This is a genomic window from Streptomyces sp. NPDC002623 (assembly GCF_053592635.1).
Genome location: NZ_JBSFWB010000014.1, coordinates 171,573 through 228,113, shown reverse-complemented (window position 1 = coordinate 228,113; position 56,541 = coordinate 171,573). Strand labels below are relative to the sequence as shown.

49 protein-coding genes and 5 pseudogenes (2 of these 54 running past the window's edge) are annotated in these 56,541 nt (G+C 68.5%); 25 read left to right on the top strand and 29 right to left on the bottom strand.

All coding sequences use genetic code 11. The features are described 5' to 3' along the window. The 5 genes and pseudogenes from ACWD4O_RS25815 to acs form a co-directional block, all read right to left on the bottom strand. Positions 1-125, bottom strand: the 5' portion of a protein-coding gene (locus tag ACWD4O_RS25815) for a hypothetical protein (RefSeq protein ID WP_351910427.1). Its footprint begins 58 nt before the window's first position; 125 of the gene's 183 nt are visible here — the first part of the coding sequence; it begins with the start codon at positions 123-125; its stop codon lies off the left edge, out of view. Positions 126-252: 127 nt separating this feature from the next. Then, positions 253-1,203 carry an alpha/beta fold hydrolase gene (locus tag ACWD4O_RS25810; RefSeq protein ID WP_451283233.1) on the bottom strand — a complete coding sequence of 317 codons (951 nt, stop codon included), beginning with the start codon at positions 1,201-1,203 and terminating at the stop codon, positions 253-255. Then, complete coding sequence (locus ACWD4O_RS25805) at positions 1,200-1,688, bottom strand: phage holin family protein (protein ID WP_351910431.1); 489 nt, start codon at positions 1,686-1,688, stop codon at positions 1,200-1,202. Before ACWD4O_RS25805 ends, ACWD4O_RS25810 begins: the two co-directional genes overlap by 4 nt. Before the next feature lie 115 nt (positions 1,689-1,803). After that, a pseudogene (nhaA, locus tag ACWD4O_RS25800) lies at positions 1,804-3,276 on the bottom strand (Na+/H+ antiporter NhaA). A gap of 216 nt (positions 3,277-3,492) precedes the next feature. Beyond that, positions 3,493-5,451 (bottom strand): acetate--CoA ligase, encoded by a 1,959-nt coding sequence (acs, locus tag ACWD4O_RS25795; protein ID WP_451283230.1) that lies wholly within the window; start codon positions 5,449-5,451, stop codon positions 3,493-3,495. A gap of 353 nt (positions 5,452-5,804) precedes the next feature. On the opposite strand from acs, the gene ACWD4O_RS25790 reads away from it, so the two are divergent. Together ACWD4O_RS25790 and ACWD4O_RS25785 are read left to right on the top strand one after the other, a co-directional pair. After that, positions 5,805-6,473: an RNA polymerase sigma factor gene (locus ACWD4O_RS25790; protein WP_451283280.1), complete on the top strand. Its 669-nt coding sequence runs from the start codon at positions 5,805-5,807 to the stop codon at positions 6,471-6,473. Positions 6,474-6,481: 8 nt separating this feature from the next. After that, on the top strand, positions 6,482-7,117 hold the full coding sequence (locus ACWD4O_RS25785; RefSeq protein ID WP_451283228.1) for a hypothetical protein: 636 nt from the start codon (positions 6,482-6,484) through the stop codon (positions 7,115-7,117). A 129-nt stretch (positions 7,118-7,246) separates the two neighbouring features. Here the strand turns inward: ACWD4O_RS25785 and ACWD4O_RS25780 are convergent, their stop codons facing one another. Beyond that, a complete protein-coding gene (locus ACWD4O_RS25780) occupies positions 7,247-9,922 on the bottom strand; it encodes a bifunctional SulP family inorganic anion transporter/carbonic anhydrase (protein WP_451283226.1) in 2,676 nt (891 codons plus the stop codon). 346 nt (positions 9,923-10,268) lie between these two features. Here ACWD4O_RS25780 and ACWD4O_RS25775 point away from each other — a divergent pair, with 346 nt between their 5' ends. After that, positions 10,269-11,549: a polysaccharide deacetylase family protein gene (locus tag ACWD4O_RS25775; RefSeq protein ID WP_451283224.1), complete on the top strand. Its 1,281-nt coding sequence runs from the start codon at positions 10,269-10,271 to the stop codon at positions 11,547-11,549. Here the strand turns inward: ACWD4O_RS25775 and ACWD4O_RS25770 are convergent. Further along, positions 11,539-12,525, bottom strand: coding sequence for an ATP-binding protein (locus ACWD4O_RS25770; protein ID WP_451283222.1), 987 nt, complete (start codon positions 12,523-12,525; stop codon positions 11,539-11,541). The genes ACWD4O_RS25775 and ACWD4O_RS25770 overlap by 11 nt on opposite strands. A gap of 100 nt (positions 12,526-12,625) precedes the next feature. Between ACWD4O_RS25770 and ACWD4O_RS25765 the strand changes: the two genes are divergently transcribed. Further along, positions 12,626-13,450: an oxidoreductase gene (locus ACWD4O_RS25765; protein ID WP_451283220.1), complete on the top strand. Its 825-nt coding sequence runs from the start codon at positions 12,626-12,628 to the stop codon at positions 13,448-13,450. A gap of 381 nt (positions 13,451-13,831) precedes the next feature. Here ACWD4O_RS25765 and ACWD4O_RS25760 read toward each other — a convergent pair whose 3' ends face one another. Further along, positions 13,832-14,668, bottom strand: coding sequence for an HAD family hydrolase (locus ACWD4O_RS25760; RefSeq protein ID WP_451283218.1), 837 nt, complete (start codon positions 14,666-14,668; stop codon positions 13,832-13,834). 571 nt (positions 14,669-15,239) lie between these two features. On the opposite strand from ACWD4O_RS25760, the gene ssd reads away from it, so the two are divergent. From ssd to ACWD4O_RS25730, 6 genes and pseudogenes are all read left to right on the top strand, one after another. Beyond that, entirely contained in the window at positions 15,240-16,352 is a 1,113-nt protein-coding gene (gene ssd / locus ACWD4O_RS25755) for a septum site-determining protein Ssd (protein WP_451283217.1), read from the top strand. After that, positions 16,349-17,104: pseudogene (locus ACWD4O_RS25750) on the top strand (CpaF family protein); the annotation flags it as partial. The gene ssd and the pseudogene ACWD4O_RS25750, both read left to right, overlap by 4 nt. A gap of 97 nt (positions 17,105-17,201) precedes the next feature. Further along, complete coding sequence (locus tag ACWD4O_RS25745) at positions 17,202-18,659, top strand: site-specific integrase (RefSeq protein WP_277725499.1); 1,458 nt, start codon at positions 17,202-17,204, stop codon at positions 18,657-18,659. 116 nt (positions 18,660-18,775) lie between these two features. After that, positions 18,776-20,635: a hypothetical protein gene (locus ACWD4O_RS25740; RefSeq protein ID WP_451283215.1), complete on the top strand. Its 1,860-nt coding sequence runs from the start codon at positions 18,776-18,778 to the stop codon at positions 20,633-20,635. Beyond that, positions 20,632-23,004, top strand: a complete 2,373-nt coding sequence (locus ACWD4O_RS25735; protein WP_451283213.1) for a hypothetical protein — start codon at positions 20,632-20,634, stop codon at positions 23,002-23,004. The genes ACWD4O_RS25740 and ACWD4O_RS25735 overlap by 4 nt, the downstream gene beginning before the upstream one ends. Continuing rightward, a complete protein-coding gene (locus ACWD4O_RS25730) occupies positions 23,004-23,432 on the top strand; it encodes a hypothetical protein (protein ID WP_109543045.1) in 429 nt (142 codons plus the stop codon). The genes ACWD4O_RS25735 and ACWD4O_RS25730 overlap by 1 nt, the downstream gene beginning before the upstream one ends. Positions 23,433-23,514: 82 nt before the next feature. Here the strand turns inward: ACWD4O_RS25730 and ACWD4O_RS25725 are convergent, their stop codons facing one another. Beyond that, complete coding sequence (locus tag ACWD4O_RS25725; RefSeq protein WP_451283278.1) at positions 23,515-23,799, bottom strand: WbqC family protein; 285 nt, start codon at positions 23,797-23,799, stop codon at positions 23,515-23,517. A 116-nt stretch (positions 23,800-23,915) separates the two neighbouring features. Between ACWD4O_RS25725 and ACWD4O_RS25720 the strand changes: the two genes are divergently transcribed. Continuing rightward, positions 23,916-24,188, top strand: a complete 273-nt coding sequence (locus ACWD4O_RS25720) for a hypothetical protein (RefSeq protein WP_451283211.1) — start codon at positions 23,916-23,918, stop codon at positions 24,186-24,188. Between the two features lie 105 nt (positions 24,189-24,293). Here the strand turns inward: ACWD4O_RS25720 and ACWD4O_RS25715 are convergent, their stop codons facing one another. After that, positions 24,294-24,467 (bottom strand): hypothetical protein, encoded by a 174-nt coding sequence (locus ACWD4O_RS25715; RefSeq protein WP_158688370.1) that lies wholly within the window; start codon positions 24,465-24,467, stop codon positions 24,294-24,296. 144 nt (positions 24,468-24,611) lie between these two features. On the opposite strand from ACWD4O_RS25715, the gene ACWD4O_RS25710 reads away from it, so the two are divergent. Next, positions 24,612-25,436, top strand: a complete 825-nt coding sequence (locus tag ACWD4O_RS25710; protein WP_451283209.1) for a hypothetical protein — start codon at positions 24,612-24,614, stop codon at positions 25,434-25,436. 142 nt (positions 25,437-25,578) lie between these two features. Here the strand turns inward: ACWD4O_RS25710 and ACWD4O_RS25705 are convergent, their stop codons facing one another. The 4 genes from ACWD4O_RS25705 to ACWD4O_RS25690 form a co-directional block, all read right to left on the bottom strand. Continuing rightward, the gene (locus ACWD4O_RS25705; protein ID WP_451283207.1) at positions 25,579-26,439 is read right to left on the bottom strand and encodes an abortive infection family protein; all 861 of its coding nucleotides are present in this window, start codon (positions 26,437-26,439) and stop codon (positions 25,579-25,581) included. A gap of 287 nt (positions 26,440-26,726) precedes the next feature. Further along, on the bottom strand, positions 26,727-27,119 hold the full coding sequence (locus ACWD4O_RS25700) for a DUF6221 family protein (protein ID WP_277725506.1): 393 nt from the start codon (positions 27,117-27,119) through the stop codon (positions 26,727-26,729). A gap of 440 nt (positions 27,120-27,559) precedes the next feature. Beyond that, positions 27,560-27,958, bottom strand: coding sequence for a hypothetical protein (locus tag ACWD4O_RS25695; RefSeq protein WP_451283204.1), 399 nt, complete (start codon positions 27,956-27,958; stop codon positions 27,560-27,562). 69 nt (positions 27,959-28,027) lie between these two features. Beyond that, positions 28,028-28,270 carry a DUF3761 domain-containing protein gene (locus ACWD4O_RS25690; protein WP_451283203.1) on the bottom strand — a complete coding sequence of 81 codons (243 nt, stop codon included), beginning with the start codon at positions 28,268-28,270 and terminating at the stop codon, positions 28,028-28,030. Between the two features lie 553 nt (positions 28,271-28,823). Between ACWD4O_RS25690 and ACWD4O_RS25685 the strand changes: the two genes are divergently transcribed. Beyond that, the gene (locus ACWD4O_RS25685) at positions 28,824-31,319 is read left to right on the top strand and encodes a DEAD/DEAH box helicase (RefSeq protein WP_451283201.1); all 2,496 of its coding nucleotides are present in this window, start codon (positions 28,824-28,826) and stop codon (positions 31,317-31,319) included. Between the two features lie 169 nt (positions 31,320-31,488). Further along, positions 31,489-31,719, top strand: a complete 231-nt coding sequence (locus ACWD4O_RS25680; RefSeq protein WP_451283199.1) for a hypothetical protein — start codon at positions 31,489-31,491, stop codon at positions 31,717-31,719. Between the two features lie 51 nt (positions 31,720-31,770). Here ACWD4O_RS25680 and ACWD4O_RS25675 read toward each other — a convergent pair whose 3' ends face one another. Then, on the bottom strand, positions 31,771-33,234 hold the full coding sequence (locus tag ACWD4O_RS25675; protein WP_451283197.1) for a UvrD-helicase domain-containing protein: 1,464 nt from the start codon (positions 33,232-33,234) through the stop codon (positions 31,771-31,773). On the opposite strand from ACWD4O_RS25675, the gene ACWD4O_RS25670 reads away from it, so the two are divergent. Continuing rightward, positions 33,227-33,604, top strand: coding sequence for a hypothetical protein (locus ACWD4O_RS25670; RefSeq protein WP_451283196.1), 378 nt, complete (start codon positions 33,227-33,229; stop codon positions 33,602-33,604). The two genes, ACWD4O_RS25675 and ACWD4O_RS25670, sit on opposite strands and share 8 nt — an antisense overlap. Positions 33,605-33,777: 173 nt before the next feature. Here ACWD4O_RS25670 and ACWD4O_RS25665 read toward each other — a convergent pair whose 3' ends face one another. Beyond that, complete coding sequence (locus ACWD4O_RS25665) at positions 33,778-34,659, bottom strand: DUF6083 domain-containing protein (RefSeq protein ID WP_451283194.1); 882 nt, start codon at positions 34,657-34,659, stop codon at positions 33,778-33,780. A 161-nt stretch (positions 34,660-34,820) separates the two neighbouring features. After that, the gene (locus tag ACWD4O_RS25660) at positions 34,821-35,093 is read right to left on the bottom strand and encodes a helix-turn-helix transcriptional regulator (protein WP_109543078.1); all 273 of its coding nucleotides are present in this window, start codon (positions 35,091-35,093) and stop codon (positions 34,821-34,823) included. A 617-nt stretch (positions 35,094-35,710) separates the two neighbouring features. On the opposite strand from ACWD4O_RS25660, the gene ACWD4O_RS25655 reads away from it, so the two are divergent. After that, on the top strand, positions 35,711-36,319 hold the full coding sequence (locus ACWD4O_RS25655) for a hypothetical protein (protein ID WP_451283192.1): 609 nt from the start codon (positions 35,711-35,713) through the stop codon (positions 36,317-36,319). Between the two features lie 55 nt (positions 36,320-36,374). On the opposite strand, the gene ACWD4O_RS25650 is transcribed toward ACWD4O_RS25655, so the two are convergent. Together ACWD4O_RS25650 and ACWD4O_RS25645 are read right to left on the bottom strand one after the other, a co-directional pair. Then, positions 36,375-37,019 carry a hypothetical protein gene (locus tag ACWD4O_RS25650; RefSeq protein ID WP_451283191.1) on the bottom strand — a complete coding sequence of 215 codons (645 nt, stop codon included), beginning with the start codon at positions 37,017-37,019 and terminating at the stop codon, positions 36,375-36,377. Positions 37,020-37,032: 13 nt separating this feature from the next. Next, positions 37,033-37,242, bottom strand: a complete 210-nt coding sequence (locus ACWD4O_RS25645; RefSeq protein WP_258311499.1) for a hypothetical protein — start codon at positions 37,240-37,242, stop codon at positions 37,033-37,035. Positions 37,243-37,703: 461 nt separating this feature from the next. Between ACWD4O_RS25645 and ACWD4O_RS25640 the strand changes: the two genes are divergently transcribed. The 5 genes and pseudogenes from ACWD4O_RS25640 to ACWD4O_RS25620 all read left to right on the top strand — a co-directional run. After that, a complete protein-coding gene (locus ACWD4O_RS25640) occupies positions 37,704-38,774 on the top strand; it encodes an ABC-three component system protein (RefSeq protein WP_451283189.1) in 1,071 nt (356 codons plus the stop codon). Beyond that, positions 38,771-39,244, top strand: a complete 474-nt coding sequence (locus ACWD4O_RS25635; RefSeq protein ID WP_277725511.1) for an ABC-three component system middle component 2 — start codon at positions 38,771-38,773, stop codon at positions 39,242-39,244. The genes ACWD4O_RS25640 and ACWD4O_RS25635 overlap by 4 nt, the downstream gene beginning before the upstream one ends. Beyond that, positions 39,237-41,069 carry a hypothetical protein gene (locus ACWD4O_RS25630; protein WP_451283186.1) on the top strand — a complete coding sequence of 611 codons (1,833 nt, stop codon included), beginning with the start codon at positions 39,237-39,239 and terminating at the stop codon, positions 41,067-41,069. Before ACWD4O_RS25635 ends, ACWD4O_RS25630 begins: the two co-directional genes overlap by 8 nt. Before the next feature lie 230 nt (positions 41,070-41,299). Next, positions 41,300-41,716, top strand: a complete 417-nt coding sequence (locus tag ACWD4O_RS25625; protein WP_451283184.1) for a hypothetical protein — start codon at positions 41,300-41,302, stop codon at positions 41,714-41,716. Positions 41,717-42,165: 449 nt separating this feature from the next. Continuing rightward, positions 42,166-42,990: pseudogene (locus tag ACWD4O_RS25620) on the top strand (transposase); the annotation flags it as partial. 171 nt (positions 42,991-43,161) lie between these two features. Here ACWD4O_RS25620 and ACWD4O_RS25615 read toward each other — a convergent pair. From ACWD4O_RS25615 to ACWD4O_RS25600, 4 genes and pseudogenes are all read right to left on the bottom strand, one after another. Next, positions 43,162-43,470, bottom strand: a pseudogene (locus ACWD4O_RS25615) (transposase); the annotation flags it as partial. Positions 43,471-43,572: 102 nt separating this feature from the next. Further along, on the bottom strand, positions 43,573-45,879 hold the full coding sequence (locus ACWD4O_RS25610) for a SpoIIE family protein phosphatase (protein ID WP_451283183.1): 2,307 nt from the start codon (positions 45,877-45,879) through the stop codon (positions 43,573-43,575). Positions 45,880-46,209: 330 nt separating this feature from the next. Then, positions 46,210-46,431 carry a hypothetical protein gene (locus tag ACWD4O_RS25605; protein WP_451283181.1) on the bottom strand — a complete coding sequence of 74 codons (222 nt, stop codon included), beginning with the start codon at positions 46,429-46,431 and terminating at the stop codon, positions 46,210-46,212. Positions 46,432-46,611: 180 nt separating this feature from the next. Continuing rightward, the gene (locus ACWD4O_RS25600) at positions 46,612-46,797 is read right to left on the bottom strand and encodes a hypothetical protein (RefSeq protein WP_451283180.1); all 186 of its coding nucleotides are present in this window, start codon (positions 46,795-46,797) and stop codon (positions 46,612-46,614) included. Positions 46,798-46,934: 137 nt separating this feature from the next. Between ACWD4O_RS25600 and ACWD4O_RS25595 the strand changes: the two genes are divergently transcribed. After that, positions 46,935-47,471, top strand: coding sequence for a phosphate-starvation-inducible PsiE family protein (locus tag ACWD4O_RS25595; RefSeq protein ID WP_451283178.1), 537 nt, complete (start codon positions 46,935-46,937; stop codon positions 47,469-47,471). Here ACWD4O_RS25595 and ACWD4O_RS25590 read toward each other — a convergent pair. Continuing rightward, complete coding sequence (locus ACWD4O_RS25590) at positions 47,445-49,616, bottom strand: FUSC family protein (protein ID WP_451283176.1); 2,172 nt, start codon at positions 49,614-49,616, stop codon at positions 47,445-47,447. The genes ACWD4O_RS25595 and ACWD4O_RS25590 overlap by 27 nt on opposite strands. A gap of 834 nt (positions 49,617-50,450) precedes the next feature. Here ACWD4O_RS25590 and ACWD4O_RS25585 point away from each other — a divergent pair. The 3 genes and pseudogenes from ACWD4O_RS25585 (at position 50,451) to ACWD4O_RS25575 (ending at position 52,505) form a co-directional block, all read left to right on the top strand. After that, positions 50,451-50,900 carry a DUF1931 family protein gene (locus ACWD4O_RS25585; protein ID WP_451283174.1) on the top strand — a complete coding sequence of 150 codons (450 nt, stop codon included), beginning with the start codon at positions 50,451-50,453 and terminating at the stop codon, positions 50,898-50,900. A gap of 122 nt (positions 50,901-51,022) precedes the next feature. Further along, a pseudogene (locus ACWD4O_RS25580) lies at positions 51,023-51,247 on the top strand (ISNCY family transposase); the annotation flags it as partial. Between the two features lie 64 nt (positions 51,248-51,311). Further along, positions 51,312-52,505 (top strand): PP2C family protein-serine/threonine phosphatase, encoded by a 1,194-nt coding sequence (locus ACWD4O_RS25575; RefSeq protein ID WP_451283172.1) that lies wholly within the window; start codon positions 51,312-51,314, stop codon positions 52,503-52,505. 133 nt (positions 52,506-52,638) lie between these two features. Here ACWD4O_RS25575 and ACWD4O_RS25570 read toward each other — a convergent pair whose 3' ends face one another. From ACWD4O_RS25570 to ACWD4O_RS25550, 5 genes are all read right to left on the bottom strand, one after another. After that, on the bottom strand, positions 52,639-52,857 hold the full coding sequence (locus ACWD4O_RS25570) for a hypothetical protein (protein ID WP_451283170.1): 219 nt from the start codon (positions 52,855-52,857) through the stop codon (positions 52,639-52,641). Then, on the bottom strand, positions 52,854-53,249 hold the full coding sequence (locus tag ACWD4O_RS25565) for a DUF2267 domain-containing protein (RefSeq protein WP_451283168.1): 396 nt from the start codon (positions 53,247-53,249) through the stop codon (positions 52,854-52,856). Before ACWD4O_RS25565 ends, ACWD4O_RS25570 begins: the two co-directional genes overlap by 4 nt. Before the next feature lie 68 nt (positions 53,250-53,317). Beyond that, positions 53,318-53,710 (bottom strand): DUF2267 domain-containing protein, encoded by a 393-nt coding sequence (locus ACWD4O_RS25560; RefSeq protein WP_451283166.1) that lies wholly within the window; start codon positions 53,708-53,710, stop codon positions 53,318-53,320. Then, positions 53,707-55,662 (bottom strand): MFS transporter, encoded by a 1,956-nt coding sequence (locus ACWD4O_RS25555; RefSeq protein WP_451283164.1) that lies wholly within the window; start codon positions 55,660-55,662, stop codon positions 53,707-53,709. The genes ACWD4O_RS25560 and ACWD4O_RS25555 overlap by 4 nt, the downstream gene beginning before the upstream one ends. 474 nt (positions 55,663-56,136) lie before the next feature. Then, positions 56,137-56,541: the 3' portion of an Hsp20/alpha crystallin family protein gene (locus ACWD4O_RS25550; RefSeq protein WP_451283163.1), read on the bottom strand. 93 nt of this gene lie beyond the right edge of the window; only the last 405 of its 498 coding nucleotides appear in the window; its start codon lies beyond the right edge, outside the window; the stop codon is at positions 56,137-56,139.

The following is a 56,541-nucleotide window of genomic DNA, read 5'->3' as shown; positions in this document are numbered from 1 at the left end:
CGCGGAATGCCCACTCGGAGGTCGGAGCCCGCCAGTTGCGGGTCGCCACCTCGTCGGTGGGGGCTCAGGCCACTGGCCGAGCGGCGGTTGCGTGCTGCGTCACTGTAGTCGTGCGTCCAGCCCATACCCCGACGTCTGCCCCTGCCCCAAGGTCGATAACCGCCCTCGGGGCCGCCAATTGGCCTATGCGGCGGGCATTTGGCTGTTCGTAGTACAGGTGTTCAGGACCGGATACCGGGCGGGATGACGCGGTCACCGATCGGGTTCGGGATCCTTCAGCCAATTGACGAGCTCGGTGGAGAACGCTCCCGGATCCTCCTCGTGCGGGAAGTGGCCGAGTCCGTCGAACAGACGCCAGCGGTACGGCGCTTCGACGTACTCGCCGGAGCCGGCCGCGCTGCGGGTGCGCAACACCGGATCGAGGGAGCCGTGCAGATGCAGCGTGGGCACCCGCACGGGTCGCTTCATCCGGCGGTAGAACTGGATGCCGTCCGGACGGGCCAACGACCGCACCAGCCACCGGTAGGGCTCGACGGCGCAGTGCGCGGTGGAGGGGATGGACATCGCCCGCCGGTACGTCTCCACGGCGTCGTCCTCCGGCGGCCGCGGGCCGGACCACTCCCGGATCAGCCGGCCCACCAGCTCGCCGTCGTCGGCGGTGAGCTGCCGTTCGGGGATCCATGGCCGCTGGAACCCCCAGATGTGGGAGCTCGCGGTCGTCTGCCGGACGTCGGCGAGCATCGCCGAGCGCCAGCGCCGGGGATGCGGCATCGACGACACGGCGAGCCTGCGGACCAGCTTGGGGCGCATCACGGCCGCCGTCCACGCCAGATAGCCGCCCAGGTCATGGCCGACCAGCGCGGCGTCCGGCTCGCCGAGGGAGCGGATCACACCGGTGATGTCGAGGGCGAGGTTGGCCGGGTCGTAGCCGCGCGGCGTACGGTCGCTGCCGCCCACGCCCCGCAGGTCCATCGCGACGGCCCGGAAGCCCGCGTCGGCCAGGGCCACCAGCTGGTGGCGCCAGGTCCACCAGAACTGCGGGAACCCGTGGACGAGCATGACGAGCGGGCCGTCGCCCAGCTCCGCGATGTGGAAACGCGCGCCGTTCGCGGCGACCTCGCGGTGGGTGACCTTGACGCCGCAGACGGCGTCCGGCCGTACGACCGAAGCGGGCTGGGCCGGAGGGATCGCGGGGTCCGTCATGACGACGAGCGTGCCACAGCCTCGATGGCCTCCGGGACCCGGTCCTGTGGGAGCTCGGGCCGCGGGTGCGGCTTGGCCTTCTGCAGGACCCCCGCCGTCTCCTTCACGGACGCCGCGACCTTCTGCGGGCCCTTGCTCTTCTGCGCCTTCTTCGCGAAGAACACGCCGATCAGCACGAGGACGAGCGCGATGAGCACGTTCGCCGCGAACGACAGCAGGAAGCAGATCGCGAGGTTCCAGTCGCTCCAGGTCCGGATGCCGTACGCCAGCGCGAAGTTGAGCATCGGCAGGGAGAACACCAGGACCGCGCCGGCCACCGTGAACGCCCCGCCGCTCAGTGCGCCGCGCTTGACGTCCTGCTTCAGCTGGGCCTTCGCCAGTGCGATCTCGTCGTGCACCAGCGCCGACAATTCGGTCGTCGCCGAGGCGAACAGCTGGCCGATGCTGCGTTCGGCGCCGACCGGGCTGCCGTCGGGTGCGCTCATCGCGTTCTCCCTCTTGTTGCTGCTGCGTCTTGTTGCTACGTCTTGCTGTTGTGTGCTGCTGCCGTGCGGTTCTGGCTGCTGTGCTGCTTGGGTTCTTTTGTACCGTCCCGTCAGATCATGCCGGACGGTCGGCCTCCTCGCCTGCCCCGTCCGCCACTTCGGCAAGCCCGTGGCGCGCGTCGGCCTACCGTCGAGTGTCCTGCCGAGTGGCGCGCTCGGCGATCTCGGCGGCTCGACGGCGGTGTTCGGCCGCCTTGTTGTCGTAGATGTCCGCCATGCGCAGGTGGTATGCGGGGTCGTCCTGCTCGTAGACGTCGGGGATGCCGTCGAGGTCGTCGTCGCGCTCCTCGGCGTCCCACATTCGGCGGTACCGGGCGTTGCGCAGTTTGAGCAGGACGGTCGCGAGGGTCGCCGCGATGAGCGAGCCCAGTAGGACGGCCGCCTTGACCTCGTCGGTCAGGGCCGGGTCGCCCTCGAAGGCGAGCTCACCGATCAGCAGCGACACGGTGAAGCCGATGCCGGCGAGGGACGCGACGGCGAAGATGTCCGCCCAGGCGAGGTCGTCGCTGAGCGAGGCCCGGGTGAAGCGGACGGTCAGCCAGGTGCCGCCGAAGATGCCGATCGTCTTGCCGACGACGAGACCGAGGACGACGCCCAGGGTCTCCGGCCGGGTGAACACCTCCCCGAGGGTGCCCCCCGAGATCGTCACACCGGCGCTGAACAGGGCGAACAGCGGGACCGCGAGCCCCGCGGACAGGGGGCGCACGAGGTGCTCGATGCGCTCCCCGGGCGAGTGCTCCTCGTCGTCGCGCGTCGTGCAGCGCAGCATCAGGCCCATCGCGACGCCGGCGATCGTGGCGTGGACGCCGCTGTTGTACATCAGCACCCACACGACGAGCGCGAGCGGCACGTACACGTACCAGCCGCGGACGCCCTTGCGCAGCAGCAGCCAGAAGACGACGAGTCCGAGGACCGCGCCGCCCAGCGCCGCGAAGTCGATGGTGTTCGTGAAGAACACCGCGATGATCAGGATCGCGAACAGGTCGTCGACGACGGCGAGCGTGAGCAGGAAGGCGCGCAGCGCGCTCGGCAGGGAGGTGCCGATGACGGCGAGCACGGCCAGCGCGAAGGCGATGTCGGTGGCCGTGGGCACGGCCCAACCGCCCAGGGAGCCGCCGCCGGTGAGGTTGGTGAGCGTGTAGACGAGCGCCGGCACGGTCATCCCGCAGATCGCGGCCACCACGGGCAGCGCGGCGGCCCTGGGGTCCTTGAGGTCACCGGCGACCAGTTCGCGCTTGAGTTCGATGCCGGCGACGAAGAAGAAGACCGCGAGCAGGCCGTCCGCCGCCCAGTGCGCGAGCGACAGGTGCAGTCCGAGGGCGTCGGGACCGAGGTGGAAGTGGCTGACGCTCTCGTAGCTGTCGTGCAGCGTAGGTACGTTCGCCCAGATCAGCGCGGCCACGGCGGCGACGAGCAGCAGCACACCGCCGACGGTCTCGGTGCGCAGCGCGTCCGCGACGAAGTTCCGCTCGGGGAGGGACAGCCGTCCGAAGACCTTGCGGGGGCGGGTGGTGCGGGGCGCGGTCACGGGGTGGACCTCCGGTCGGTGGGCAGGACGCAGCACATGCCGACCAGACTTCCCGGCGCACCTTTGTTTAGTTTACCTAAGGTGACGGGGGAGGGCGTGGGGGAAGGCGCGAGGGGAGGAATCCGGCGATGCCCACGATATGTGCGAAAAGGGCACCCGGCGCGCGTGATGTGATGCGCGCCGGGTGCCCTGTCCGGTCCGTTCGGTCTGTCCTGCTCAGTCCTCGCTGGGTGCGGCCGGGAGCTTCGCCTGGATGAGGGTCATGACGGTGGAGTCGGTCAGGGTGGTGACGTCTCCGAGCTGACGGTTCTCCGCGACGTCCCGCAGCAGGCGGCGCATGATCTTGCCGGAGCGGGTCTTCGGCAGCTCGGCCACCGGCAGGATCCGCTTGGGCTTGGCGATCGGGCCGAGCGTCGCGCTCACGTGGTTGCGCAGGTCGGCGACGAGGTTCTCGTCCTCGGCGTTCGCCGTGCCGCGCAGGATGACGAAGGCGACGATGGCCTGCCCGGTCGTCTCGTCCGCCGCACCCACGACGGCCGCCTCGGCGACGGACGGGTGGGAGACGAGGGCCGACTCGACCTCCGTGGTGGAGATGTTGTGGCCCGACACGAGCATGACGTCGTCGACGCGGCCGAGCAGCCAGATGTCGCCGTCGTCGTCCTTCTTCGCGCCGTCGCCGGCGAAGTACCGGCCCTCGAAGCGCGACCAGTACGTGTCGAGGAACCGCTGGTCGTCGCCCCAGATGGTGCGCAGCATGGACGGCCACGGCTCGGTCAGGACCAGATAGCCACCGCCGCCGTTCGGCACCTCGTTCGCCTCGTCGTCGACGACGGTCGCGGAGATGCCGGGCAGCGGGGTCTGCGCGGAACCGGGCTTGGTCTGGGTCACGCCCGGCAGCGGCGAGATCATCATCGCGCCGGTCTCGGTCTGCCACCAGGTGTCGACGATCGGGGTCCGGTCGCCGCCGATGTGCTTGCGGTACCAGATCCACGCCTCGGGGTTGATCGGCTCGCCCACGGACCCCAGCACCCGGAGGCTGCTGAGATCGAACTTCGCGGGGATGTCGTCGCCCCACTTCATGAACGTACGGATCGCCGTCGGCGCCGTGTACAGGATCGTCACCCCGTACTTCTGGACGATCTCCCAGAAGCGGCCCTGGTGCGGGGTGTCGGGCGTGCCCTCGTACATGACCTGCGTCGCACCGTTGGCCAACGGCCCGTAGACGATGTACGAGTGGCCGGTGACCCAGCCGACGTCGGCCGTGCACCAGTAGACGTCGGTCTCCGGCTTGAGGTCGAAGACCGCGTGGTGGGTGTACGCGGCCTGCGTGAGGTAGCCGCCGGAGGTGTGCAGGATGCCCTTGGGCTTACCCGTGGTGCCGGAGGTGTAGAGGATGAACAGCGGGTGCTCGGCCTCGAACGCCTCGGGCGTGTGCTCGGTCGACTGCCGCTCGACGATCTCGTGCCACCACACGTCCCGGCTGTCGTCCCAGGCGACCTCCTGCCCGGTGCGCCGCACGACGAGCACATGCTCGACGTTGCCGGCCTTGGCGATCGCGTCGTCCACGGCCGGCTTCAGCGCGGACGGCTTGCCGCGCCGGTAGCCGCCGTCGGACGTGATGACGACCCGCGCGTCGGCGTCCTGGATACGGGTGGCCAGCGCGTCCGCCGAGAAACCGCCGAAGACGACGGAGTGCGCGGCGCCGATCCGGGCGCACGCCAGCATCGCGACCGCCGTCTCGGGGATCATCGGCATATAGACGGCGACCCGGTCGCCCTTGCGAACTCCCAGCTCCAGCAGGGCGCCTGCGGCCTTCGACACCTCGTCCTTGAGCTCGGCATAGGTGATGGCGCGGCTGTCGCCGGGCTCGCCCTCGAAGTGGATGGCGACCCGGTCGCCGTGCCCGGCCTCCACGTGCCGGTCCACGCAGTTGTAGGCGACGTTGAGTTCGCCGTCCTTGAACCACTTCGCGAACGGCGGGTTCGACCAGTCCAGCGTCTCGGTCGGCTCCTTGGCCCAGGCCAGTCGGCGGGCCTGCTCGGCCCAGAAGCCGAGCCTGTCAGCCTTGGCCTGTTCGTACGCCTCCGCCGTGACGTTGGCGTCGGCCGCCAGGTCGGCGGGCGGCGCGAACCTGCGCTCTTCCTTGAGCAGGTTGGCCAGGCTCTCGTTGCTCACGACATCTCCCTCTCGAAGGGTGTCCGTGTCCGGTGGTGTGTCCGTGGTGTCCGTCGGCATGTTCGCCGGTGTGTCCGGTGGTGCGGCCGTCGGTGTGTCCGTTGTGTCCCAGGCCACAGCTCATCAGACCCAAGGGGCCGGTGACAAGGGCCGACGAAAAATTGGTTTAGACCTGTCGAGCTCCTGTTTCGGCACGGGGAGGGCCTGCGGGGGCCCGGGGGTCATCCGTACCCACGGACCCGGGGTGAACGGAGTTCAGCCCATGTAACGCCTTTCACATCTCCGCCCAAGCACAGGTGAAGTGTCACTGCAGAGAGGGGACATGCATGGACCGGACGGACCAGGTGGACCGGATGGAGCGAATACGCGGCGGGCCGGCCGCGGCGGCAGGCGACCCACGGTTGTTCGAAGCGTTCTACCGGCGACACGTGGGCGCGGTCACCTCCTTCGTGGCCCGGCGAGTCGCGGATCCCCACACGGTCGCCGATCTCACCGCCGAGATCTTCGTCGCCGTACTGGATTCCGCCCACACCTATCGACCTGGGTTGGGCAGCGAGACGGCCTGGCTCTACGGCATCGCCCGCAACGTCGTCTCCTCCGAGCGGCGTCGAGCCGCCCGTGAGGCGCAGCGCGACCTGCGCATCTCCGGACGCCGGCTGCTGGAGCCCGACGACATCGCCCGCCTCGAGGACAAGCTCGAGGCCGAGAGCCCGGGCCGCCGCGCCCTCGCCGCCATGCAACGGCTCCCGGAGGGCGAACGCGCCGTCCTCGAACTCATCGCGGTCGATCAACTCACGGTCACCGAGGCAGCCGCCGCGCTCGGCATCCGCCAGGTCACGGCACGGGTCCGCCTGCACCGGGCCCGCAAGGCACTGCGTGCGGAGACGGAGACGGAGAGGGAGAGGGAGACGGAGACGGAGGCGCGGGCGGGGGTGCAGGCGGAGGCGCGGTTGGGGGCCGAAAGCTCGCGCCGCGATGCCCTGTCGTACGTCGTCATCGAAGGAGCTGGGGGAGAGGCATGAGTACACAAATGACGTTCGAGGACCGGCTGTTGGCCGAGCTGCAAGAGGAGATCGAGCGGCGCACATCCTCGACCGAGGCGCTCACACTGCATGCGCCACCTGCCCGAAGCCGTCCGCTGACGGGCCGCCGATTCGTCCTTGCCGCTGCTACCTGCGCGGTCGCGGGGCTGGCCTTGGCACTGATACCAGGTTCCCCGGCCGAGTCACCCGCGTACGCGGTGGAGCGGAACAAGGACGGCACCGTCACGCTCTCGGTTCGCGACGTGACCCTCGACCGCGAGGCCCAGCGCGAACTGGCCGAACGTCTGGACGCGTACGGCGTCGAGGTCGACATCCAGAATCCGCCTGTTGACCAACAATGCGCGTCGCGCCGCGGTGAGCGCCTCGGCGGGCAAATGATCTTGGCGACGGCCAGGGAGAATGGAAAGGGATTCTCTGCCGCCGAGGCATCTGCCTTCGATTCGCGGCCCCTCCCCGGCAATTCGGCGCGCTGGCGCTGGTCGGTCACCGTCCACCGTGGAGACTCCGTGGCCATTGAGAACTGGGAAACTTCCGAACCCTCTTGGGTCAAGGCCAGCATGGCCATCTACGCGGTCAAGGGCAAGATCCTGCCCTGCGTACCGGTGCCGGTGCCGCTGCCGTAACTGCAGCTCCGGCGCGGATACCCGCCGAGCCTGCCGAGCCTGCCGAGCCCGCCAAGTCCGCCGAGCGACGGCACTGATGATCGCGCCGGTGTGCGACCCGCCCCGACAGGCCGCACACCGGCGCCGGGCTCAAGCAGACACGTCCGCCGCTCCCACGTGGTCGAACACCCCGCCGTCGTCTTCGCTGTCGCCGTTGCCTTCACCGGCACCGTCGCCGCTGGCCGCTTCGGTGAGCAGATAGGCCTGGGCCTCGCCCACATGGAAGTACAACCCGTGCAGCTCCAGTACGCCGGCTCGCAGAGCTCGGGCCACCGGCTCGTGTGCCCGAAGGTGTTCCAACTGCTGGACCACGTTGGTCAGGCAGAGCTGCTCGACCGGGTCGGCGGGTGCCCGACCGGCCAGCCGGGCCAGGGTGCGGCTGTCGTCGCCCATCCGCTCCAGGCTCGGCACCCCGTGCCGCAGCCAGCGCTTCAGCGGCGTCCGCTCGCCACCAGGGTCGGAGTTGAGCAGCGCCTGCATGGCCCCGCACCCGGAGTGCCCGCACACCGTGATGGACCGCACCTCCAGCACATCCACCGCGTACTCGATCGCAGCCGCCACCGAGTCGTCCCCGCTCTCCTCACCGGGTGGCGGCACCAGGTTGCCCACGTTGCGCACCACGAACAGGTCGCCGGGACCACTGGAGGTGATCATCGAGGTGACCAGCCGTGAGTCGGCGCAGGTGAGGAAGAGCTGGGTGGGCCGCTGTCCCTCCCGGGCCAGCCGCGCCAGCTCACCCCGGACCAGCGGCGCGGTGTTGCGCTGGAACGCCGTGATGCCACGCATCAGTTGATGTCCACTCGGCTCCATGGACCGCGCAGGCTCGGCGGGCTCCGTGGTTTCCGTCGTCCCCGTGGTTTCCGTGCCTTCTCTGGTTTGCGTGGTTTCCGTCGACTCCCTTCTCTGCGTCGGCTCTTTCGACAGGGTCGTGTGGGTCGTGTGGGCTGTGTGGGCGACGCTGGTGGTGCGGGCGGTGCGGGCGGTGTGCGACGCGTGGGCTGTGTCCGCCTCGTCGGTCGAGTTCGTCGTGCCGGTCGTCCGACGGGTTTCTGTCGTTTCCCGTGGCACCTCGCACTGGTGGTTGCGCCAGGGCGTCCAGGGACGGCAGCGGCAGTCGGCGATCGGGGTCTCTGCGGTGCGTGTGGAATCGAGGCCGCGGGGAGCGGTCGACTCGTCCCCCTCGGCGTGGGTGCCGGCTCTGTCGTCCAGTCCCGTTCCCGAGCGGCGGCCGGTCAGTTCGACGGAGCCGCCCTGCGCGCGGTGTGACCGCTGCCAGTCCTGCAGGGACTCGTATGCCGCGTGGTCCATGAAGGAGCCGTCCAACTCGACCACTACATGGGTGCCTTGGGGTACGTGATGCAGGATGCGGCTGAGCCGCGGCACGGCGAGGAACGTCAACTGGCCTCGTACGTGTACGTGATGGACTCCTTCCTTCTCGTGGTGCGTGATGCGGGTGCGGGCGAGGCGGTGCAGGGCGACGGTGACGGCCACGGCGATGCCGAGCACCACGCCCTCCAGGACGCCGAGGAACACCACGCCGAGGGTGGTGACGGCGTACACCAGCACCTCTCGGTGGCGCGTCACCGTGCGAATGTGGTGCAGGGACACCATCTGGATGCCGACGGCCATCACCAGGGCGGCGAGTGCGGCGAGCGGGATGAGATCCAGGATCGGGACCATCAGCAGTGCGGCGACTACTACGAGAACGCCGTGCAGCATCGTGGAGTTCCGACTCACGGCACCGGCTTGGACATTCGCCGAACTGCGCACGGCCACGCCCGCCACGGGCAGTCCGCCGAGCGCGCCGGAGACGATGTTGGCCGCGCCCTGACCCAGCAGTTCGCGATCCAGGTCGGAGCGGCCGACACGGGTGGAGCGGGAGCCGAGCAGGGCGGGACGCGAGGAGATCAGCTTGTCCACGGCGACAGCGCCCAGCAGCGACTGCACACTGCACACCAGCGTGGTGGTGAGAACGGCGGCGACGAGCCCGAGCACCGGCCCCTCCGGCAGCCCGGCCAGCGCGTGACTGCTCCAGGACGGCAGGTCGACCTTGGGCACGGTGAGGCCGACCAGCGCGGCGATCGCGGTGGCGCCGGTGACGGCGACGAGCGCGGCGGGCACCTTGTGCAGCACGCGGCCCACCCGGCCGGGAATCCGCGGCCAGAGCAGCAGCAGGGTCAGGGTCAGTGCGCTCACGGCCACGGCCGCGGGCCGCAGTCCGGCCAACTGGGCGGGCAGGGCACGGAGGTTGTCGAGGACGGAGCTCTGCGGGTTGCCGCCGAGGACGACATGCAGTTGGGCGACGGCGATGGTGACGCCGATGCCGGCCAGCATGCCGTGCACGATGGCCGGGCTGACGGCGAGGGCGTTGCGTGCCACGCGCAGGCAGCCGAGACCTAGTTGGGCCAGTCCGGCGAGGACGGTGATGGCGCAGGTCGCCCGCCAGCCGTAGCGGTGGATGAGGTCGGCGGTGACGACGGTCAGGCCCGCTGCCGGGCCGCTGACCTGGAGCGGTGAGCCGCCGATCCAGCCGGCGACGATCCCGCCCACGGCGGCGGCGACGAGACCGGCCCGCAGGGGCGCGCCGGTGGCGAGGGCGATGCCGAGGGACAGGGGCAGGGCGATCAGGAAGACCGCGATCGAGGCGGACACGTCGGCGCCCGCGATGCGGAATCGGCGGTTCGGGGTCGGTGGGGGGCTGTGGGGTCGGTGGACGCGCTCGGTGCGCGTCGAGCGGGCGGTGCGGGTGGGGACGCAGGCGGCCATTTTTTCCCGTCTCCTCCGGGGCAGCGCGGTCGCGGAACAGGGGGTCCCCGGCTGGTGCGGGGGCGGTCGCGGCCGTGGGTCACGGCGTGCAGCGGCGGGATGAAATCAACACTCGGTAAACAGATCGTAATGCAGAGTAAAGGTCAAGCATGGATTTATGTGGCAAATGGGGCAGCTAATCATCCCCAAGAGTGAAGTGGTCTTTTTATCGGCTTGTCGTATTAATTCCTTCTCGGTCCCATGCGACCTTCATGCGACCTTGACGGCGCCGTCGGCTCGTCCCGGCGCGTCACCAGAGAACGCCCTCGTCGGCGTTGGCCGAGAGAAGGAAGAAGGTGGGCGGAACATGGTCGCCACCCAGAGGATCGCCGTCGGCGCAGTGGCCGCCGCGGCTGTCGCCGCATCGCTAGCCGGTTGCGCGACGGGAACCGGCGGTTCCCATGGTTCCCAGGCAGGGGTGTCAGGCCCGCAGAAGGCGAAGCCGGCCCCGGCACCCAAGAGCGTGGTCCGCCTGATCGGCGACGGCTCCACCGCGTACACCGGAGCACAGCCCCATCTGCCCCGGCCCGAGCGCCTGAAGCCGGGCCAGAAGCCACCGCAGTTCGTGATCTTCTCGTGGGACGGTGCCGGCGAGGACAGCCAGAAGCTGTTCTCCCATTTCCGCAAGGTGGCCAAGGCCAATCGCGCGACGATGACGTACTTCCTCAGCGGCGTGTACATGCTGCCCGAGGAGAAGGCCGACCTGTACAGGCCTCCGCAGCACTCGCCGGGCCGCTCCGACATCGGCTTCAACGACGAGCAGGGCATCGCCGAGACCGCGAAGCAGCTGCGCCTGGCGTGGCTGGAGGGCAACGAGATCGGCACCCACTTCAACGGCCACTTCTGCGGGAAGAACGGCGGCGTCGGGGAGTGGTCGGTCGAGGAGTGGAAGGACGAGATCGACCAGGCCAAGCAGTTCGTGAAGACCTGGAAGACCAACGCCGGTCTGAAGAAGGCGGCCCCGCTGCCCTTCGACTACGACAAGGAGCTCATCGGCGCCCGGACCCCCTGCCTCGAGGGGCAGGCCAACTTCATGAAGGCCGCCCGTGAGCTGGGCTTCCGCTATGACACCAGCGGCGTCAACAACCAGGTCTGGCCCGGGAAGAAGCAGGGCCTGTGGGACCTGTCGATGCAGCTCGTGCCCTTCCCCGGCCACAGCTACGAGCAGTTGACCATGGACTACAACTTCATGGTCAACCAGTCCGGCACCAAGACCCAGGGCAACCCCGGCAAGTTCGAGTTCTGGGGCGACCAGATGCGTGACGGGCTGCTCAAGGGCTTCGACCGGGCCTATGAGGGCAACCGTGCACCGCTGATCATCGGCAACCACTTCGAGTCCTGGAACGGCGGCACCTATATGCGCGCCGTCGAAGAGGTCGTCGAGAACGTCTGCAACAAGCCCGACGTGCGCTGTGTGTCCTTCCGGCAGCTGGCGGACTGGCTGGACGCCCAGGACCCGAAGGCTCTGGCGAAGTTGCGCACCCTGGAGGTCGCCGAGGCACCCAAGCAGGGCTGGGCGTCCTTCCTCTCCGGCGGCCCCGCCCCGGCCCCGAAGGGCGTGCCCGGGGCCCCGGCGGTCAGGCAGTAGCAGGGGCTGTGACGCCTTCCCCGAGGACGAAGTGGGGGTCGACCTGCGCCGCCAGGTCGGCCCCGGTGCGCTCGTTGCCCCAGGCCTCGGCGTTCTTCAGATGGAAGTGCACCATCTGCCGTGTGTAGCGCTCCCGGTCGCGCCTGTCGTACGCAGAGTCGACGGTCGTCCGCAGCAGGCGCAGGGCGTGGCGGTTGGTGTCCTCCAGGAGCTCGAACCGGGGCGGCCGGCCCTTCTCCATGGCGCGCACCCAGTCCGAGTGCCCGACCGTCACGAGCAGGTTGTCCCCGACCTCGGCGCGGAGGAAGTCGAGGTCGTCCTGGCCCTGCACCTTGTTGCCGACGACCTTCAGCTCGACGCCGAAGTCGTGGGCGTACTCCTTGTACTGGCGATAGACGGAGACCCCCTTCCGGGTCGGCTCGGCGACGAGGAACGTGATGTCGAAACGGGTGAACATGCCGGAGGCGAAGGAGTCCGAGCCGGCGGTCATGTCGACCACGACGTACTCGTCACGCCCGTCCACCAGGTGGTTCAGGCACAGCTCCACCGCTCCCGTCTTGGAGTGGTAGCAGGAGACCCCCAGGTCGGCCTCCGTGAAGGGGCCCGTGACCATCAAACGGACGGCGCCGCCGTCGAGTTCCACCGGCCGGGCGCAGGCTTCGTACACCGGGTTGTCCTCGCGCACCCGCAGCAGCCGGGAGCCCTCGCCGGGCGGCGTCGTCTTGATCATCGTCTCGGCGGAGGCGACACGGGGGTTGGAGCCCCGCAGGTAGTTCTTGATCAGCGGCAGCCGGTCGCCCATCGCGGGCAGTTCGGCGGCCTCCGCCTCGTCGAGGCCGAGTGCGGGGCCCAGATGCTGGTTGATGTCCGCGTCGACCGCGATCACGGGCGCGCCGTCGGCGGCGAGATGGCGGATGAACAGGGAGGACAGGGTGGTCTTGCCGCTGCCGCCCTTCCCGACGAAAGCAATTTTCATGTTCAGTAAGCGTAGTGTCGACATGTCTGTATGGGCAGGTGTCCGTGAAGAAGACCACTCCTTCGTGGGGCTCGCGCATCGGTTGCGTAGGGTCGTACTCATGAGTACGACAGGCGCGTCCGCCGATCCGCTTGCGGCCCTGGGCTCGTTGCCCGGTGTGGCCGAGTCCGTGGAGTCCGTGCGCAAGGCCGTGGACCGGGTCTACGGGCACCGCGTCATGCGTCGCCGCAGCACCGAGATCACCGCCGAGGCCGCCCTGCGCGGCGCCCGCGGCTCCGCGGCGCTGTCCGGGGCGGACTGGGCGTTGGAAGAGGTGCGCCGCCGCAGCGATTTCGGTGTCGACGACGAGGCGCGGGTCATGGGCGCCGCTCTCCGGCTGACCGCCGAGGCCGGTCAGCTGCTGTCCATCTGGCGGCAGTCGCCCCTGCGGGTGCTGGCGCGCCTGCACCTGGTGGCCGCGGCGAGCGACGGCGACGAGGTCGGACGTCCGCGGCAGCCCGGCGAGACGGTCGACGAGCCGCTGATCGAGCTGCCGCTGCCGGGTGCCGCCGAACTGGCAGGCCGCCTGGAGGGGCTGTCCCAGCTGATCATCGCCGGGGGATCCGCGCCCGCTCTGGTGACGGCCGCCGTCGTCCATGGCGAGCTTCTGGCCCTGCGCCCCTTCACCTCCCACAACGGTCTGGTAGCGCGGGCCGCCCAGCGCATCGTCCTCATCGGCAGCGGCCTCGACCCCAAGTCGGTCTGCCCGGCCGAGACGGGGCATGCCGAGCTGGGCCGAGCGGCCTATCTGGCGGCCCTGGAGGGCTACGCGTCCGGTACCCCGGACGGCATGGCGGCCTGGATCGCCCACTGCGGCAGGGCTGTCGAGCTGGGCGCCCGTGAGTCGACGGCGGTGTGCGAGGCGCTGCAGCGCGGGGCGGCGTAACGCCTCACGCGCGCGTGGACGCGGGCACGAAAAAGGCCCCCGCGCGGGGGCCTCGCAAAGGGTTGCGGCGGTACGAGTTCTCGTACCGCCGCTGGCATGTTCACCCGGTTACCAAGCGTCCTCGATATATTGCCCATCAGGCCGGGAACTTCGCCCGTGACCTGGTGCGGCTGGCCCGTAATCGACGGGTCGACGTCGCGTGGGTGCCCAGTGTTCATGCGCGGTCCGTGGGGCCAAATGCGTTATTAAGGTGATCCTCTCGGATGTCCTTGGTCTCGCGGGCCGTTAAGTCCTTTGTACTCCTGGTGCGCAGCAAGCGGAAGTGCTGGCACCAGTTCTTTACTTTTGCTCCCAAAAGGGTTTGAAAAGGGCGGTGGTCGCTCAGGCGGTCGCCGCTGCCCGGCGACGACTCGCGTACCAGACAAGGCCCGCGGTGGCCGCCGCCGCTCCTATGGCGGCGGCCGCCACGAGCGCCGGGCGGGGCGGTACGGAGAATGTGGGAATCCGTTGCTTGAGGCGCACCGGGCGGTGGAAGTCGAGAATCGGCCACCCGCGCGCCATGGCCTCGCGTCGCAGTGTCCGGTCGGGGTTCACCGCGTGCGGATGTCCGACCGCCTGCAGCATCGGCAGGTCGGTCGCGGAGTCGCTGTAGGCGTAGCAGCGCGAGAGGTCGTACCCCTCGGACTCGGCCAGCTCCTTGATCGCCTCCGCCTTCGTCGGGCCGTACGCGTAGTACTCCACCTCGCCGGTGAAGCAGCCGTCCTGGCCCACGACCATGCGCGTGGCGACGACGCGGTCCGCGCCGAGCAGCTCGCCGATCGGCTCGACGACCTCGGCGCCCGACGTGGACACGATGACGACGTCCCGGCCGGCGGTGTGGTGCTCCTCGATCAGGGAGGCGGCCTCGTCGTAGATCAGCGGGTCGATCAGGTCGTGAAGGGTCTCCGCGACGATCTCCTTCACCTGTTGGACGTTCCAGCCGCGCACGAGGGCGGACAGGTACTCGCGGGTCCGCTCCATCTGGTCGTGGTCCATACCGCCGACGAGGAAGACGAACTGGGCATACGCGGTCCGCAAGGCCGCCCTGCGGTTGATCAGCCCGCCTTGGTAGAAGGACTTGCTGAAGGTGAGCGTGCTCGACTTCGCAATGACCGTCTTGTCCAGGTCAAAGAAGGCCGCTGTGCGGGGCAAGGAGTGGTTTTCCACAACCAAGAGCATAGGGGCAGCCCATTCGGCGTAAGGTGGGCGCGTGGGTTTGCCTGAGAGGGCTCTCGGGTACACCATGGAAGTCACGGATCGTTCGCGACCGTGCTAACGCGGTCCGGCTCCTCCCCCCCCGAGTCGGCCGTGGAGACGACCCCCGCTCTCCCCCCCCGGCGGGGGTCGTCGCATGTCCGGGTGGGTTTTTCTGTTCTGTACGCGGCAGTGAGCCGCATCGAGGCGGCTGCGGCCGCCTCTTTCGCATGCCCACCCTTCGTCACCCTGCGTAGCCGTCGGACTGCTCTGCGGAAGTCGTACACGGGTGGTGCGGCGGTCACCGGTTTGGGTGACGGCGATATTCACAACCCCCCACTCGTCCACAGTTTTCCACCAAGATCCACACGATTTCCGGGTTCGCTGCACCGTGATTCCAACGCGTCCGCTCGGGCCGACTTCACATGACCGGTTCCGTTTGCCGGGCGTCCACGGCCGGTTTCCGTCGGCCGTTCATATGAGGGCCGGATGCCGGTTCTTCACACGTTTGGGAATCGCGGGGCCGCAGGGACTGTGCGACCCGCAGCGAAGGGGGATGGAAATCGTGACCGGAGCCGTCACACACGACCCGCCGCCCACCGCCGGCAGGCGGCCGGGAAAACCACTGATCGTCACGGAGGACGCGGCACTCCTCGACGACCTGCTGCGCCTGTGCGCCGCGGCCGGAGCCACACCGGAGGTGCACCACTCGGTGCCGGACCGCCGAGGCAGCTGGGAGTCCGCGCCGCTCGTCCTGGTCGGTGACGACGCGGCACGCCGGGTGCGCGGAGCCACCCGCCGACGCGGAGTGGTCCTCGTCGGACGAGACCAGGACGACTCCGGGGTGTGGCAGCGAGCCGTGGAGATCGGCGCCGACCACGTCCTGATGCTGCCCGACGGCGAACAGTGGCTGGTCGACCGCATCGCCGACGTCGCCGAAGGCGTCGGACGACCCGCACTCACCGTCGGCGTGATCGGCGGCCGGGGCGGCGCCGGAGCGTCCACGCTCGCGTGCGCCCTCGCCGTCACCTCCGCGCGTGAAGGACTGCGCACCCTCCTCGTGGACGCCGATCCACTGGGAGGCGGACTCGACGTCCTCCTCGGCGGCGAGAGCACGGAGGGCCTGCGCTGGCCCGCGTTCGCCGCCTCGCGCGGCCGGGTCGGCGGCGGCGCTCTGGAGGAGTCGCTGCCCAGGCTGCACTCGCTGCGGGTGCTGAGCTGGGACCGGGGCGACTGCGTCGCCATCGCGCCCCAGGCCGTACGCGCGGTGCTCGCGGCGGCCCGGCGCCGGGGCGGCACGGTCGTCGTCGACCTCCCGCGCCGCATCGACGACGGAGTCGCCGAGGTCCTCGCCCAACTCGACCTCGGGCTCCTCGTGGTCCCGGCCGAACTGCGTGCCGTCGCGGCGGGCGGGCGCGTGGCCTCCGCCGTCGGCATGGTGCTGCGCGACCTGCGTGTGGCGGTACGCGGCCCCTACGCGCCCGGCCTCGACGACACCGAGGTGGCCAGGCTGCTCGGGCTGCCGCTGGCCGGCGAGGTGCCCGTCGAGTCGGGGCTGCTGCGTCCGGACGGCGGCAAGGCACCGCCGGGCGCGACCGCGCGCGGGCCGCTCGCCCGCTTCTGCAAGGAGTTCTGGGAGCGCGCGCTGACCGAGGCGGGTGGCTCATGAGCACGCCGCCCGGGCTCGAACGGGCGCGGGGGAGCGGGGCGTTGCTCGACGGCGTACGGCAGTGGCTCGCCGACAGCGGGGCCGAACCGACGCCCGCGCGCGTGGCGCAGGCCCTGCGCGAACAGGGGCGGGTCCTCGGGGACGCGGAGGTCCTCGGCGCGGCCGAGCACCTTCGGTCCGAGCTGATCGGCAGCGGGCCCCTGGAGCCCCTGCTCACCGACCCCTGGGTGACCGACGTGCTGGTGTCGGCGCCGGACCGGGTCTGGGTCGACCGGGGCGGCGGCCTGGAGCTGACCGACGTCTGCTTTCCGGACGCGGCGGCCGTGCGGCGGCTCGCCCAACGCCTGGCCGCGGTGGCCGGACGGCGCCTGGACGACGCCCGGCCCTGGGTCGACGCCCGGCTGCCCGACGGAACGCGACTGCACGCGATGCTGCCCCCGGTCGCCGTCGGCTGCACCTGCCTGTCGCTGCGCGTCGTACGGCCCCGCGCGTTCACGCTCGACGAACTGGTGGCCGCTGGCACGGTTCCGCCGGGCGGCGACCGGGTACTGCGGGCCTTGGTGCGGGCTCGGCTGTCCTTCCTGGTCAGCGGCGGTACGGGCACGGGCAAGACGACTCTGTTGAGCGCGTTGCTCGGCATGGTCGGGCCGGGGGAGCGGATCGTGCTCGCGGAGGACTCGGCGGAGCTGCGACCGGATCACCCGCACGTGGTCCGGCTGGAGACCAGACCCGCCAACCAGGAGGGCGCGGGTTAGCTCAAGGGTTGGTAGATGTCTCGATGTCTCAGTGGTACACCACGGGCGGCTGTTAGGTTCAAGTGACTATTGATGTCTCAGGCGTGAGGGCTTCGTGGAGTACTTCTTCGTGTCGCATGCCAAGGTGCGCCGGTACGCGGGTGCCGTGGACGGTGTGGATCTGGACTGGGTCGAGTACGTGACCCGCAAGGGGGCGCTCAAGGAGGGCACGCCGTTCTTCCTGGGGTCGGATATGCGTCCGCTGGAGCCGTTGACCTCGTGCTTCTTCGATATGGCCAAGCGCCTGGATGCGGGGTCGCTCCAGGACTACACGTACGACCTCATGGATCTGGCCGACTTCCTTGGGCAGTTGGACCCGCCGACGGATCTGTTGTCGGCCACGGAGGATGACCTCGTCGCCTACCGGGACGAGCTCATGGAGTACCAGGACGAGCCGGTGTCGGCGGCCACGTGGATGCGGCGGCGGGCCGCGATCAACAACTTCTACGACTGGGCTGTCGGGGACGCGAAGCTGCTGGACCGGCGCCCGTATCACCGACGCAAGAACGGCAAGGACGTTCTGTCCGTGTCCGTCGTCAACGATCTCGACGTCCGCCATCTGACCTATTCGCAGTGGCGGTTCCTGAAGCAGGTGGGGCTTCGCGGCCTGTTGCCGGACGAGCGGGCGGACCGGTCGTTCCGTGGGGCGGCACCGTTGCGCAACAGCGCAGCGGCAGAGCTGGCGGTGACGACCGGGATGCGCCTGCGGGAGTTCAGCACCCTGCTGGACATTGAGGTCGGGACACCGCGCCGGGACGGCTCGGCTGCGCTGGTGGACCTGAGGGAGATGGCCAAGTACAAGCTGCCTCGCACGGTGGAGATCCAGCACGCCACCTTGCGGGAGGTCGACTTCTACCGGCGCACAGAGCGGGCGAAGATCGTGCACGCGGCCGCCCGCACACTGCACCGTCACCGGGCAGAGCTCTTCGTCGTCGACGACATCAACTCCCGTCAGGGCAGGCTCAGCGGAGTCCTGCACGGCCGCCGGCGGACCTTCACGATCAAGGACATGGACGTGGCCACGCGCCGGATCGCGGTCATCGAGGGCGACCGGGGTCTGGAACCGATGGCGCTGTTCGTCGGCCGCGGCGGGCGCATGCTCTCCGCACAGCGCTGGCATCAGATCTTCGAGGACGCCCACGTGCGGGCCCTGCGGATCAGCAAGGAACACAAGCTCGAGACGGTGGTGCCGCGGGCATTCAAGATCCACGACCTGCGTCACACGTTCGCGATCTTCATGCTCCAGTTGCTGACCGAGCTGGTGGCGGAGCAGGAGACGGAGCTGCGGCGGCTGGGCGGGCACACCGCCTACCTGGCCGATCACATCAGCAGGTCGCCGCAGCTGACGGTTCAGCGTTTGCTCGGCCATCGCCAGGCGACGTCGACCATGCGTTACCTGCGCTACATCCGCAAGACGAACCTGCTGGTCGCCCGGGCGATCGCGGACTGGAATGCCCAGGACACCACCTACGCCGACTACGCGGCCCGGCTGACGCAGGGGAGGGCCGCCTGATGCCCCGCCGGGGAGAACGCAGGAGCCGGAAGCGTCCGGCCGCTGCCGTCGCGCCGCCGGCGCCGCCTGGACGGATCGGGGTCCGGGAACTCGTCTACGTCTACCGGCACCAGCGGATGACCCACCGGATCGATCCGGCGGAGTTCGGGTGCTCACTGCTGGCGGGCCAGCTGGCTGATGCCTGGCTGGACTATCACCGCAAGGCGGGTCTGGCCTTCAGCGGCAACTACGTCACCGCGATCCGCAGCTTCCTGACGTTCGCCGGCACGCATCTTGCGGCCATCGGCCTCGATCCGGATGAAGCCCGGCTGGATGGCGGTCCTATCGACTTGGCCGAGGTGATCTACCAGTGGGAGGAAGATCTCGTCACCCGCTACGAGCCGACTTCGAACCAGCCGAACGTGTTGGCCGGTTTGCTGCTGACTCTGGTGGAGCACAGGGCGGTCCGGGACGCGAAGGTGCCCGAGCGCCTCCGGCGGCGGGCGGAAGGGCCGCCGACGTTCCGGGGTGGCTCGAGCGAGCCGTTGGACGAGTTCGCCAATCACGAGCGTCTGCTTCTGCTGGACGGTGCCAAGGCTGATGTCCGGGCCCTAGAGAAGCGGCTCGCCGTGGGCCGTGCTCTGCTGGCTGAGGGCCAGGACCCGCGCAGTGGAGGCTGGCGGGCGCTGCCCAATCTGGTCTGGGCGGCCCGGCACGGCGTGCTCGACATGCCCGCCCTGCTGACGCATCTCCCGGCGCACTTCAAGTGGTGGCCGAAGCCGGTAAGGGACATAGTGGCCGACCCCCTCTACATGGCCCGCTTCGGCGGGAAGTACGGCGTGATGACCACCGTCAGCGGCCTGCTGTTCCCCAACGAACTCGACCTGCAGCCGTTCCGGGTCCTGCTCCTGCTGGCCATGGGCGATGCCACCTCCGAGGAAGTGCACGATCTTTGTCTGGACGACCTTGAGTTCAGCGATGAAGGGGTCCGGGTGCTGCAGACCAAATTGCGGGCCCAGCGGGTCCGTCCGCATCTGCACGGCAACGACGGGCCGCAGGAGAGCGAGCGGCCTCTGGACGAGGACGAGGCACCTGGAGAGTCCGTCTACCCCGGCACCGGCAACTGGGACGTCCCCGGACTCCTGCGCCGCCTGATCGCGGTGAACACCCTGACCCGGGAGGTATTCGAGACCGATCCGTGGCTGTTCACCGCCGTCGAGTCCACCGACTACCGGCGTCGCATGGCCGCGGGGCGGGCGATCTTCAAGCGCCCAGGGCGCCGGTTCACCGACTGGATCGCCACCCATCCGGTTTTGGAAGGCGACCCGGCGAAGATCTCCGAGCCGCACGACGTGCGGCGGCTGCGGAAGACGTCAAAGACCACGCGCGTCGCCGCTCTGGGCGGCAGCCTGAGCGACCTGGCAGGGGACGACCACCACATCGAAGTGTTCCGGGGCCACTACGCGCACGGCACGACCGCGCACGTCCTGGCAGGCCGCGCGGTCAACCGGGCCCAGCGCGGAGTTTTCAACAAGATCAAGCCTGGCAAGCCCATGCTGGTCACCGAGGGGGCCGAGGCCATGCTCACGGAGCCGGAGACGGCCGCTGAGCTGGGTATCTCGCCTGAGCAGGGGAAAGCCTTGCAGCACGGAGAGCTCGACATGGGTGTCGTCAACTGCCGTGATCCCCACGACTCCCCGCACACACCCAAGGGCAGGCTCTGCCACGTCGCGCCGGCGATGTGCATGATCTGCCCGAACGCGATCGTGTTCACCTCGCAGCTGCCCCGGCTGCTGATGCTCGACGACCACATCACCCACATGCGCAAGGTGCTGGCCCCACCGGTCTGGCAGGCCACCTGGGCCGTTCAGGCAGCCGCACTGAAGGAAGTGTTCGCCGAGTGCGCGGAACAGCTTCCAGAGGCCCGCAAGCAGATCGAGGAGGGCAAGTTCCGCCTCGACCTGCCGCTCGGAATGCGAACGGAGTACGACCGATGACAACTGCCGCCGCCTTCCAGGTTCTGCCCTCGCAGACCATCCCCGACGACACACCCGTCCTCGGCGGTCGCCGCAACCTCATCCCCGGAGCGGAGGTCCCGCTCTTCGGGCAGAGCGGGTACTGGCCCGGCGACTGCCTTCGACGGCCGGCGAACAGGGTGAAGAGCGCCTGGCGAGCGTCGTTTCCCACGGACCCGCTCTGGAATCTGCGGACCCGCGAGATCGCCTTCGGGATGCTCAACTCCAGCCACAAGATCCTCCGGGATGCCGGTCTGTTCTTCCGGGCGGAGAACTGGGGCCTGTCCTCGGTAGGGCAGATGTGCGACAAGATGCGGCTCATCGCGACATGGGCGGTCGAGCAGCAGATGCCTCAGGATCTGGCCGCGTGGGCGGCGGAGGACTGGCAGGACTACCTCGACCATCACGCGCTGACGTCCGGAACCTCCACCCTGGCCAACGATGTTCTCACCATTCGCCGCCTGCTGGACTTTGCCCCGCTGCTGACCGGAGGCGGCCTGAGTGAGGACCCGTGGCCCGGGAAGTCGGCTGCGGAGGTGGCCGAGCGGACATACACCGGTGAGCTGTCCACCCCGTCGATTCCGCCGGCCATCTGGTGGCCGCTCCTGCGGGCCGCCTGGTTCTACATCGATGACATGGCCCCGCAGATCCTTGAACGCCGCGACCAGCAGGCCGCCGTCGTGGCGGCCTCTGCCGGGACACGGCGCCAGACCCATCGGGCTCGGGACATCGACGTGAAGCTCGCCGCCTGGGTGCAGGACCCTGCTTCCCTGGTGCCCGTCCACGCCAGGGACTTCCGCGGATACCCGGCGGGCACGGTGATGTGGTCAACGCTGAGCCTGTGGCTGACGGGCGGCGTCAGCCAGGGCGTGTTCAAAGCCGGCCGGGATTCGGACCGGCACCAGATGAGGCGGAGGATGGTGCAGCAACTGGCCGATGCAGGCCGGATCCGGCCCGTCACGGCCAAGGAAGGCCGGGCCGCACTGGGCGTCGTTGACCAGCCCGTCCGCGGCCGTAACCGGCGGCCCGATGACCTTGATGCCCAGGTCAAGAAGTGGCTGGCCAACCCGGCCAACCGCATACCGGTCCGCCGGGAGTCCAGCGTCCACGGGCCGGCCGGAGAGCCGGTCTGGCTGACCCTGGAAAGCCGCGTATTCGGCACGGTGACCCGGGCGAACGTCTTCACCAGCGGCACTGCCCGCACCCGGCAGCGACAGCAGTGGGTGCGTGAGGCGATCACCGAGGACCGCACCGACTACATCGAGGACGGCGACCTCGAGCACGCCCTGCGAATGGTCAGAGCCGCCTGCTACGTCTTCATCGCCGCCCTCACGCTGATGCGCGACAGTGAACTGCAGGAGATCGAACGGAACTCCATCGTCGAGCACTACGGATCCCCCGCGATCGCATCGAGGAAGGTCAAGCACGACGAATCCCGGCCCCGCCTCAAGTGGTGGATCACCGAACCGGTCGCACAGGCCGTGGCAGTCGCCGAACGCCTGTCCTGGCACGACAGCCACATCTTCGCCACCCTGGCCCCGCCCAGCGGGTTCCTGCCGGAGGGAACACGCGGCCGCGCGGGCTTCGATGCCTTCCGCGACATCGACTTCTTCATCGAGAACATCAACAAGACGCTGGACCGGAACGGACTGGAGCCCATCCCCGAAGGGCTGGTGCGACCGCACATGTTCCGCAAGACCATGGCGATCATCACCGCCCAGCAGCCCGACGGGGAGATCGCGCTCGGAATCCAGCTCAAGCACGCCGCCCGCCGGGCCCTGGCCAACCGGGTCACCGCCGGCTACGGAAGGATGGATGCGAACTGGAGCAAGGAGTTCGACAACCAGCTCGAACTGGCCGCCGCCCGCAGGCTCGTCGAACTCCTCAAGGCTCGCCGACAGGGCGATCCGGTCGCCGTCGGCCCCGGCGCCGCCAGGCTCCACGCCGGCCTGGACAAGGTCATCAAGGCCATGGACAGCGACCCGCACCTCCAAGCACAGATCGCGGACGAACGGATGCAGGTGAGCTTGCTGCGGGACGAGTTCGCCCAGCTCCACTTCGGCACGATCAACCACTGTCTGTGGCAGGCGTCGACCGCCGAGTGCCAAAACCAGCTCCCGCCCGAGCAGCAGGGCAAGCAGCCGTTGCTCGGCGCGTGCCAGCCCGGCAAATGCCGCAACTCGGTGTTGACCTTGAAGAACGCCCCCTACTGGATCGCCGAAGAGGGCGACCTGCAAGACACCCTGCGACGCGAACGGCTCTCCCCGCCGCGGCGCGAATCCATAGAGATCCGTCTCACCGAGGTGCAGTCGGTCACCGCACAATTCGCCAACCTGGAAGGTGCCCACTGATGCCGGTATCCGCCGCGACCGCAACGAAACTCCGTGAAGCCATGGCCCGGCTGCTGGCCGGTGAGCCCTTGCACACCAACGGCGCCCTGACCAAGGAGAACCTCGCCCGCGAGGCCCAGGTCAGCCACGCGACCGTCCACCGGGCCGAGGAGATCCTGGCCGAGTGGGACGCCAAAGTCGCCCGGCCGGTGCTTCGCACCCCCGGCGAAGTGCAGCGCGACGAGACGATCACCGACCTGCGTAAGCAGCTGCGGGAGGCTAAGGCCCAAGTCACCGAGGCCCAGGGCAAGCTCGACGCGCTGGCCGCGGTGACCGCGAACCTCTACCACGAGAACATTGCGCTGAAGAAGAAGCTCGGCAGCAGCCGGCGCCTGGCCTCGATCCCTGCTCCCGCCACAGAACACGGTCCCGTTCGAACGGACGGCTGAGCACATAGGTCCGTACGCGATGGTGCACGACGTACTGCTGTACTTCCCCCCTCGAGAAGGGGGGAAGTACAGCAGTACGTGCTCAGGCCGCAGCTTTGAGCGAGTCCGGGGCTCCGGCGGGGGCCCGGAGCCGGGCAGCGAGGCCGGCGGGGCCGAGGTGGGCCAGGGCCCACAGGGCGGTGACGCGCCGGGCGGAGGCCCAGATCCCGGCGGCCGGGGGCAGGAACGGGGCGACGGCGATGCCGCGGGCGGTGAACGGGGCCGGGTCGAGATACGTCATCCCGCCGGTCCCGCACAGATACGTGCCAGCGCCAGCTGTGGCGGTGAGGTCGGCGAGCCGCTCGGATCGCTCGGTCCGGGCGGACAGCCCGCCGGCGGTCAGGATGCGGCCCGGCAGGGGTCAGGCCAGGCTGACCAGTGACACCAGTTACCGGACCACCTCCGGCGCCCGGCTGCTGCTGGTCCGCGGCCCCCGCTCGGCGAGTGGGCGGGCAGGCCCCAGCGGGCACCGGGAAACCTCAGCAGGACGAGCCCACCCATCAGCACTTCGACTTCCGCTTCCTCTTCCGCACCACCGCCGACACCGGCAACCTCCAGACCGAAGAGGTCTCCGACGCCGCCTGGCGCGAGCTCGACGGCATCAGCCACCCGATCCTGCGACGACACATCGCCGATGCCCTCGTCAACGCCGACAGCGACGCCGTGATGAACGGCCAGCTCCCCCTCGCCGACCCCTGGTCTCTCACGGGCGAGTGAGGGACTGGACCGGAGCGAGTCTTCTACTTCCAGCACCGTGGGCCCTCTGAGACTCATCAGAGGGCCCACGGTGCTGCGCAGCCGACTTCAGCCGGCGCGGACGGTCTATGAGCGCATGACCAGATGAAGGAACCCTGCCAGCCCAATCGCGACCGTTACGCCGGCCCCCAGCCCCTCCACGCGGCCGACTGCCACCCCGCCGATCAAGCTCGCCAGCAGGATGACCACCCACCGCAGCGGCAGTCCTTCGCTGCCGGAGCCGCCTTCCCCTGCACTCACGCTGCTGTCCTTCCCTGGAACGCCAACGGCCTATCCCTCGAACTACCTGTTCAGGAGGTGCCCTTGTGCTTCCAAGCCTTCCGGCTGCGGCCGCCAAACACTAGGCTTTGACGGCGACAACACGGAGGGGGGGTTATCACTATCGTGGACGACGAGCCCGCTGAAGCGATGTCCATTGCCGGGGACGGAACCTGGGGATGGGTTTACGCCTTCGCCAACGGCTCAGAGGCTGTCGATGTCACCTACTCCGACATCCCAGGCCCCTGGGTCTACTCCGTCGAAGGACGGATGGTGGCCGGGAAGCCGGCCATCACCAGGCTGTCGATCGTGCCCCGAGACCCAGAGAAGCCTGAGGCGATCACCCGGGAGACCGTCCGTCGCGCGCCGACAGGAACCATTCTGGGGAGGGTCAAGAGCGCTCTACGGACCAAGTGGAACAACAAAGTCGGCGACGTCTACGCCCAAGCCCGCATTCAGTCGGTGAAGGTCGGTCGGTCCTGGCCCGCGGGACACTTCGTCCAGGTCGCATGGTTCGCCGTCGATGCGGAATTGACGGGTCGGGCTCCTCGGCAGGTCATCCAGGACACGTGGGGAGTCAGCGGGATCACCGCCAGCCGTTGGCTCGCGCGGGCTCGCAAACTGGGCTACCTGCCGGACTACCCGCTCACGCCAGTTGAGGGCCGGCCGCACGCATACGACTACGTTGCCGCAACGCGGATCCTCGAGGAACAGATCGTCCAGAAGGTACTCCGCGAGGGGCTTAGCCACACCTCCGACCCAGCCACGGTGAGGAGTGAACTCTGGGAAGTCCTCCACCGCGCGATCCTCGACAACTCAAAGGAGGCCGTGCGGCTTCGGACCGAGATCTTCATCGACATCTTGGCCCAACTGGCCGAGGGCGGCCCTGACGAGCAGATGCAAACGGCAGCGCAGCACCTCCGCGACCGGATCGCTCAGGCTCCCCGCTAGATGATCTATTCCAAGGGGTCAGTGATCGGGTCACACTTGGCCTGACGGCGGGATCAGGAAGCAACGCTAAGGTCCAGTTTCCCCCCGGGGCTCCTGATCGGCATGTCCGGGCCGAGGCGGGTCGAGGTGATCTGGACGTAGATCAGGTGGTGACCTTGCGCCACGGAGCGGCCGGGTCCGCCAGCGTGTCGAGAATCAGCTCGCACCAGGTCACGGCGGCGTTGACCGTCAGGCGGGCGTGGCGGACCCCTAGGCCGCTCGGGGCGCTCGCCTGGCCGTGTCCGCTGCCGAAGCCCTGGTTGCGCAGCTCGGCCACGCCGACGGCGATGTTGATCGCGCCGGACAGGACCTTCTTGATCGCTTTGCTTCCGTCGGGGCCTGCCGGCGCCGAGGCGGCATCGAGCTTCAGCGACTTCTGCACGGTGTTGATGAGGGAGGGCAGGGCCGCGTTGCTGTCGATCTCGATGGCCAACTCCCGGAGGGCGGTTTTCGCAGTCGCCTCGATGAGCTGCTTGGCCGCCCCGATCGCACCTGACGGGTCCGTTGTCAGGTCTCGCCGGATGCGCTCCAACTCGATCGTGATGCCGGAGGGGTCGCTCAGGTTGCTGAGGTCACGGGCCAGAACAGGCGGCGCAGCCCACGAGATCTTGCCGCTCTGGTCAAGCGAGAAGCCGTCCCTCTCCAGGCGAACGCGGATGTTCTCCAGCCACGTAGGGGTGTCCTGCTGCCCGGGGTCCCGGTAGGCACGGATGAAGTCCTCGAAGACGAGGAGAGCCCGCTGGACGTGGTCGGGGTCAGACCAGTCCACGCCTTCGGCATAGAGCATGAACTCGGTCCGCCGCTGACCTGAGTCCTGGTACTTCAACTGTTCAGGCGGGATGGGCGCGAATCCGTGGTCCTCCCACAGCTCGGCCACGATCCGGAGCGTTAGGTCCGTGGCCAGAGCGCGGAAGGCGTTGCGGGTCGCGGGACTCACCAGCTCCCGGCGGGCAGTGACGGTCATGGACTGAAGATACGAGCGGATGCTGACAGCGTCATGACCTTTTACGGCAAACGTCTTTATCCGCGTTGAGCCGCCTGCGCGAGGTCTGTCTTCACACGGCGGAGCATCAGCAGAGCCTCAGGCCAAGGATCTCGGCGCACTCTAGGCCCCCTGCCCGCCGAGCATGTGGGCCCGCGGTACGCCTTCTGGAGCCCTCGGGCTGTGAGCTGGAAGCCCGTCCTCTCGGCCAAACCGTGGCGCCATAGCGCCTTCTGGCGCTCCCCAAAGCTCAAAGCGATGTCTCCTAGTCAGCGGGTGCTGAGCTTGTCCCCACCGGGCTCGTTCTCGTGCACGTACTCGATCAATCCCCACTCAGGGTCGTAATCGGGGTGGTCGGCGTATGCCCAAACGAGTCTCTCGATCACCGGACTACGGAGAAACTCGGGAACAGCAGCGATCAAGTGCACGGCCCCCTTCTTCAAGGCGGGTAGGCTCCTGGCATCCGCTTCCGCCTTCAATGCCGTCCCAAAGTTGCCCTCCACCCACGCCACGAGCTGGCGCTTGGCCTCGACGTCGGCGAGGACGCGGGCCTGCAACGTTTTCAGGTCCTGGCTCTTGCCGGGCTTCACTGCGCGAGCAGCTTTCTCGTCCTCGCGAAGCCGGGCCTTGAGGAACTGCATCGCGCCGTCGAAATTTCTCATCGCCTTGCCCCCCTTTGTTGGTGCGCTGATGGGTCATCATCCACCAGGCTGGTCGGTCCGCGCCGCGCCATGGCCCCCAGCGCCACTCGCGACGACCTTGCCACGATGCGCCGCCGCATCTCCGCGAGCATCTCAGGTGAGACGACTGCGGACGCCGAGGAATCCTGAGCTGGCCGCCGCTCCACCGTTTTCTCGACGAGGGTCTTCGGGGTGGCCGGGACCGGGCCCGCCTCGGCCTCTTGAGCTTGGAGGTGCTCGTACAGGGCCATCTCGTCCCCCCACCACGAGAGCCCTCCAGACCGCGTCAGCGTCCGCCGGGAGGAGTTCGCTGCCAGGAACTCGTCCCGCTTCGGGGAGGCCGCGCCGGCTCAGGACACGCCTCTCAGCCGGCCGCCCCGCGATCTGGTCCTCCGTCTCGCGGGGACGGCCGTGGCTTCCTCTCAGGCGCCCGGACGAATCCTGTTCTGCGTGAGACGGTCAATGACCTGAGTGGGAAGACACCCGTGTTCCGTCATCACCGATCGAACGTGCTGTCGCAGTGTCTGCTCTGCCTGGATTCCTGCCGCGCTGGTAAGTAGATCGCTCCAAACGATGGAGACGTCACCGGCGATCTGTTCGATGGTCTCGGTCGAGGCGAGGTAGACGTTGGCGTTCGCAGCCGGGGCGTGCTGCGGATCGACGGTGAGGCGGTCCGACACGATAATCGCCGGACTACCGGCGGGTGGGTGATCCATGGAACGATCCGCCGCCAACTGATCGAGCTGCGTGTTCGCCTGCCGGATGTCATGGAGCGGCAAGAGGCCGTCGGCATGTTGTTCGGATTTAGCCTCGACAGTCACGCCAACCTGTTTACCGCCAGGAGAGCCTGCTCGGCGGCCTCGTGCAGCACAAGACCACCGAGCAGTGCACTACTTGAACCAATAGCGGACGCCTTGGTGGTGGGAGCAGGTGCCCTGCGAGTGCCGCGAGTAGGACAGGGAAGCGTCCTTGCACTTCGCGGTCTCGTACTTGTCCGCGGGCTTCTTGTGGTGCGTCCAGCCACACACCCCGGTGGTGTGGTGGACGCAGTGGTGAGCGGTGTTGGTCGACGGCAGCGTCGCCGCGGACGCGACCGGCGCGCTGAAGAAGACGCCGGCTACGGCGACAGCCACAGCGCAGGCAGCAAGACGAGTACGCAAAGGATCCCCTGGGAAGCTGAGCAAGTGCAGCGGGAGCCTATAGCGATCTCAATTGGCCTCCTCGTGTGACCTTTGCACCTCTTTACCCGGGGTTCGGGCCGATGCGCCCGTTCGGACATCCGCCGGAGGAACCGCAGCGCCCTCCGAAGTTCCGGTAAGGGCACCGGGAACAGGAGCAGACCGTGCCGGAGCAGAAGGCCGATGGCACCTGGCTCTCGCGCTTTTGCAGCCGACGCAACCGACCCGGCTGTGAGTGCCAGCGACCAGGCTGAAGGGATGCATCAGGATGACGAGCTGCTGCTACGCCGCCGGATGCATGGGCGCCGGGCTGGGGGCCGCCGGGGCCGCAGCCCGGCCGGAGCTGGGCCGAACTGGTCGGCGGCCCGCTGGATCGGATCCCACGTATCGCAGCCAGGGACCTGGTGCAACCCAGATGTGAACACGGTGTTCTCTTCGCTACTGTCTGTCGCGGTGGCGCCCCGGGGGTGGGAGGCCCCGTCAGCGCTGGATTCCTCAGGGGGCTCATATGGTGATCGACTTCTCTTCCTTCGGATCGGGTTCCGCCCCGACGCCCACCGACCCCCGGGTGCTTTTTGACGCGCTTCCCGGGCGTGCTGCCCAGTACGAGTTCCTGCGTGACCCGCAGGGGCAGGTACTCCAGGCGTGGTACGACCGGCGCTCGGAGAAGGACCTGGTCGTCAAGCTCAACACGGGCGGCGGCAAGACGCTGGTGGGGCTTCTGATCTGTCAGTCGAGTCTGAACGAGAGCGCCGGCCCGGTGCTGTATCTGGCCCCGGACCCCTATCTCGCCTCGCAGGCGATGGAGCAGGCCGTGGACCTCGGGCTGGAGGTGACCTCCGATCCCAAGTCCACCCGCTTCGCGAGCGGTGAGGCGATCTGCGTGCTCAGCCTGCACCGGTTCGTCAACGGCAAGAGCGTCTTCGGGCTCCAGGGGGACGGACGCCCTGTCACCGACGTCGGCACGATCGTCGTCGACGACGCGCACGCGGCGCTGGCGACCGTGCGAGAGAAGTTCACCCTGTCGCTGTCGAGAGCCCGGCATGCCGAGGCGTTCACCGCACTGTTGGAGCTGTTCACCGATGACCTGCGCCAGCAGTCGGAGATCACCTACCTGGGCCTGACAACGCAGGACCCCTCGGCGGTCGCGCAGGTACCGTTCTGGGCCTGGACCCGCCGCATCAGTGACGTCAGCGCGATTCTGAACGGTTTGCGGGACGATGAGGACCTTCAGTGGTCCTGGCCCCTGGTCAAGGATGTACTGCCTGTCTGCCGAGCCGTCTTCACCGGAGAGGGGCTGGAAGTCCAACCGCCGTACCCGCCGATCAGCAAGATTGCCAGCTTCGCGCGGGCGAGGCGCCGGGTCCACCTGACCGCGACTCTGGCCGACGACAGCATCTTGGTCACCGACTTCGCGGCCGACCCGGCCACCGTGGGGACTCCGATTACCCCGGCGAGCGCCGGCTATCTCGGGGATCGCCTCATCCTCGCCCCCCAGGACATCAACCCGTCGGTCACCGACGCGGCTGTGCGGGCGATGGCCGCGAAGCTTGCCGAGCGAGTCAACGTCGTAGTCCTGGCGCCCTCCCACCGCAAGGCCGCCGCATGGGGGCCGTACGCGAAGATCACCGCTGCAGACTCCGAGCAGATCGGGTCCGCGGTCAAGGAACTGCGCAGTCGGCATGTCGGTTTGGTAGTGCTGATCAACAAGTACGACGGAATCGACCTGCCCCGCACAGCATGCGAAGTCCTGGTCCTGGACGGTCTGCCGCAGGCTTATGGCGGCCTCACCCGCCGCGAGGCGATCGTCGTCGGCGATTCCGATGCCATGGTGAACCGGCAGTTGCAGCGCATCGAGCAGGGTATGGGCCGCGGAGTGCGTTCCGTCAATGACCACTGCGTCGTCCTGCTTATGGGACCGCACCTGTCGCAGCTGATCGCCTCACCCCGGTACCGGGCCCGGTTCAGCCCTGCCACCGTCGCCCAGATCGAGTTCTCCCGCAAGATCGCCGCGCATCTGGCCGGACAGCAGCTCGAGCAGATCGAAGGCGTGATCGCGCAGGTCTTGGGCCGTGACCCGGGCTGGGTCTCCGCCGCCCGCACCGCCCTGGCCGAGGTCACCTACCCCCAGAGCACCATCTCCAAGGTCGCCGCGCCCGCGCGTAGGGCCTTCGACCAAGCCGCGCTCGGCCAGTATTCGCAGGCCGTTACCCACATGAGCGAGGCGGTTGCCGCGGCCACTGACCCGGCCGAGCGCGGGTTCCTCCAGGAACAACTCGCTGCCTACCAGCATTTCACTGACGAGCCCAAGGCCCAGCAGACCCTGGTCAAGGCGCTAGTGCACAATCCTGAGCTGCTGCGACCGATCGACGGCGTCAAGGCCACCCGGATCAAGGCCACCGACACCCAGGCGGCACTCGCAGCCGCCTACCTGGCCGAAAAGTACAGCGACCGCAACGAGCTCCTGGTGGGCATCGACGTCCTACTCGACGAACTCACGTACCACCCGAACCCGAAGCGAGTCCCCATCTTCGAGCGGGCCCTGGAACGCCTTGGGTATCACCTCGGATTCGAGGCCCAGCGACCGGAGCGCACGACCGGCAACGGGCCGGACGTCCTGTGGGCGATCGGGGAGTTGAAGTACTTGGTTCTGGAAGCCAAGTCAGGGGCCACCTCTGACAAGATCTGGCGTAGTGACGTCGCGCAGCTGGCTCACTCCATGAGCTGGTTCCAGCAAACCTATGACCAGACCTGCACTGCCACCCCGGTACTGCTGCACCGCGTCAACACCCCGGAGAACAACGCCGTCGCCCCGCCCGGCACCCGCATCGTCACCGAGGACATGATGACGAAGCTGGGTGAGGCGCTGCGCAAGGCGACGCTCGCGCTCGCTGACGCGGATAACTGGAGTGATCCTAAAGCGGTGGCCGAACAGTTCAGCGCCCACCGGCTCCTCGCCCAGGGCCTCGTCGAACGATTCAGCGTCAAGCCCCGCTCCTTCTGACCGTCGCGATTGCGGACCGGGCGGTGGCACGGGGTTCCCTCTTCGGGGCCCGACAAGCTGTGAGAGCGCTCTGACCTGTACGCGGAGTGGTTATCCACAGGCCTGCACGTGACCAGGCCCCCGGCTCGTACGGTGTGGACCTCCCTGATCACGAGCACGGGGGTGCGCAGTGCCGTACGAGGTCGACCTGGCGGTCCGGGTGGAGGACGCCCTAGATGAGCTGCCACCGGAGGGGCACAAGGAGGTGATGGAGACAATCGCCGCCGCGCTTCTGCGACCGGGTGAATGGCCGCAGCCCGGCGGCTGGCACGCCACGCTGATCTTCGGTCCTCGCTCGTGGGTGTGGATCACCGCCTTCCTCGGTGGCATCGAAGTGATCGATATCGGCTGGGCAGGCTGAGCCCGGCAGGCGGCCTGAGGCACCGCGCTGTCAGTCGGTCTCTATGTGGGATCATCCGCCTTCTACCTGCTGGGCGGATGCAGTCCATGCCAGGCCGCCGAGGTCGAGTCGATTGCGGGCACGAGTGACGGCGACGTAGGCGAGACGGGCGTCCAAATCGCTCACTTCAGGGGGCTGGCTGGCTGCCGGAGCGCCGGGATCGGTGTCCTTCGGCTGGGGAAAGTCCTTGCCGATCCTCACCGCCGGCCATTCGCGGCCTTTGGCCTTGTGGGCGGTGGAGACGGTGACGTCGGCGTGGGTCTCCTCGGCGAGTTGCGACACAGCGGCGAGGATGGCGTCGGGGCCGTGGGTGTCGACGAGGTCGACGAAGGGCTGCAGGTCGCGGCCGGCCGGATCATAAGCGGTGTAGTCCTGCAGGTCGCCCCAGGACGCGAACAGCACGAGTTCGGGGTGGTGAGTGCGGCGTCCTTCCTTCAGATCACGGGCAGCGAGAGCGAGTTGTGCCAACTGCTGGCCTCCGCGTGTGAGGGCGACGCGGCGTCCTTCGCCGAGCAAGTGCATGACCTCCGTCATCGCGCCGATGTTGGTTCGGCACAGCACCGCGTCGGGGTGCTCGACGCTGCTCACCTCAGCGGGAATGCTGGTGGTCCCCGTCAGGCGGATGGGGGCGTCGGCGAGTGCGAGCCACCGGTTGGCCTCGTCGGCGATCTGCGGCCCAAACCGGAACGAGCGGGTGAGGGTCAGCTGTTCGGCGTCGAAGCCGGTCATCACGTCGGTTGCGCCCCGCCAGCCGTAGATGGCCTGCGCCGAGTCGCCGACCATGACGAGCTGGGCGTGTCCTCGCTGGGCGATGAATACCTGTTCCAGCACCGGGTTGGTGTCCTGGGCCTCGTCGAGGAAGAGGAAGTCGGCTTCGATCTTCGGGCCGGTCAGCGCCCACATCTTTAGGTAGTGGTCGTGCTCGAAGCGGACGACGCCGTGGTCCGGGCGTTGCAGGTCTGCCCACGCCTTGGCCGCGAAGGGGAGCACGAGTTCGGCGAACTGTCGGTGGTCGGCGGGTCGGTCGAGGCCCCGCACGCGGGGCACGTGGTGGCATGTCAGAGCGGCGTCGGCGGAGTGGCAGAAGCGGGTGACGGTGCGCAGCACGTTGTGGGACAGGGTTCTCTGGCTGATCTCGTGATCGGCGATCCGCAGGGGGCGCAGGATGCCGAGGGCCTGGCCGGTCTTCCAGGCTGGCTGACGGGGGCTGTTGAGCCGGTCGGCGTAGCGGTGGCCGAGTGCGGCGAAGGCGGTGGCGTGGGCGGTGCGGCACTGCACCGTGGACGGGAAGCGGGCCGCGGCGTCGCGCGCGATGTCCTTGTTGAAAGCCAGGTAGCGGCCTCGGCGTTTGGTGCTGGCGGCGAGCAGGCACAGCGTGCTGGTCTTCCCTGTTCCGGCTCCGGCCTGCAGCGCGAGGTGTTGGCCGGAGCGGAAGGTGTCCGCAGCATGAACCTGTTCGGGGGTGGGAGTGTGCAACAAGGACTCCGGGGGATGGGAATGGCCGACCGACGGCAGCTGGTCATGCGGATGCCGGGAAACGACGGTTGGTTCAGCCGGGCGGACGCGCCTCGAGAAGACGGCCTGCGGCGCAGGCAAGGCCTTCTTCCGAGGTGTGGTGGGTAAGCAGGCGGCGCAGCTGCGACTCGAGACGCTGATGCCGTTCGCGCTGCTCTCGCGCAAGGCGGGCAGCGATCCGCTCGCGCATGACCTCCCCGGCGTGCGCACCGCTGGCGGCCGCCTCCTGTCGGATCTGCGTGTGGGCGCGGAGGCTGAGGACGACGTTGAGCAGGACGCGACCGTGGCGGTCGGGGTAGTGCGTGCTGAGCACGTCGATCGGCAGGACTGAGTCCAGCCGACGCCGCATCCGGTGCAAGGCGCGGCCCGGGCTCTTGGCGCTCTTTACGGTCATCAACCGCGTGCGGTCTGCGTTTGCGGCGAATGCCACGCAACGGCGGGCCCGGTGAAGCTCCCGGGTGGTGGCGGGCCGGGTCAGGGCGATCTCGACGGCGTACTGATGTGTCACGACTGGGCCTGCCGTGGAGCGGGGCCGCCGGGACGGCGTCCGTGCGAGGGCAGGCGGGTGTGGATGTGTTCGTGGTGTCGGAGCGGATCGAAGGGCTCCCAGTCCGCAACGGCGAGGTCACCCGCCGCAGGGGCGGCGGCATGCTGGTCACACCGCTGGGCACGCCACCGCAGTTGTTCCTGATAGGGCAGTGCGGACAGGCTGTACACGGCCATGACATCCGATGGCAGCGCGAGCTGGCCTCGGTGGGCGCTCACTGGCAACAGGGCCCACACACCGTGCAGAGCACTGTGGCCGAGAACCTTGGCGGTGCAGCGGCTACGGCGCAGCGTCTGGGCGACGCACTGGATTTCGTCGACGGGGCGGGAGGCCAGGTAACGGACGAACAGCAGCTGTACGACAGGCCGGGCCGGTCGGCAGACGGCCTGGTCCGGCGGCGGACTGCTGGCCGGCGCGGCTGGCGGAGCGAGGACTCCGGCGTCGAGCAGACGACGTGTGCGTAGGGCGAGAGACCGGCGCAGCCCGGACAGCTGCGGCGCGGCAGGCGGCGCCGGGTGGCCGGGGCACAGCAGTGCGTGCGCCAGCCGGCACCAGCTGCTCCCGTCGCCTGCGGGATGGGCGATGCCACGGCTGACGTGCCAGCGGCAGGACTCCGGCACCCGGGTCGCGGGCACTTCGTGCGGATGCAACTGCACCGGGTCGTCGTCGGCGCGCAGGTACCACTCGACCGGATTGCCGCACGCTCGGCAGGAGGCGGTCTGGCCGCAGCGCAGCAGTCGGCTGGCGCTGTCGGGCGTGATGCGCAGGGATCGCCGCCGAGGAGCGCTCGCGCCGCTGCCGTCCCAGCGCCGTGGAGAAGGAGAAGGTGAGGAGCACATGCGGGCGAACCTGCCAGCCGACACGCCGCACCGGTGGCACCCGGCCCGGATGGTCCCCCGGGCAGAGCAGAACGAGGGGACAGCAGTGCGAACGACTGCTCGCGCATTCGATATGGCGTTGCCGGATTGGGTGAATCGCCGCCGGTGCCGGACGGCCCAGGTCAGATGTTGGAGCTGCCGTCGGCTCCGGGCAGGTCGTGCTCGTGGCAAAGGGTGGCGAAGAGGTGGTCGAACGGTGTGTCCAGAGCGTGTGCGAGGGCGTGCCACGTTCTGAGGGTGCCGATGGTGCGGCCCTGCTCGATCTCGATCACGGTGCGCCTGGCCAGGCCGCTGCGGGCGGCGAGCTCGTCGTAACTCCACCCTCGTTCAGCCCGCAGACGCCCCAGCTCCAACCGGAGAGCGTTGAGGTCCGGATCGGGCGGCAAGATCGTCACCCGACCATCCGACGGTGCAGACCCCTGCCCTGTCAGTGCAGACCCCTGCCCTATTTCTCCTGATGGCTCCCCGGCGGGAGGGCAGGGGTCTGCACTACGGTGTCGGCCGCCCCGCCGTACGGCTCGGTAGGGCTGGCGCCGGATCAGGAAGGGAGGGACACACGCCCATGAGGCTGCGCACCGTGTGTCCTCAGGCGCCGCGGACCTGGACAGTGGAACTGAGACGTCTGACCGGCGGGCTCGTCCTCGTCTGCCAGCACTGCCCCCAGGACGCCCGACGGGTCACCGCGGAGTCCGCACGCTCGGCAGCCCTCGCCCACCTCGCCCGCCACGCCCGCGGTGATCTCCGCGCGCCTCACTTGCGGACCTGCCAGTGCCATGAACGCGGCTGCCGCTGGCACCGCCGCCACCGCGGGTGCGCCGGGCCCATCCGCCTACTCCTGGCCTGCGAACGCGGCGGCCGCATCTGGCGCCTCGCCGACGCCTGCGGCGCCTGCGCCGCGGCAACCGCCCAGGCTGCCATCGTCCCCGACACCGTGTTGGCCGCACCGCTCCACCCGTCCTCTGAGCGACCGCGTCGCAGCCGGCGGCCCAGGGGACCGGGAGAGCGCGTCCGCGTGGGCGAGATCCTCAGCTACCTGGCCGTGGCCCTGCCCACGGACGTCTCCCCTGGGGCCAGGCTCCTCGCCCTGCAGTGCGCACTGCGTATGAACGCGCACATGCAGGTCGAACTCCCTGCAGGCTTGCTGCGCGGTCTTCGCATCGACGCCGGTGAGACCTGCTACGAGTTGGAGAGGGCACGGTGGCTGAACGTGGTGAGCGGTCCCGGATCCGGCGGGGTCGCTGCGAAGCTTCTTGATGCCACGCTGCTCGCACAGTCACCCGCCCGCCCCGACCGGCGGTGCGCCGCCGACTGGGCACTGCGCACCGGGCGCCCTGCCCGGAGAGGGCAGACCGAGCACCGGCTGTGGCTGCTGCGCGTCTACCTCTCGGCGCACAGCGATCCGTCCTCGGGCGAGGGGCTGAGCGAATACGACCGGGTCATCCGTGACTGCGGCCTGCACGATCAGGGGTTCCATAGCGTGCTGACGCGTCTGACGGCGACCGGCACCGTAGAGGAGTGGGGGATCTGCCCTGACTCAGGGGACGTGCGCTGGAGGCTTGCCCCGGGGCCTCACGGGAGGCGTCTTACGGACCGTGGGTGTGATGCTGGTGAGTTCGCGTGAACGTGGAGCTGTGTCCTCCCGCCGCACCTCGATCCACCTGATGAGGGGGCAGCGATCAGTAAGTAACCTTGATGCCCAGGGACTCGCCGTGACGGCGGACGAAGTCTTCGACGAGTTGCGGATTCCGCCGCATGGCAGCCTTCAATTGATTGGCCTGAAACTTGTCCCGGCTGGTGTTGAGTAGCTCTTTCCAGCCTGGTCGCGGGTTCACGATGCCTTCCACGATGAGGAATTCAACGATGTCTTCGACGCATGGGCGGAATCTTGTGCCGCCCATGGGAAAGTGCAGCTTAGGTAGGGGGCGTCCCGGGAGGACTTCTTCCCATGTGGTTGAGGATCCGTATACCTGGAGGTGTGCGTCGGGGTATCCGTCACCTTTGCGGCGTTCGTAGTCGTAGTGGAAAAGACCCTCCTTGGACTCTTTGTCTTTAAATACGCCTACAAACGACTGCTGGACCGCAAGGTACTCACGTTCTTCGTCGAACCGGAGCTGGAAACTGACCTCCATCCACAGGTTCGGGCGCCCGGGCGGTGTGTCCAACTCAAACCGCTGCGACTTCATCGGGTTTTTCTGCACGTTGCTGGCGACTAGAAACGTACGTTCCTGGCGGTGCTGCATCGCCAGTGCCCGGACCTGAACGTGACGAGCCACGGTCTGGCTAAGCATGGTGTCTATCTCCACTGCGAACTCGGTCGCCATTGACCGCAGAGCATCAGAGATCAAGAGTGCCCCCGATGAGTGACCACAGGGCGTGTGCCTGAGCGGAGGAGAAGTCGCGGTTACGGGCCTGTTCCTTCAGTTCGGCGTAGGTGAGGCCGAGCTCTTCGAGAGCTGCCAGGGCGCCAGCGTGCCACTCGTCGTAAGACAATTCCTCATACCGTGCGTCACCCTGGTCTGTGGGGCGCTCCTCGATCGCTGTCACGGTCCATCCCCCTCCTTCTCGCGCTCGTACGTGCTGGTCCTTCTTGAACCGTACGGCAGAGCACTGACAGCGACGAGAGCGCGGCCATGAAGTCGCCATACGTGCAGGTCAGAGACGCGGGTAGGTGTCGGTCCCCGCGGTGCTGGCCGATCAACGGTCAGTCCCACCGTCTGCGGATTTCGTCGGTTCAGCAACTGAGTGCGCTCGGGCGCCGTCGCGGCCGCCCCGATGACCCGACCAACCGGCTCGCGTTATCGGTACGCCGCTGACGGCCGAATCCTGCCGGGGACATCCGCCCCGGCGCCGAGCCGTCACCAAGCCCCGGTGGAGGCGCGCGCCCTGTCCATCGACGATCTCCGATGGTAGAAGTGGGCAGCGGCGTGTACTTGGGGGAAACGGCGCACTGGGGGGTAGGAGTGGACGCATTACCGCAGGGCGGTGGCCAGAGGAGCGCGGACGGTGTGTCCGTGTCGCAGTATGTGCCGCCGCCGTCGGTCGTGCCGCACAACCAGTTCGACACCCGGACACCCCTGCAGCAGGTCTTCTACTGGACGCCGGAGCAGTGGGAGCAGTTCACCTGCGAGTGGGTTCGCATGCGCAGGGACGAGTTCGGCTACCTCGGCGTGGAGGTCCTGGGCGGGACCAACGACCGCGGCGCCGACGTCGTCGCCTTCATGAGCGAGCAGCGGTTAAACGGTGCCTGGCACTGCTATCAGTGCAAGCACTACACCGACGACCTCACACTTGACGACGCGCTGCCCGAGATGATCAAACCGTTCGCGGCGACGCTGGAGACGAGCCGGACGCTCCCCGCTAGGTACATCTTCGTGGCACCTAAGATCCATCCCCGGCTCAAGGACATGGTGCTGACCCCGGCCGCGCTGAAGGACCGGTTTCTCACGTACCTGGACGGGCGGACCAAGCCGGTCGCCGCGTTGTCCCCACAGACCCGGGCGGCCGTGCGGGCGTTGGCGGAGAGCACGGACTTCTCGATGTTCTGGACCGTGAACCTGGACGAGGTCCTGGAGGTCTACAGCAAGTCGCCCCTGTTCGCCTCCCGCTTCAACCTGCCTCCCACTGGCAAGCCCCGCAAACTCCTTCCCCCTCCCGAGCCCCAGGTCAACGAAGCGCGCTACCTCCAGCAGCTTCTGGACGTTTACCAGGAGAGGTTCGGCGAGGACATCGCCACCGTGCAACACGCCTTCGAGCACCCCGATTCGGGAGAGCATCTTGGACGGCAGCGAGTGGCGTTCTTCGATGCGGAGGCCCTACGCATGTATGCACGAGAGAGCATCGCGGGGGACACCTATGAGGAACTGCAGGACGACGTGCTGACCAACCTGATCGAGGTGGCCGCCATCGACTACCCCTCGGGGTGGGATCGCCTCCAGCAGGTCCTCAAAGCTTCCGGGCAGATGACCCTCACCGGGTCGCCCCTGCTGCACCTGTTCCGCAACAGCCAGCGTCAGGGCATGTGCCACCAGCTGGCGAACGTCGACAAGCTGCACTGGTGCAAAGGAGGTTGCCGATGAACCCCCTCAACAGTCCGGTCGAAGTGGGGATGCGTACGTTGGTCCTACTGGCCCGCAGCCATCCTCACCCACTGGACCTCTCCTGGCTGGTGGTCTTGGACCACGCCATGCTGCACAGCAGCCAGTTCGACGGTCCGCCCAGTCTTCATCCCCGCCTGCCCGCCCAGCCGGGCGAGCTTGGCATGAAGCGGCAGATGATGCAGGAAGGGCTGGAGGTGCTGCTGCGCGCCGGCCTTGCCACGGTCGAGGCGACCGAGGGCGGGATTGTCTACCGGGTGACCCCGCGCGGCTCGGGTTTCGTCGGCATCCTGGAGGCCCCGTACGTCGGCGAACTGCGTCAGCGCGCGCAGTGGGCCGTGGAGCAGTTCGCGTCGACCACGGACGCGGTGGCGGCCACACGCGACATCACGGCCCGCTGGCACAACGAATTCACCACCGAAATGCAGCACCTGGGGGTCGGGCGTGGCTAACTTCACCCTGACCCATCTGACGTACGCCGGTGCGGGCTTGCCGACGGCCAGCGTGGAGTTCGACCCCAAGTTCACCGTGATCTACGGCTCCTCCAACACGGGCAAGACCTTCCTGGTCGACTCCATCGACTACATGCTCGGCGGTCATGTCCGTCCCTCGATCCCGCGCGCCGAAGGATACGGACAGATCCTGCTCGGCCTGGTGCTTCCCGACGGCAGGCCTCTCACACTGGTCCGCAAGCCCGGCGGCAAGAGCATTCACGTACACCAGGCCGACCTGAGGGAGCTGTCCCACGCCACCCCCGACGCGATCGTCTCGGCCCGCAGGATCCGTAGCCGCCGTGACATCTCGCACTACCTGCTCAGCAAACTGGGACTGGACGACACCTACGTTCGCACCAACGAGGGCGGCAACACCGAACTGCTCAAGCTTGCCGACCTGACCCACCTCAGCGTGGTCACCGACACCCACATGATCGATCCGAATCCACCCTCGCAGCGCACCCGCGGCTCCGCGGCCAGGACCACCGCCCGCTCGGTCATGAAACTGATGCTGACCGGAGAGGACGAGCCCCCGGCGACCAAACTCCCCAATGCTGCTCAACGGCGCGTCCAGCGGGGCAAGATCAACTTGATCGATTCGCTGGCACTGGACCTGCACGCCAAACTCTCCCGCGACCAGACCCCCGACGAGCTGCGAGATCAGCTGGCCCGGTTAGAGGACAGCCTCAATAACATGGCCCGCTCGCTGGCCAGCGAGTCCGAGCAGCAGGCCCGCGTCGTCGCCGACCGCGCACACCTGGCCGAGACGGACGCCGAGCTGGAGGCACGCCTAGGTGAGGTGCTCGACCTGCTGGGGCGATTCGACACCCTGCGTCAGCAGTATGAGACAGACCTGGCTCGTCTGGAGATGGTCAGCGAGGCGGGCAATCTGCTGGGCTACTTCCAGGTCGGCCGCTGCGTCTTCTGTGGGGCGGACCCCGAACACCAGCAGGCCCAGCACGGCCATCAGGAGACCACCCAGCTGCACGAGGCCGTGCTCGTCGAGTCAGCCAAGACGCACTCCCTTCTCGCCGACCTCCGGCTGACCATTCAAGGGTTGGAGGGCCAGCGCGACGAGCTGGCAGAACGCCGCACGGCCCTGAGCACGCAGGCGGCCGAGGCTGACCGGGCCCTGGCGCAGATCGAAGCACGACTGGCCCCTCTCCGTGCCGGGCTGCAGGACACTGTCGACGAGCGACTGCGTGTCGAACGCGACCTGGAACTGCGGGCCCGGCTCGATGAACTGGAAGAGCACCGCTCCCAGCTGGTGGCCCAGGGCGCCCTGCCGTCCAAGCGGCGGGAATCCCTGATCGCGGGCAGAATCCTGTCGTCGTTCGATGAGCTCTTTCAACGCACCCTGGATTCCTGGCGGATCCCCGACGTGGAAGGCGCCGGCTACGACCCCTACAGCGGGGACGTCAGTGCTGGCGGAACGGCGCGCGCCGGCCACGGCCGCGGCATGCGCGCTCTGCTGCACGCCGCGTTCTCCATCGCCCTGGCTCGCTACTGCCTGGACCGCAGACTCCCGCATCTTGGCTTCCTGGTTCTGGACTCACCCCTGGTGACGTACAAAGAGCCGGACTTCGACGCCGACCTCATCCCCCCGAACGTGATCGACCATTTCTACCGCTCGTTCCTGGCTTTCCCCGGCCAGGCCATCGTCGTCGAGAACGCGACACCGCCCCCAGACGTCCTCGAGCAGGCACGGATCCTCACCTTCAGCGGCAGCGGAGCCCGCCCCGGCTTTTTCCCCGCGCGTCCCAGCACGGCCAACCGGACCTGAGCCGCATCGAACCCGCAGGGGGTGAAGCGCTGGATGGCCCGGCATGCCGATACCGTGGTGACCGGTCGGCCACGACGTGGAACGGCGGCGCACAAGGTGTCCTCAGCGCCGCGAAGGCGTCACGGGCTTTCTGTCGACCACCACGCACGGAGAGCAACGGGCGAACACCCGAGCGGCACGCTCACGGAAGCGGCCCGGGGTCCGGGGCCTCTCAAGCACCGGACCTCGAGATGACGCTCCTCGGCTTCGCCGTCTACCAGATCCCCGCCGAGGACACCGAGCGCGCCGTTTCCGAGGCCCTGGCCGTCGGCTACCGCCTGCTAAACACCGCAAGATCAACCAGTGGTGGCTTTTGGCCTCACCTTGGCTGGACCCCTACGGAACGATTTGATGGCCCCGGCAAGGATCTGGGCCCAGACGAGGAGACGACGACGATGAACCCGCTGAAGTTGCTGTTCAAGGCGATCACGTCCAACCGCGAGCCCGACGCCCTGCCCCGCTCGGAGGTCTACCACTGGCGCTGCGACACGTGTGGCGACAGGTACGTCGGCTCCGGACGGCAGCATGTCGGGAACGTCGCCGCTGCGCACCGGCGGCGGATGGGCGGCAAGTGCAGGACGCCGAAGGTGTACGCCTCCGAGGTGTGACAGCGCCCGGCGGCGGGCGAGTCGTCGAGCAGATCGACCTGATCATCCCTACCGGCAAGAAAGCAGGCCACGCGAGCGGGTCCCCCCGAGAATCCGAATCTCGCTACTTTTCTTTACCCGGGGTGAATCATGTTAAAGGATAAAGGGAAGCTTTTCTCGCGAGCGATCTGACGAACTGCCCCAGTCCGCGCGGTCGGCGCCGGGCAGAACTTGCCCAGCGGGGGAAGAAGATGGCGCTGGGTGGGGTGCCAGATGGTGGACCCCCAACCAGCCCTTCACCTACTCGGTCGGGCCTCAGACGATGGCCGGTTGTCCACTGCCTCTAGCCTCGCGCTTTCACGAGGTGGGGTTGCCCGAGGCTTGATCAAATAAGCAGAGAGTGCTCCTGACCTGCAACGATGGGACTTGTCTAGGGTCCTGTTGGCTGCATGGAAGGAAGCACTCTCCAGGTGAAGAAGCGTATCGGGTCGTACCCGCGTGTCCGCATCGAGGGCGGCAGCCGGGCGGTGGTCTCGCAGGCCGGGGGCGTGCTGCTGGTCGAGACCGTCCGCAAGGCCAGTTTGGGCACCGCGATATCCGCGGCGCTGACGCCGTGGCGGAAGCCGCGGGCCGTCCACGATCCGGGGAAGATCCTGCTGGACGTGGCGGTGGCGCTGGGCGGGGACTGCCTCGCCGATGTCGGCATGATGCGGGCCGAGCCGGCCGTGTTCGGGCCGGTGGCCTCCGACCCAACGGTCTCCCGCCTGATCGACACCCTCGCCTCTTCCGGCGACCGAGCTCTGCAGGCCATCCGTTCCGCACGGGCCGAAGTACGCCGATATGTCTGGCAGTTGGCCGACCGGGAAGCGCCCGATGCCGACGAGACGGTGACCGTCGATCTCGACGGGGTGTTGGTGATCGCACACTCCGAAAAGGAGGACGCAGCCTACGGCCACCACCCGCTGATGGGGTTCGTCGACCACGGGCCGGGCGGCATCGGAGAGCCGGTGGCAGCCCTGCTCAGGCCCGGGAACGCGGGCTCGAACACCACCACCGACCACATCACCGCCGCCCAACTGGCCCTGGCCCAGCTGTCGAAGAAGTACCGGCGCGGACGTCAGACCCTGATCCGCACCGACTCCGCGGGCGGCACCCACGACTTCGTCGCCTGGCTCGCCCAGCGAGGCCGGTGGCTGTCCTACTCGGTCGGCATGACGGTCACCGACGCGATCCACCAGCATGTGCTGCAGGTTCCCGCCTCGGCCTGGACGCCGGCCGCCGAGGCGGACGGCGACCCCGGCTGACCAGCAGCTTTCCCGCCCCTACGACAGCAGCCCGATACCGGAGCAGTGGAACCCGGCGCCACCCCGAGACGACACTCGGGCCCTCAGCCTGCCCCACCCTTAGCCCACGGCACGAAAACGGTCCACCGACTCCGTCGGCGGACCGTCACGAAACTTCGAGGCTAAGCGGCGGGCGCGTTCACGGACCTGGCAGCGCAGGAGTTCATGGGTGACCTGGTCGGTTCCGTCGTCCCGCCAGGCGGCGAAGTAGTAGTAGGTCGCGCTCTTCTGCGGCAGGTCGTGCGGGAGGTAGGCCCACTGGCAACCGGTCCGCCCCTGATAGAGGATCGCGTTCACGATCTCCCGCGTGTCGTGGGCGCCCTGGTGGCCGCTGACCGAGCGGTGCCGGTCCTTCCACGCGATGATCACCGGCTCGATCGACGACCACTGCTCGTCCGATAAGTCACTCGGATACGGCTTGCGTTCACTCACCCGATCACATCACCAGATCAACACCCGCGGACCGGCAGATTCCACCCCGCCGCCCCACCATCAGGCGACAGCAGATCCACTCAAAGAATCACGAACCACCCCTCAGGGCAGTGGCTCCTCGGGCGTCCTCCCTGTTGACTGCTCTGCCCAGACGGTCTTTCCCTTGTCCCAGTAGCGGGTACCCCACTGGTCCGCGAGGGTGGCGACGATGAACAGTCCTCGGCCTGTCTCATCAATGGTGCGGGCGTGTTTCACGTGTGGAGCGCTGTTCGAGGCGTCGCTGACCTCGCTGGTCAGCATCTCGTCAAGGATCAGGCGTAGCTGCAGGGGCGGAGCGCCGTAGCGGACCGCGTTGCCGACGAGTTCGCTGACGATGAGCTCATTGGTGAACGCAATCTCCTCGTCCACGCCCCAGGCATCAAGTTGGCACCGGGCAGCCGCACGGGCGATCGGGGCGGCCTCGGGACCCGGCGGCAGGGAGAGGGCCAGCACCCGATCTGGGGGCAGCGCTTTCGTACGCGCGAGCAGCATCAGTCTCTCGTCGGTCCGGTGGCCGTGTGCGAGCGCATGCGCGATGTCGTCGCGCAGCTCGGGCAGACTCCGCTTGCTGCCGCGGTCCAGGAGCGGGCGCAGTGGCCCTGCCAGGACCTCGTCTGCGAGTGGCGCGGTGGCCATGGCCAGGGTGGTGCCTTCGCGGAGGCTGACCGTGGTCGCGGGAAACGGGGCGTTGCCCGTTCCGGCGAGCAGGGGGCCTGGAGGCACGGCCAAGGTGGACGAAGTGCCGTCGGGGAAGACGGCCACTGGCTCCGGGAGACCGGCACGGGCGAGGGCGCACGTGAGAGTGACCGGGTCGTAGATCGCGATGGCGCAGCTGGCAGTGAGCGACTCACGGTGCAGGGGATCCCCGGGCGGCAACGCGGCACGTTCAGCTGCGAGACGGATCGCGGTGTCGCTCAACCGGGCCAGTAGCTCGTCGGGCCCCAGGTCCAGCGTGGCAATTGAGTGGAGCGCCGTCCGAAGCAGCCCCATCGTGACCGCCGCTGCGACGCCTCGCCCAGCGACGTCGCCGACGACCAGCGCGGTCCGTGCGCCGGGCAACGCGATCACGTCGAACCATACGCCGCCACCCTCCGGCCCTGGAAAGTGCAGTTGGCAGACCGCCACAGAGCTTGGCGTGGCTGGGCGCTGGGGCAGAAGCCTGCGCTGGAGAGTCGCTGCGATGGTCCGCTCACGGGTGTACCGACGGGCGTTGTCGATGCAGAGGGCGGCGTGCGCGCACACGTCGGACGCAAGCTGGAGGTCCTCCTCCTCGAAGGGATCTTCTTGCTGGTGGCGGTAGAAGCTGACTACCCCCAGAGCATGACCCCGCAACGCCAGCGGTGCCACGATCAGAGAGTGGACATCGGACCGCCTGATGGCGTCCGCTCGGGCTGGGTCGGCGGCGAGCCACGCGCTGTCAGCGTCGATCGGGACGAGCCGTGGGCGGAGGTCGGAAAGTACGTGCGAGTAGGGGGTGCCGGATGGCAGCGGGCGCACGTCTCCCACCCGGTATGCCGAGATCCGTCCCCGGAAGGCTGTTCGGCGTAGGGGTACATCCTGGTCGACGGGGACCAGTGGAGGGTCCTCGCCGCGGACGACATCTTCGATGACGTCGACGACGCCGATGCCAGTGAAGGCAGGCACTACTGCGTCCACCAGTTCTCGGCACACAGCCAGCACGTCCAGCCGCTGCCCCACCCGTGTGCGGACCGTGTCCAAGAGGGCCAGGCGTTTCAGCGCGTTCTCACGGTCGGTAACGTCAACCGCTGACGCCACCAGACCGAGAACGTCGCCAGGGTCGCCCTCCAAGCGGGCGAAGGAGACGGAGTAGATGCGGCGTCTGTGCAGGCCAGGCGCTTCGCTGGCCCGGACGAGCCGGTTCAGTACCGGCACTCCGCTCTCCATGACCCTGTGAGCCACCGCGAGCTCTTCCTCAGGGTCTTCGAGTTCGAACGCCTCGGTGAACCGCTTGCCGAGCAGGTCTGCCACTGGCGTGTCGCGCAGCCAACGGGTGCCGGTGTTCATGCGGACCACGCGCAGTTGGTTGTCCAGGACGTACAGTCCCACCGGGGACTGGGTGAACATGGCCTTCAAGACCGCCACGTCCTGCTGTGAAACGGCGTCCGCTGCAGCGCGTACCTGCCAAACAACGGAAGTGCCGTGCAGCACCGGCCTGACCAGCACCGGGGCCCCATCAGAGAGGCTGCCTCGACGCCCTCGGTCTCCAGCGCCGATCTCACGCATCAGCGCGACGACGGACTGGCCTACGGCTTCCTCGGCGGACCATCCGAACAACTCCTCCGCAAGACGCTGCCACTCGATCACCCGCCCGTCCTCAGCGATCATCATGATCACGTCGCGGTCGGGCATCGAAAACACCTCCCGCTCTCATCCCCGGGTTCATCCCCCCGGTCTGCGCAGTGCACTCCTCCACCAGTTCAAGCGCGTGGCGGCCCCGCGGCAACCCGCCCCGGGCGCTTCAAGCTGTAGCGGCAGGCTGATCTACCTCCTGAAGAGGATGCCGCGAAGGCCGCCCTCCCCTACTCCAGAGACGCCGGACGCATGCCGGCGTGCAGGCACTGCCACCCTGACGCTGCCTTGGGGTTCGACCCGCGAGACGCTGACACACCGACCGCACTTGGCCACGGTCCAACAATCGCCATGTGCACGGCGACCGCGTTGTTCTTGTTCAGGCTTCACTCAGCTCCCGCCCAAGACTGACCCGCTCTCCACGTCGTACAGCACGAAGTAGACCGGGTCGGCTGAGGAGTCGGCGCGGATCTGGCGGGAGCGGATGAGACGGAAGACGGCCACGCGGATCGCGTGGTACGTGCTGTCGACGATGGTGTGGTCCTGTCCCGCGGTCAGTGTGTCGGCCTTCACCGTCCACCGCCGGCCCTGCTCCGCGACGGCGACGAACACCTGGTGCTGCTGCTTGGCCCGCCGGTAGGCGGCGTTGAAGGCGTCGACGTCGGTAGCGTCCGGGACCAGGCCGGGCGGACACGGTGTGGGCAGCGGCTACATGAGGATCACCCTGCCAGGACCAGGCAGTACGCGGGATACCCAATGCCGGAACGGTCGCCTGCTCCGACGCGGGTGCGGTCAGTCGGGTGGGGGCGGGGCCGTCACGGTGTCCGCCTGCCAGCCGATGCCCCTGGAGATGCGGCGGCGCAGATCCTCCGGTAGGCGGGGGCGAGGTCCCGGGGCCATCTCGGAGGGCAGGCCCGGGTCGGCGACCAGGACGAACCGCAGGTTCCTGCCGTTCGTGTCCGCGTCGGGCTGCCTCATGCACTCTGGTCCTGCCGCCGGGTAGGTGTCGGTGATGTCGCGCCTCGCCACTTCCAACAGGCTGCCACCACAGGGAGGGATCTGCTCGTCCACCCGTTCGGCAGCACGCCGCGCCTGCGGGCCGGGCCACCCGTAGCATGCTGACTGTGCGGCCCATTCTCCCGAAGACCGAGGGCGGCCGGGTACAGGGCCTCCTTCAGCTCATCGAGGACGGCATCCACCTCGTCGTCGCGGCGCTTCTCGTACTGCTCGCGGGGCTTCTGACCGTCGGGGTCGTCCGCGACGTCATCAGGTCGATTCAGGGGCCGTACCGCGAGGAGACGGTCGTTCTCTCCGCCCTGGACAACGGCCTTGTGCTGTTCATCGTGGCCGAGCTGCTCCACACCGTCCGCCTCACCATCAGGAACCAGACCCTCGACGCGGAGCCGTTCCTCGTCGTCGGCCTGATTGCCGGCATCCGCAGGGTGCTCATCGTGACGGCCGAGGCGGAGAAGTCCTTCCGGTGGAACGTCGAGGGGATCGAACTGCTCGTCCTGGCGGGGCTGATCCTCGTGATGGCGACAGCGGTGTACGTGTGGCGGCGCTCGACACGGCCGAGAGACTACTTCCCGCTCGAGGAGGCGCGGCGTTCCCCGTCGCCGGAGCCATCACCCACCCCGGTGCGCGGGTCCTGATTCGTCATCTTCCGCAGCCGCGGCCGCCCGCACCCGTTGCTCCTCGCGAGCGGAGCCGACGTCCCGTTCCAGGGGTGTGTGGCTTACGGCTGTCGTGAGGTCCTCCAGGGCCCGCTTCTGCAGTTCCGCCTCGCGCCGCACGACCGGGCTCCGGTCCCCGGCGGCGCCCTCCCACGCGTGGAGCGCCTCCTCCATGCGCCCCCAGTCCGGATTCCTGTGCTCGCGCACGTCGGCTGCCGCCTGCGCGGTGTCCGCCTCCAGGGCGTCGGCGAACCGCTCCACTTCGGGGGCGAAACGGCTGTCGGCCCGCGGGACGTGGCTCTCCATGAGCATCGCCGCGCGGCCGAACCCTTTGAGCGCCTCCTGCGCCTCCTCCGCCTCGCGCGACGTCAGACCCCTGGGGCGGACCGGTTCCTGCCTTGCCTGGTCGTAGGCCTCCTGCCAGGCGGCACGGGCCGCCCTGCTCGCCAGCAGTGCCCTGCGCATGTCGGCGCGATGCTCCCGGGTCGGTTCGGCGTAGCTGCGGAGCACCGCGGCCGCGTAGCGGCCGTTGGCGGCGAGCCAGTCCGCAAGCCGGTCCGGCAGCCGAGGGGTCTCCCACGCGGGGAACGCCATGTACGCCAACATAGCCAGGGCCCCCCCGAGCAGGGTGAGCACTACCCGCTCCGGGACCGTCTGCTCCCATGCCTGGCCGCCCATGCCGAGCAGGAAGACGACGTACGCGGAAGTGAAGCATTGGGAGTAGGCGTAGCCGGTACGGATCAGCGTGTACGACAGGCCCGCCGAGACCACCGCCAGCGCGCCGAACACATGGGCATCCGGTCCCAGGGCCTGCACTATCCCGGTGGCGAGCGCGACCCCCGCCAGGGTCCCGGCGAGGCGGGCCACCGCACGCGCGTACGTCCGGTGGAAGTCCGGCCGCATCACCATCACCGAGGCGATGGGCGCCCAGTAGCCGTGGCCCAGGGGGAGCCGGGCGGCGATCAGATAGCCGAGCGTGGCCACTGCCGCCAGGCGGACGGCGTGCCGGAACACGGGCGAGTCCCGACGGAGCTCACGGCGGACCGCCCGGAGGACGACCGGGACCAGCCGGAACATTGTCGGGCGTACCAGGAACTGGGCGCCCGCGGGGGGCGGCGTGGGCGTCTTCCCGCGCGCGCCACCACTCCCGGCGATCTCCAAAGCCTCGCCGAGCAGTTCCACGAGCCGCTCGGCGGCCTGCCGGGCGGGCCCCTCCAGTACCTCGTGCTCCTTGTCGACGCGCAGGACGTCCGTGCTCCGGGGCGGCACCTCGGCGGGAGTGCCGCGGCGGATCGAACGAGCGGCCGCGTCCAGGACGTCGGCGGCCGCGTTGAGCAACTCCCGCGCGCGGTCCCGCCCGGGTCCCTCCGCCGGGGCGCCGACGTCCGGGTCGGCGAGCGCGGCGACGACCGGCCGAATGCGCTCGGCGAGTCCTCGGGGGCCGTGGAGGGCGGGGGGACGGGTTCGGGCCTGTGATGGCGTCACGGCGGCCGCGTCCCGGGCCGTCATCAACGGTTCCGGGTCGAACGGGGCGGTCGGATCGTGCCGTAGCCGGCGGGCGTAGTCCGCCACGGCGGCCAAGGCGTCGGCGAGCGCGTCACGATGTGCCCCCCAACGGCGGATCGGGAACAGCAGGATCAGCACGGCCTGCGTCACGCCCCCGAGCGCGATGACCCCGGCGTGCTCCAGGGCTCGCCCGACGCTCGTGGGCAGGGTGATGGTCACCAGCATGCTGCCGACCGTCGTCGCTGCGACGATCCCAGCGGTCGATCCGACGGCCCACGCCATTCCCGCGGCAAAGGCCCATACGGCCAGCAGTGGGAGGAACGTCACGAGTCGCCCCGCCGCCAGGTAGCCCACGAAGGTGCTGAGCGCCAAACCCGCGCCCGCGCCGAGCGCGATCACCTTGCGTGGACGCCAGGTGCGCTGGAAGGTGGCCCCACCCGCGGAGTAGGCGCCGAGGGCGGCGGACGCGGCATACGCAGGGGAGACCAGCCACAGCGCCGGCCCGATGACGATGGCCACCCCAGCAGCCGTGCGCAGCGCGAGCAGGGGTTCCAGCCGCGTGTCCTCGATCGTGAGCCCGGATCGCACGACCTCCCCGAAGGCCCGCAGCCACGTCACGGGTGTGAGCCTAGCCGGAACGCCCTGCCGGGTCGCGTCAGCCGCGCCGCCACCTCCTGGCGGCGCCGCGCTCGAGGGGGCGCGACCCCGGCCGACCTACACCCACCATCCGGCACCCTCGCGTACAGGGCGATCGATGAGCACACCCCCAGCGCCGCCTGTTCACCCAGCGGCTGCGGCTCGACGTCGTCCTCGTCGCCGATCCGGGATGGCCGACTGAGGTCGCGAAGCGGCTGAGGAAGGGTGACGGACCTGCATACCAGGACAACACCCGCCCCGTCATCGCCATGATCGGCCCGCCGGAGATAGCGCGCTGCTGTCGCTGCCCATGCCTAGCCTGATACGCGTCGCCCACCGGCTGAGGGGAGCGGCCCTCGGCGTGATCGAAGCGCTGATCCCGGAGTCCGGTAACCCCTGCCACCGGGAGGATCCAGTACACCAGCGAGGCACCGTGCTACGTCCTGCCGGCGTCCGCGGGCGGTTGCGGCCGCTAGGCGGGATGGTCCGTGTCAACCAGCCCTGGCTGGGGATCACCGGCCTCTCCCGAGCGCTCGCTGGCGTGTTCGCCACCGCGGCGTTCGGCCCCATCAGCAGCGACATTTGGGGGGTCACCCTTTACGTGGCGCCGCTCCGCGAGGCGGTGTTCACCCTGCTGTCGATCCGCACGCCCGTTCGACTACCCGGGCAAGTCGGACGGCTGGGCCTGGCAGGGTAATACAGGGAGGCTAATTGGTCCCGACATGCGCATGCGTTCCCGTGCCCCGTCGGCCAGGCTGACTGGGAAGCCCAGGGGGCCGGGAGCCACCCCGGCGCCCGCAGTCGGAGGGTGCCGTCATGACCGTGATGTCCATCGCCAGGTTCGAAAGGTTCTTCCGCGCGGCCGCGGGGCTGAACGTCGACAAGAACGATCTCAAGCGCTACAGCGACTTCGTCGACGCCAAGCTCTACGATCTGCTGACCGTCGCCCAGGCCACTGCCAAGGCCAACGAGCGTGACATCATCCGGACCTGTGACCTACCGATCACGAAAGGCCTGCAGGAGAGCATTCACCACTTCCGGAAGATCGACCAGGAAGTAGAACTCAAGCCGATCCTAGAACAGCTCGCCACCCACCCCGCTCTGGACCGCATGCCCGACGAGGAAACCGAGGCGGCCTATCCGGACATCATCGGCGGACTCAGCCTGGCCCTTGCCCAGTGCTTCAAGATCCTCCACCCTGACCTGAAGAACCCCCAGACCCAGCACTGGGACGAGGCCCGAGCCGTCTTCGACCTCCTGCTGTGAGTGGCGACCGGACCAGGCGGTGCAGGCCACGGCCAACCAGCGTCAGCGCGCTCTGCTTCCTCGGCTGCCGCAACGATCCGCTGGCCCGCCGTACGGCCTCTCGTCCACGTCGAACTCGTCCTGCGGTGGAGCGCAACGCCCGACGCGCGCTGGGCAAACCGCCCTTGGGGCGGCTGACGCACCTGGTCGGTGAGCTGGCCGAGACCGCGGCGGGCACCCGCCGGCTGCTGGAGCAGACCGCTGTGCGGCTTGCGGGGATCCGCGCAATCCCCGACCGGCTGGTGTCGTTAGCCGATCCTGATGCCCGACCACGCAAGGGCAAGCCCCAGCACCCCAGGCTCATCGGCCCACATCTCGGGTGTCGGAGAACTCAGATTGTGGCGGCCCGACCTCCCAGGGATCATCGAAGGCATGGACAGGAACATGTCCGTCGGGTCCGGGGAGCGGCTGCTGGAGGAACTGGTCAGAGCAGCCCAGCTGGCATCACCTGCAGAACTGCCGGTGGTCCTGAACCGGTATGCCGAGGCCATGGGTCTGGGCAGGGCCGCTATCTATCTGGTCGACATTCAGCAAAGAGTGCTGGTGCCGCTTGTCGAAGGCGAGCCGGAACTGGAGCTCGACACTTCGCTGGCCGGATGGGCCTATCGCACCGACTCTCTCCGAGTGGAAGAAGGTCCCTCCGGCGGGCTGACCGTATGGCTGCCCCTGGCCGACGGGGCGGAACGGCTGGGCGTCCTCGAACTGAACATGGACACCCTAGACGGGATCAAGCTACGGCGCTGCCGGACGATGGCGCTGATCCTGGCACTGATCATCACATCCAAGCGCACCTACAGCGACACCATCGCGCAGCGCATGCGGACCAGACTGATGGAACTGCCCACGGAGATGGTGAGGGCTTTCCTTCCTCCCCGGTCGATCGGCACCGGGCGGGTCGTTTCGACGGCGGTCCTGGAGCCTGCGTACGAAGTGGGCGGTGACGCGTTCGACCACTCGTTCACCGAGGACGTTTTGCACGCCACGATCCTTGACGGCATGGGGCACAATCTGGCGTCCGGGCTTGCCACCTCTGTCGCCATGTCGGGCTGCCGTAACGCCCGGCGCAGCGGAGCAGACCTGGGCACACTCGTGAGCACCGTGGACGAGGCGCTGGCGAAGTGGCTTCCGGACGAGTTCTGCACGGGTATTTTTACCCAGTTGCACATGCCCACCGGAGGGCTGCGATGGTGCAACTGCGGCCACCCGCCTCCGTTGCTCATCCGCCGCCATCGCCTGCTTTATAAGGCCTTGGAACGGCCACCTGAGCCTCCTCTGGGTCTGCCCGCCAGTCTCGCCGGGACCGCCCGTCAGGTGCACGATGCCAGCCTCGAACCCGGTGACCGGGTACTGCTCTACTCGGACGGCGTCGTGGAGTCACGCAATGAGGAAGGCGAAGAGTTCGGACTGGAGCGCTTCACCGACTACATCATCCGGTCGACAGCAGCAGGGCAGAGCGCCCCGGAAGTGCTGCGCCTGCTCATCCATGCCATCCTCGAGCACCGGCGCAACGAACTCAGCGACGACGCCACGATTTTGATGTTCGAGTGGCAGCCCCCTGGTCCGTGACCGCATGAGCCAGAGGGTGCAGCCGTTGCGCCGGTACTCCGTGGACGGTGGATGCCAAGCACAGCTCAGTCTCCGGGAGGCGGCGGGTAGGGCACCGCACATCTGCAGCGCCATTCCGGCGCAGGCAGAGGGCTCAGGCGACGGGCGGCAGGTCCTTGGCCGTAGCGGTGCCCTGTTTACCGGCGGATGCTGCCGGAGGCTTGGGTGCTGTGGTGGCCAGCCGCAGATACACCGCCTCGTAGCCGGCTGCCATGGCATCCGCCTGGAACCGGTCTAGGGGCTGGGACGCCGGGCCGCCGCAGGCCTGCTCGGCGCGCTGGGCCGCGCTCATGACCTCCTCAGCCCGGGTCACGGCAGGAGAGCGGCAAACGAGTTCGGCACCCGGGATTTGAGGTGCTGCCATTCGCCGGCGCTCACATGGCGCTCCAGAGATTTCAGTACGGTGCGCACCAGCTTCTCGCTGCCGCCCTCGACCGCATAGGGGAATTCGCTCCGGACCCGCGAGAAGAACTCCTCGTTGCTCATCTTTACGGGCGTCTCAGCCAGCTTCCAGCCGTCGTAGTAGATACCCCTGACGATGGTCGGCAGCTGGGCGCCGAACTGTACGGCCGTCTCGACCGGGAGACGATCCCGGAGCGGGTGCAGCACGGCCCGAAGTGCCGCGTACGACTGCTTGCGCCGTTCCTTGGGCCATTCGAAGGCCTCCTCGACGTCCTTGAGGAGCCGATTGGCCTTGTCCACCATGGTGTCGAACGAGGAGAAACCTGTCTCAACCATTTCCGCGGGCCCTTCGTTCTGCGCGCCTCATGGGCTCAGTCTGCGAGGTCGGGCTTGCCGAACAGGACCGCGTAGCTGGAGGGGAGTTGGCTGATGATCTGATTCAGCTCTCCGCCGGTGACGGCGTCGGCAACGGTGGTCAGGACCGCGCTGGCGTCCCACTGCGCCGTACGCGGGCGGGCATTGGTGCGCTCGGCGACCCGGCGGTAGAACTCTTCGATCCCGAAGCTCCTTGCCTGCTGCGGCGTGGCATGGTTCAGAACCTGTCCCAGTGGGCCGGGCATCTGGGATGCGAGGTCCTTGACCTCTCCCGGGCTGATCCGTTGGGCCAGCACTTCCAGCACGGCCTTGGTGACGTCTGCGGCTTCGTGCTGGTCGTTGTATTCGCCTCGCTCGCGTACACGGGCGAGGAATCCGTCGTATTTCATCGCTGCCTCCTTCTGCCCCGGTCACTGCTGGTCATGGGGTCGCCCGGTGGGCTGTCTGGCCGTGCGGGTCCGTCCGTCGGCGCGTAGTTGCCGTCCGCAAGGCCCTTGGCCCGGGACTCCCGCACGGATTCACGCAGGGCACGGCGGAAGCGCCCGGGGCCCCAGGAACGGCCACCCACCGCCTGTTCGAGTCGGTCGCGGCTGGTCGGGCCGGTTTCTTGGAGCGCGTGGGTGATCTGCTCGATCTCGTCGTCGAGGCGTTGTTCGGCCATGGCGGACGTACGGCTTGCCGTGCCCGCGGTGCCGGCCATCCCCGGCGAGTACAGGGTGCTGCCCGGTCCGGTGCCCGGGCGGTAGCGGCGGGCTCCGGCGCGCTCCCGCTCCCGGCGGCGGGCGGTGCGCTCGGCGATCCGCAGTTCCCGCTCGTGCGCGGCCTGCCGAACGTGCGCGGGCCGGAGGCGGTCTCGTGCGTCCTGCGGCGCGGGCTCGTTGCGCCAGGCTGCCTCGGCTTCCTCAGCGGTGAGTGGCCGGGCGATGTTCTCCAGGGACTGTTGTTCGGCCCGCACACCGAAGAAGACCTCGGCCACCCCGCCCAGCGCCATGACTGCCGCTCCGATGAGGAAGCCGATGGCCACCAGGTCGGCATCGCCACTGTGAATCAAGTGGCCGAACAGCAGCGGGCCGGTGATTCCGCCCACGGCCGTGCCGATCGCGAAGAACAGCGAGATGGACAGGGCTCGGGTCTCCATGGGGAAGACCTCGCTCACCGTCAGGTAGGCCGAGCTCGCTCCCGCGGACGCCACGAAGAAGGTCAGCGAGACCAGCAGGAAGAACGACCATGTCGTCAGGGAGCCGTTGATCAGCAGAACGGCGAGGACGGCTGCCACGACCGCCGAGCCGAAGTAGGTGCCCGCGATCATCGGCTTTCTGCCAACCGTGTCGAACAGTCGGCCGAGAAGGAGTGGTCCGAGGAAGTTGGCGATCGCGAAGAGGACAAGGAAGTAGGGGATCGAGCCGGAGCCGATGTCGAAGAAGCCGTTCAGGATCGTGCCCAGGTCGAAGACGATCGCGTTGTACAGGAACGCCTGTCCGACGAAGAGAGCCAGACCGAGAACGGCGCGACGCGGATACCGCCGCAGAGCCACGCCGGCGATCTCCGTGAACGGGATGACGTCGCGCTGCCGTACGGTGACCGCCTCGCCCGGTTCCGGCAGCTCGCGGCCGGTCTCTTGGTGCACCTCGGCCTCGATCCGGTCGACGATGCGTTCAGCTTCGGCTTGATGCCCGTGGATGAACAGCCAGCGCGGACTCTCCGGCACGTGGCGGCGGACCAGCATGATGCCCAGGCCCAGAATGCCGCCCAGGCCGAAGGCCAGCCGCCAGCCGAGGTCGGCTGCCAGCAGACTCTCGTTGAGAAGCAGCACGGCGACCAGGCTGCCGAGCGCCGCACCGACCCAGTAGCTGCCGTTGATGGCCAGATCCACCTGCCCGCGGTTGCGGGCCGGAATCAGCTCGTCGATGGCCGAGTTGATCGCGGCATACTCTCCGCCGATGCCCATACCGGTGATGAAGCGGGCGAGGTAGAGGTACCAGGCGTCGTGGGCGAACGCGGTCGCGACGGTGGCGAGGATGTAGATGCCGAGCGTGAGCATGAACAGCTTCTTGCGCCCGTAGCGGTCGGTGAGCCTCCCGAACAACAGAGCGCCCGCACATGCGCCTGCCACGTAGATGGCGGCGGCAGTGCCTATGTCGGAGCTGGTCAGGTTGATGCCGCTGCCCGGCTCGGTCATACGCGCGGCGACCGCCCCGACGATCGTCACTTCGAGTCCGTCCAGAATCCAGACGGTTCCCAGACCGATGACGATCCGCCAATGGAATCGGGACCACGGGAGCCGGTCAAGCCGGGCGGGGACCTTGGTCGTGACGACGCCGAGCTCGGCTGTGGTGGTCATGCCGTGCCTCCTCGTTCAGGGCCACGGGCTGTTGCTTGCAGAGGGACAGACAGGCCGGACTGGGACGGTCCGCATAGGGTGGTCTTCTGTGCTGCGCTGCCACCTTCTGGGACACCGTTTTCGCTTTCTCCATGAGGGCGACACGATGCTCTGGCACTGCGCGCGTGGGTGCGGAGCGGAGGGCAGCAAGCGATATCCGACGGCCCAGGACGCCGAGCGTTACGCACGGGCATTCGACCGCGAGGACCAGGCGGACATGGGCCGACGAGCACCGCTGGGCCTGCTCCCCCTTCGGCTGCTGCGCGCCTGGCGTCTGCGGCGCCGAAAGGAAGCCGGTAGGGAGCCTCATGCCGCGTCTCCGCCGCCGTGATGGGTTGTCACACGAGACGTCGTTCATGAGTCACCCCGGGTGTCGAAGCCTCGCCGGCCCGGCCGCGGTACCGGACGTGCGTCCGGAACCGCGGCGGTCGCGTCTCAGCCCTTGTTCTCGGTGCTTTCACTCGTCTCGCTGATCTCGATGTGCCGGGGCTTTGCGACCTCGGCCTTGGGGACGGTGATAGTGAGCACCCCGTCCGTCATCTGCGCATTGATCTTTTCCGTGTCGACCTCTCCGGGCAGCCGCAGCCGGTACTCGAAGGTTCCAGTGCGGCGGGTGCTCCGGCGCAGGACGCCTTTGCGTTCCTTCTCCTTGATCTCTCCGGTGACCACCAGCTCCTGGCCGTTCGCTTCGACGTTGATGTCCTTGCTCTTGACGCCGGGGAGTTCGATCTCGACGTGGAAGGCGTCGTCGGACTCCGTGACATCCGCCAGGGGTGTCCACGCGACTGCGGGCGCAGCGCCTCCCACCGTGGATTCGATCAGTCCGCTCATCTCGCTGAG

What these genes read in the sequence shown, in the direction of transcription:
- ACWD4O_RS25625 (WP_451283184.1), top strand. Translation starts at nt 41,300, where the DNA reads ATGACGCTCCTCGGCTTCGCCGTCTACCAGATCCCCGCCGAGGACACC.
- ACWD4O_RS25740 (WP_451283215.1), top strand. Translation starts at nt 18,776, where the DNA reads ATGACCCACCGGATCGATCCGGCGGAGTTCGGGTGCTCACTGCTGGCG.
- ACWD4O_RS25785 (WP_451283228.1), top strand. Translation starts at nt 6,482, where the DNA reads ATGACGTTCGAGGACCGGCTGTTGGCCGAGCTGCAAGAGGAGATCGAG.
- ACWD4O_RS25635 (WP_277725511.1), top strand. Translation starts at nt 38,771, where the DNA reads ATGAACCCCCTCAACAGTCCGGTCGAAGTGGGGATGCGTACGTTGGTC.
- ACWD4O_RS25765 (WP_451283220.1), top strand. Translation starts at nt 12,626, where the DNA reads ATGAGTACGACAGGCGCGTCCGCCGATCCGCTTGCGGCCCTGGGCTCG.
- ACWD4O_RS25600 (WP_451283180.1), bottom strand. Translation starts at nt 46,797, where the DNA reads ATGAGGCAGCCCGACGCGGACACGAACGGCAGGAACCTGCGGTTCGTC.
- ACWD4O_RS25665 (WP_451283194.1), bottom strand. Translation starts at nt 34,659, where the DNA reads ATGTGCTCCTCACCTTCTCCTTCTCCACGGCGCTGGGACGGCAGCGGC.
- ACWD4O_RS25790 (WP_451283280.1), top strand. Translation starts at nt 5,805, where the DNA reads ATGGAGCGAATACGCGGCGGGCCGGCCGCGGCGGCAGGCGACCCACGG.
- ACWD4O_RS25610 (WP_451283183.1), bottom strand. Translation starts at nt 45,879, where the DNA reads ATGCCCGACCGCGACGTGATCATGATGATCGCTGAGGACGGGCGGGTG.
- ACWD4O_RS25735 (WP_451283213.1), top strand. Translation starts at nt 20,632, where the DNA reads ATGACAACTGCCGCCGCCTTCCAGGTTCTGCCCTCGCAGACCATCCCC.
- ACWD4O_RS25770 (WP_451283222.1), bottom strand. Translation starts at nt 12,525, where the DNA reads ATGAAAATTGCTTTCGTCGGGAAGGGCGGCAGCGGCAAGACCACCCTG.
- ACWD4O_RS25585 (WP_451283174.1), top strand. Translation starts at nt 50,451, where the DNA reads ATGACCGTGATGTCCATCGCCAGGTTCGAAAGGTTCTTCCGCGCGGCC.
- ACWD4O_RS25730 (WP_109543045.1), top strand. Translation starts at nt 23,004, where the DNA reads ATGCCGGTATCCGCCGCGACCGCAACGAAACTCCGTGAAGCCATGGCC.
- ACWD4O_RS25595 (WP_451283178.1), top strand. Translation starts at nt 46,935, where the DNA reads ATGCTGACTGTGCGGCCCATTCTCCCGAAGACCGAGGGCGGCCGGGTA.
- ACWD4O_RS25760 (WP_451283218.1), bottom strand. Translation starts at nt 14,668, where the DNA reads ATGCTCTTGGTTGTGGAAAACCACTCCTTGCCCCGCACAGCGGCCTTC.
- ACWD4O_RS25775 (WP_451283224.1), top strand. Translation starts at nt 10,269, where the DNA reads ATGGTCGCCACCCAGAGGATCGCCGTCGGCGCAGTGGCCGCCGCGGCT.
- ACWD4O_RS25685 (WP_451283201.1), top strand. Translation starts at nt 28,824, where the DNA reads ATGGTGATCGACTTCTCTTCCTTCGGATCGGGTTCCGCCCCGACGCCC.
- ACWD4O_RS25700 (WP_277725506.1), bottom strand. Translation starts at nt 27,119, where the DNA reads ATGAGAAATTTCGACGGCGCGATGCAGTTCCTCAAGGCCCGGCTTCGC.
- ACWD4O_RS25575 (WP_451283172.1), top strand. Translation starts at nt 51,312, where the DNA reads ATGGACAGGAACATGTCCGTCGGGTCCGGGGAGCGGCTGCTGGAGGAA.
- ACWD4O_RS25555 (WP_451283164.1), bottom strand. Translation starts at nt 55,662, where the DNA reads ATGACCACCACAGCCGAGCTCGGCGTCGTCACGACCAAGGTCCCCGCC.
- ACWD4O_RS25560 (WP_451283166.1), bottom strand. Translation starts at nt 53,710, where the DNA reads ATGAAATACGACGGATTCCTCGCCCGTGTACGCGAGCGAGGCGAATAC.
- ACWD4O_RS25780 (WP_451283226.1), bottom strand. Translation starts at nt 9,922, where the DNA reads ATGGCCGCCTGCGTCCCCACCCGCACCGCCCGCTCGACGCGCACCGAG.
- ACWD4O_RS25650 (WP_451283191.1), bottom strand. Translation starts at nt 37,019, where the DNA reads ATGGCGACCGAGTTCGCAGTGGAGATAGACACCATGCTTAGCCAGACC.
- ACWD4O_RS25565 (WP_451283168.1), bottom strand. Translation starts at nt 53,249, where the DNA reads ATGGTGGACAAGGCCAATCGGCTCCTCAAGGACGTCGAGGAGGCCTTC.
- ACWD4O_RS25805 (WP_351910431.1), bottom strand. Translation starts at nt 1,688, where the DNA reads ATGAGCGCACCCGACGGCAGCCCGGTCGGCGCCGAACGCAGCATCGGC.
- ssd (WP_451283217.1), top strand. Translation starts at nt 15,240, where the DNA reads ATGGAAATCGTGACCGGAGCCGTCACACACGACCCGCCGCCCACCGCC.
- ACWD4O_RS25705 (WP_451283207.1), bottom strand. Translation starts at nt 26,439, where the DNA reads ATGACCGTCACTGCCCGCCGGGAGCTGGTGAGTCCCGCGACCCGCAAC.
- ACWD4O_RS25810 (WP_451283233.1), bottom strand. Translation starts at nt 1,203, where the DNA reads ATGACGGACCCCGCGATCCCTCCGGCCCAGCCCGCTTCGGTCGTACGG.